Source organism: Lentzea sp. NPDC036955, from assembly GCF_055608005.1.
Genome location: NZ_JBVJRC010000010.1, coordinates 277806 through 334194, shown reverse-complemented (window position 1 = coordinate 334194; position 56389 = coordinate 277806). Strand labels below are relative to the sequence as shown.

Sequence of the window (56389 nt, the reverse complement as noted above, 5' to 3'; positions counted from 1 at the left end):
CGCTTGGCCTTCGGGTTGTTGCCCGTGATCGGGATGCGCACGCACGCCGAGCGGTTGCGCTGGGAGTAGACCAGCGACACCGGGGCCTCGTAGCCGGGCACCAGGCGGTGGTAGGAGTTCACCGTGGGGTTGGTGAACGCCAGCAGCGACGGCGCGTGGTGCAGGATGCCGCCGATGTAGTGGCGGGCGGTGTCGGACAGGCCCGCGTAGCCGCTCTCGTCGTGGAACAGCGGCGCGCCGTCCTTCCACAGCGACTGGTGCGTGTGCATGCCCGAGCCGTTGTCGCCGAACAGCGGCTTCGGCATGAAGGTGACGGTCTTGCCGGCCTGCCAGGCGGTGTTCTTGATGATGTACTTGAACAGCATCAGATCGTCCGCGGCGTGCAGCAGCGTGTTGAACTTGTAGTTGATCTCGGCCTGGCCGCCGGTGCCGACCTCGTGGTGGGCGCGCTCGACCGTGAAGCCCTGGGCCTCCATGTTGAGGACCATCTGGTCGCGCAGGTCGGCGTAGTGGTCGTTCGGGGTGACCGGGAAGTACCCGCCCTTGTACTTGACCTTGTAGCCGAGGTTGCCGCCCTCTTCCTCACGGCCGGTGTTCCACCAGCCGGAGACCGCGTCGATCTTGTGGAACGAGGAGTTCCCGGTGGTGTCGAACTGGATCGAGTCGAAGATGTAGAACTCGGCCTCGGCACCGAAGTACGCGGTGTCCGCGATGCCCGAGTCGGTGATGTACTGCTCGGCCTTGCGCGCGATGTTGCGCGGGTCACGGCTGTACGCCTCACGCGTGAACGGGTCGTGCACGAAGAAGTTGACGATCAGCGTCTTCTCGATGCGGAACGGGTCCACACGCGCCGTGTACAGGTCGGGCAGCAGCAGCATGTCCGACTCGTGGATCGACTGGAAGCCACGCACGGAGGAGCCGTCGAAGGCAAGACCCTCTTCGATCGCGTCGGCGTCGAACGCCTTGGCCGGCAGCGTGAAGTGCTGCATCACGCCGGGCAGGTCGCTGAACCGCACGTCGACGAACTTGACACCCTCGTCGGTGATGAACTTCAGCACCTCGTCGGAATTCTTGAACACCCTCGTCGACTCCTTGGCTATGGAATACGGCTGGCCATCACGAGCGACCGTATGTCGGCGGTGTTGCCCGTCCGTCACTCGGATGTTTCGCCAGTGTTAACGGGGCCGTCCGAGTGGGCAAGACGACCTGCCGGTCCTCACCCGTTGAGCACGGCCTTACTCTGGAGGGGTGAGCAGGTGGACCGGTTCGTGGCTGTCAGGACCCCGCTCGGTACTCGAACCGGGTGAGGACTCGAACGACGGCAAGCAGCAGCGTTGGCGTGGCGAGCGGCACGGCTTCCCGGAGAAGGGGCCGGGCTCCATCGCCTCGGTCGGGCGGCGCACGTTCGCCATCCTGCTCGACTTCTTCCTGTCCGCGGGGGTCGCGGCGCTGTTCACGCGCCCGGAGCTGCCGCGCAACTGGAGCCTGCTCGCCTGGTTCGTCATCACGGTCGTCGCCGTGGCGTTCTTCGGCTTCACCCCTGGTCACGCCGTGTTCGGCCTGCGGGTGGCGCGCATCGACGGCAAGGCGTTCGTGCACCTGCCGCGCGCGCTGCTGCGGACGGTCCTCATCTTCCCGCTGATCCCGGCGCTGGTCTGGGACTCGGACGGCCGCTGCCTGCACGACAAGGCCGCCGGCACCGTCGTCATCAAGGTCAGATAGCCCGTAAAAAGTCCCTGAACAGCGACAAGGCCCGGCGCACGAGGTGTGCCGGGCCTTCTCGCGTGCTGGTGCTGTGCTGGTGACGTGGTGCGTGGCGTGGTGACCGGGGTCAGCGGCGGCGCAGCGTGCGCTGGACGTTGCGCATCTTCGCGCCCTGCGGCATCGGGCCCTTGGGCAGCGCGGCACCCCGGCTCGCGAGCGCCGCGAGACGGGCGTCGAGCGTCTCGACCTGGGCCGTCGTGATGTTGCGCGGGAGCTTCATCAGCGTCGACTGCAGCTTCTTGAGCGGCACCTGGCCCTCGGCGGAGCCGATGATGAAGTCGTAGATCGGGGTCTCGCCGACGACGCGGGCGATGCGCTTCTTCTCCTGCGCGAGGAGCGGCTTCACCCGGTGCGGCGCGCCCTCGGCGACCAGGACCACGCCCGGACGGCCGAGCACGCGGTGCACGGCGTCGAGCTGGGTGGTGCCGACGACGGCGGGGGTGACCCGCCAGCGGCCGCGCAGGTTCTCGAGCGCCCACGCGCCGGCGCCGGGCTGGCCGTCGGCCTTGCGGAAGACGTTGCTCTGCACCCGGCGGCCGAAGATGATCACGGCCAGCAGCGCGCCGATCGCGATGCCCAGCGGCACGAACATCCAGACCGCGTCGAAGACCAGGCCCAGGACCACGGCGATCGCGGTGACGCCCAGCAGCGCACCGAGCATCAGCGGGATGAGCGCCTTGTCCTCGCGGCGTTGCATCTTGAACGCCTCGAAGATCTGCTTGCGCCGCTCGCGTGATGCCGCGCGGCGAACCTTCGCCGCTTCCTTGGCAGCCGCCTTGTCCTGCTTACCAGCCATGCTCACCAGGATACGGCGCGCTGGTCTCGGAGTTGCATCGGCCGTCTGCGAGACTGCCCGGCTATGGACGCGTTGCTGGAGGGTCTTGATCCGGAACAGCGTGCAGCGGTCGAGGCTCCACGCGGCCCGGTGTGCGTGCTCGCGGGTGCCGGCACCGGCAAAACGCGCACCATCACCCACCGGATCGCCTACCTGTGCCAACGCGGCCACGTCGCCCCGTCGCAGGTCCTCGCCGTCACGTTCACCAAGCGCGCCGCGGGGGAGATGCGCACCCGGCTGCGCTCGCTCGACGTGCACGGCGCGCAGGCCGTGACGTTCCACGCCGCCGCCTCCCGTCAGCTGCGCTACTTCTGGCCGCGCGTCATCGGCGGGCCGCGCTGGGAACTCGTCGACCAGAAGATCCGCGTCGTCGCCCGCGCCGCCGCACGCCTGGGCCTGCCGACCGAGGCCGACGCGCTGCGCGACCTCACCAGCGAGATCGAGTGGGCGAAGGCGTCGCTGCTGACCCCCGAGGACTACCCGCTCGCGGCCTCCCGCGCCGCACGCGACATCCCGGCGCCCGCCGAGCAGGTCGTGAAGCTCTACCTGACCTACGAGCAGCTCAAGAACGAGGCGATGCTGCTCGACTTCGACGACCTGCTGCTGCACACCGCGGCCGCGCTGGAGGACAACGCGGAGGTCGCCCAGGAGTTCCGCGACCGCTACCGCTGCTTCGTCGTCGACGAGTACCAGGACGTGACGCCGCTGCAACAGCGCGTGCTCGACGCGTGGCTCGGCAGCCGCGACGACCTGACCGTCGTCGGTGACGCGAACCAGACCATCTACTCGTTCGCGGGCGCCTCGCCGCAGCCGTTGCTCAACTTCCCCCGCCGCTTCCCCGAGGCCGTGGTGGTGCGGCTGGAGCGCGACTACCGCTCCACGCCCCAGGTCGTGGGACTGGCCAACGAAGTCATCAAGTGGGCCCGTGGACGCCCGGCCGGCTCCCGCCTCAACCTCATCGGGCAGCGACCGGAGGGCCCGGCGCCGCGGTTCCACGAGTTCGACGACGAACCCGCCGAGGCGGACGCGGTCGCGCGGCGCGTCAAGACGCTGCTCGACGAGGGCGTGGCGGCGTCCGAGATCGCGATCCTCTACCGGGTCAACGCCCAGTCCGAGGTCTACGAACAGGCGCTCGCCGCGCAGGGCATCCCGTACCTGGTGCGCGGCGGCGAGCGGTTCTTCGAACGCGCAGAGGTGCGCCAGGCGATGATCACACTGCGCTCGGCCGGCGAGGTGAGCGGCAGCCTGCCCGACGTGACGCGCTCGCTGCTGGAGAAGGTCGGCCTCACCGACGAGCCACCCGCGGGCGGGTCCGCGCGCGAACGCTGGGAGTCGCTGCTCGCTCTCGTGGAGCTCGCCGAGGAACTGGCCTCCGCCGTGCCCGACGCCGACCTGCCGCGGTTCTGCGCGGAACTGGACATGCGCGCCGAGGCACAGCACCCACCGACCGTCGAAGGCGTGACGCTGGCGTCGCTGCACGCGTCGAAGGGCCTGGAGTGGGACGCCGTGTTCCTCGTCGGACTCGTCGAGGGCACTATGCCGATCCAATACGCCGACGGCGACGAGGCGAAGGTCGAAGAAGAACGCCGCCTTCTGTACGTAGGCGTCACGCGAGCACGTGAACACCTTTGGATGTCGTGGGCGTTGTCGCGCGCAGCGGGCGGCCGTAAGTACCGACGCCGTTCCCGTTTCCTCTACAACCTCGTGCCGGAGAGCCACCCCGCGGCACGTGTACCGGCCGGTGCCGCGTCGCAGCGGCCTCCGTTGATGAAGAAGGAGAAGCCGACCTGCCGGCTGTGCTCCTCGACGCTCAACGAAGCGCAGGCCATCAAGCTCGGCCGCTGCCGCTCCTGTCCGTCCGACGTGGACGAAGAACTCCTCGAAGCGCTGCGCCGGTGGCGGGCCGGCCGGGCGCGCGAGCTGAAAGTGCCCGCGTACGTCGTCTTCACCGACGCGACCCTGATGGCGATCGCGGAGCAACGACCCACGGATTCGGCCGGGCTCGTCGCGATCTCGGGCATCGGCGCCTCGAAGCTCGACAGGTTCGGCAACGACGTGTTGGGCCTGGTGAGGGCCGGTGTGGGCGACTCGGCCACCTGATCGGGACAAGTTTCGTTAAATAGGTTGCACGCCCCAGGTACGGGGTCATAACCTGCTCATGCCGGGTCCGGAGGACCCGTCTGGGGAAGAAGAACTACTACTCAGCTCGCAGAGAGCTCTCCGAGGGAGGTGCCGATCGTGAAGAAGTTCGAAATTTCGCGCGCACTCGGCCTCCCCGTGACCGAGCACTTCTGTGCGCCCGCAACCGCTCCGGCCATGTGGCAGAAGTCTGCCCACAGGTCGGCGGAACTGCTGGGCCGTGAGCGCGCCACCGGACTGCTCGTGGAGCAGCCGGTCCTGCGCCCGACCGTCGATGACGTTCCCAACTACACGAATGCGCTGTCCGCGCATCAAGTGAGAAGGCTCCTGCCGACCCCATAGAGGGGTCGTAGGACCACCAGGCTCACGAAGGCCGCGGACTCGCACAGAGTCCGCGGCCTTCGTGTTTTTTGCTGTACCCCACACAAGGAGAAAACCCTGATGTTGACCGCGACTGTCCCGCTCACCGGCGAGACACTTCCGGACCTCGCGGAGGGGCTTGACCTGCCCTGCCGCACCCACAACCCCGACCTCTGGTTCGCGGACGCCCCGGCGGAGCTCGAGAAGGCGAAGACCTTCTGCGGGACCTGCCCGGTGCTCGCCGAGTGCCTCGCGGGAGCCCTCGCGCGGCACGAGCCGTGGGGTGTCTGGGGTGGCGAGATCTTCGAGCGCGGTGTCGTCATCGCTCGCAAGCGGCCCCGTGGCCGTCCGCGCAAGGACGCGGCGGCGGCAGTGGCTTCTTCGGACAAGACGGAGGCGGCGGCGTGAACACCTCGGTGATCAATCTCGACGCAATGCCCGCGTACACGAACGAAGGACTGCACCCCATGTCTCTGCAAGAAGAACTCGTGCGGATACGAATACAAGAAGCCCAGAGGTTCGCGGAGGAGCAACGCCTGGCGAACCGCCTCGCGTCAGCGCAACGTTGGCGCAGGGTGTCGCGATGGGCGGGACGCAGAGCGGCTCGCTTCGACCTCTGACAGTCACGAGCTGAGGCCGTCGTCCACGAGAAGGTGGATGGCGGCCTCGGCCGTTCCTCCGTACCGTCTTCCTTTGTGCCGCACCACACCCACGACGGAATCGACTGGTCGTCCCGCCTCTCGGGCATGAGGCGCTACGGCGCACTGCAGGCCGAAGCGCTGTCCGCGGTCGCCCGCAGACTCGTCGCACCACTCCCGGACTCACCCGTCGTGATGGACGTCGGCTGCGGCGCCGGCTCGATGTCCGTCCCCCTGGTCGCCGCACTCCGCGACCACGGCGGCGGCGTCCTGGTCCTGGTCGACGCCACCCCCGAACTCCTCGACGCCGCCTGCGCCGCCGCCCGCACCGAGGGCGAGGGCGTGGTCTCGGTGAAGCCGGTCCTCGCCGACCTCGCCGCGGAAGACCCCCTCTCCTTCACGGGCCCGGTCGAGCTCATCTGGGCCTCCCGCGTCATCCACCACCTCCCCGACCAGCTGCGCGGCATGCGCCGCCTGGCCTCCGCGTTGGCCCCCGGCGGCTGGCTGGCCTTGGCCGAGGGCGGCCTCGAAACCCGTTTCCTGCCCTGGGACCTCGGCGTCGGCGACCCGGGCCTCCCGGACCGCATGGCCGCGGCCCGCGCCGAGTGGTTCGTCTCGATGCGCGAGAACATGGCCGGCTCCGTCCGCCTGCCGGTCGGCTGGAACGTCGCCCTGGCCGACGCCGGCCTCGGCGACATCGGCTCCTTCAGCTTCGTCGTCGACCACCCGGCCCCGGCGAAGCAGCAGGTCCGCGACTGGGCGGTGGACCGCCTGACGTGGCTGGCCGAGATCACCGGCCCGTACCTGCACCCCGCGGACCGCGATGCCCTGCGCCGCCTGCTCAACCCGGCGGACTCCGAGTACGTCGGTGCTCGGGAGGACGTCTTCCTGCTGGAGACCGACACCGTCCACGTGGGACGGCGGCGGTGACGGCGTGCCACAGGTGCGGGCGGTCGCGGGCGTCCGTTTCTGAGCTGGAGCTGTTGGCCTGGTCGTCGGAGCGGGTCGGGGGGACGGTTCGGTGGTTGTGTCACGCGTGCGCGAAGGCGCATGTGCGGGACATCGAAGGGAAGTTGCCGGACGAGTACTGGCGGTGAACGGCTGGTGCGGGTGAGGCTGGCTGGCTTGGTGGTGGGCTGGCTTGCGTGAGCCGGGCTGGCTTGAGTGGGTTGGCTTGCGTGGGTTGGCTTGCGTGGACTGGGCTGGGCTGGGCTGGCCGTTGGGTCTGCTGCACGGATTGGTGACATCTGAGTTGGCTTGCCGTGATGATGAGCTGGGAGGATGTCGCTGTGCCGAAGCCCTACCCTCAGGAGTTCCGCGACGATGTCGTGCGGGTCGCCCGTGACCGCGAGCCGGGCGTGACGGTCGAGCAGATCGCCAAGGACTTCGGGGTCCACCCGATGACGCTGTTCAAGTGGCTGCGCCAGGCCGAGGTCGACGAAGGCGCCAAACCCGGTGTGAACAGGCACGACTCGGCGGAGCTCCGCGAGGCCCGCAAGCGGATCAAGCTGCTCGAGCAGGAGAACGAGGTCCTGCGCCGCGCGACCGCGTATCTGTCGCAGGCGAACCTGCCGGGAAAAGGCTCTACCCGCTCGTGAACGAGCTCGCTGCGGACGGTATCCCCGTCGCGGTGACGTGCCGGGTACTCGGGATCGCTCGGCAGCCGTACTACCGGTGGCGCGCCCGCCCGGTCACCGCCGTTGAACTCGAGCGGGCTCATCGGGCGAACGCGTTGTTCGACGCGCACCGTGACGATCCGGAGTTCGGCTACCGGTTCCTGGCCGACGAGGCCCGAGACGCCGGCGTGTCGATGGCGGATCGGACCGCGTGGCGGATCTGCTCGTCCATGGGCTGGTGGAGCGCGTTCGGCAAGAAACGCGGCCGCAACGGCAAGAAGGCCGGCCCGCCGGTCCACGACGACCTGGTCCGGCGCGACTTCACCGCCAGCGCGCCGAACCGGTTGTGGCTGGCCGACATCACCGAACACCGCACTACAGAAGGAAAGCTGTATCTCTGCGCGATCAAGGACGTCTGCTCCAACCGGATCGTCGGCTACTCCATCGACTCCCGGATGAAGTCCCGTCTCGCCGTCACCGCGCTCACCAACGCCGTCGCGAGACGTGACGAGGTCGCCGGTTGCGTGGTGCACACCGACCGCGGATCGCAATTTCGATCCAGGAAATTCGTCCGCGCACTTGCGCGTCACGGCTTGACCGGCTCGATGGGCAGGGTCGGCGCCGCGGGCGACAACGCGGCCATGGAAAGCTTCTTCGCGTTGCTGCAGAATAATGTCCTCGACCGACGGACCTGGTCCACTCGGGAGGAACTGCGGATCGCGATAGTGACCTGGATCGAGCGCACCTACCACCGTCGCAGACGCCAAGCCGCTCTCGGCCGGTTGACCCCCATCGAATACGAAGTAATCATGACCACGTCAGCCAGTCAGGCTGCGTGACTACCACTGTCACCTACTCGTGCAGCAGACCCGTTGGCTGGGCTGGCCGTTGGCTGGGCTGGCGTTGGCTGGGTCGGTACGGGTGAGCTTGGCCGGCTTGCGTGGGGCTCGCTGCCTTGAGCGAGCTTGGTCGGTTCGCGCGGGTGGGCTGTAGGGACGGCTGTTCGAGCTGAGTGGTGGGCGTCGGCGTGGGCGTTGTTGGTCCGGCGGTCGTATTCGGGCTTGGCTGGTTCGTGTCGGCTTGAGGCGTGTCGGGTGCTGTCTTCGTTCCTGCGGGGGCTGGCCGCCTCACGCGCGCTTCCCCATTGCGGGCGAGCGAGAACGGGAATCCGGACCGGCTTCACTCGAAAGAGTGGCCGAATAGGTGCTGGCAGCGGCGAGGCAGAGATCGAGAGCCAGCGTGCAGCGGTCGCGGCAGGGCACGACCACGCGCAACGCACGCCGCAAGCAACGAAGACCCAAGCAACGAAGACCCAAGCAACGAAGACCCAAGCAACGAAGACCCAAGCAACGCAGACCATTGACCAGGCAGGTCAACGCGACCCATCCGGGCAGTCAGAAGTGGGCGCGCTGAGGGGGAACGGGTACAGGTGCTGTAAGGCCTGCCTGACCAGCGCCGTTCCGCGGCGAGGACTCAGCTCCAGCTCCTCGTGCAGATCGCGCGGCGTGCACAGGTCCGCGGCCACCACGGCGTCGAGTGCGGCCACGACCGCGCGGGCGTCTTGTTCGCGGCGCGTGAGGTCCAGGGTTGCGCGGGCCGGGGAGGCCAAGCGGAGGCCGTCGTGGTGGATGACGGTGGGTGGGCGGGTCGTGCGTTCGAGGAGCAGGTTCGGGTGGGAGCGGCGGGTGTTCTGGGTGCCCAGCACGTGGATGTGGCGGGGTAGGGGGAGGCGGGCGCCCTGGCGGGTCAGGGCGTCGGTGCCGGTGATCACGGAGGACGGGCCGGCGTAGGACAGGGCTGCGTGCAGGCGGTCCAGGCGGGTGGGCGGTGAAGGCTTTTGGAGGACTACGCCGGGCAGGAGGAACTGCCAGGGGCCGGACGGGAGGCAGCGGCGGAGGATCTCCCGCGAGGAGAGGCCGGATTTGCGCAGGTCAGCGGTCGTGGTGATGGGCATGGGACAAGCTTGGGGCAGGCACCGACGAGGGAAGGGACCTCGTAGGCAAGCTGTGGACAACTTCCGCCATGTTCACTCGACGGAGTGGAGAGGCCGCCGGTTCACGGCTCCTCGAAGCCCGGCTGCCACCGCGCCACGATCTCGCGCGCGGTCACGTGGGCGTCGAGCTGGCAGAGGATGCCGGTCGCGCCCAGCGTCACGCGGTGGATCAGCAGGTACTGCGGCGGCAGGTTCAGCGAGCGGCCCGTCTGGGAGTCGGGGCTGCGCAGGTCGCCGACCCGTTCGGCCTGCGACTGCAGCCAGCGGCGGGTGAAGTGGAACGACTCGGTGCGCAGCGGTTCGACGAACGGGGCCAGGTAGCCCAGGACGTCCTCGCCGTCGAGGGACATGCCCTCGCGGATGAAGTTCTCGGTGCGCAGGAGGTCGACCAGGTCGTCGGGGCGGCCGTCGAGGGCCAGGCGGGTCATGCGGCCGAGGGTTTTCGGGAGGCCGTCGGGGAGGCGGGCCACGGCGCCGAAGTCGATCACGCGCAGGCGGCCGTCGGCGCCCAGCATGAAGTTGCCGGGGTGCGGGTCGGCGTGCAGCAGGCCGGAGCGGGACGGGGCCGAGAAGTGGAACTCCGACAGCAGCTGGCCCGCGCGGTCGCGGTCCTCGGGTGAGCCCTCGCGGATGATCTTCGCGAGGCCCACGCCCTCGGTCCACTCGGTGACCATCACCTTCGGCGACGAGGCGATGACGCGGGGGACGACGACGTGCGGGTCGTCGTCGAAGGCCTTGGCGAAGGCGCGCTGGTTGGCGGCCTCGTCGCGGTAGTCGAGCTCCTCCAGGTACCGGTCGCGCAGCTCCTCCAGCAGGGGGCGCACGTCGGTGCCGGGCATGACCGCCTGCAGCAGGCGGGAGAAGCGCAGCAGCTGCTTCAGGTCGGCGCGCAGGGCCTCGTCGGCGCCGGGGTACTGGACCTTCACGGCCACGTCGCGGCCGTCGTGCCACACGGCGCGGTGCACCTGGCCGATCGAGGCCGAGGCCGCCGGGTCGTCGTCGAACGACTGGAAGCGCTTGGTCCAGGAGGCGCCGAGCTGTTCGGCGAGCACGCGGTGGGTGGTGCGGGCGGGCATCGGCGGGGCGGCGGTCTGCAGCTTCGTCAACGCCTCGCGGTACGGGGCGGCGAGCTCGTCGGGCACGGCCGCCTCGAACACGCTGAGCGCCTGGCCGAACTTCATGGCGCCGCCCTTGAGCTGGCCCAGGACGGCGAACACCTGCTCGGCGGTCTTGGCGGTGACCTCGGCGTTGACCTCGTCGGCTGCGCGTCCGGTCAGTCGCTTGCCCCAGCCGCCGACCACCCGGCCCGCCACCCCGAGCGGGAGGCTCGCCAGCTTGGCGGTGCGCTGCACGGCCTTGCGCGGAATCTCGGTCACCCGGCCATGGTATGTGCGCTGCACTGACAGTCAGGGTGCGGATACCAGCTCCGCCTCTCAGCAACCCCCGTGACCAGGTCCAGCTCGAGAGTGGCGTTGAGCACTGGCGGCGGTGCCTGCTCGGGTCCGCGGACGTGGCGCAGCGACTCCAGCACCTGCGCGACGGCGAGCGCGGCGGTGCCGGAGGCGAACAGGACGTCGTAGGAGGCGGGTTTGCCCACGAGCTGCGCGGCGATGGCCGGCCACGCCTCGTCATGGTCGGTGCGGTGCAGGTCCGCGCAGTTCAGGCAGCTGGTGCGGCCGGGCAGCACGAGCGGGCCGACGATGCCCACGCCCTCACGGACGCGCACGGCCAGATGAGGTGTGCGGGCGGCCATCAGGCCGGAGACGACGGCCGGATCGGGGACGAGGGTCGCGGCGAGCACCACGAGGTCGGCGTGGTGGGCGAGCCGGACACCGGACTCGGCGAGCAGCGACGTCATCGCGAGGGAGAGGTGGGTGGAGCCGAACACGGCGGCCGTGGCACCCCTGGACGAGGAGGGGGACTCCAGCAGTCCCACCTGGTCGAGTGATTCCAGGACGGTGGTCAGCAGGGCCGGGTCCTCACCGCGGCTGCGGAGTCTTTCACCCAGTTCAGCGAGGGTGTGGCGGCCGTCGAGGACGAGCAGCTCGTCGACCAAGGCGTCGGGCAGCTCGTCGATCACCACGGCGTGCTTCGGGTCGGTGCCGACCTGCACGACGCCGGGGCCGCGGCGCACCACGGGCAGGCCGCTGCGCACTCGGGGGCGTGTGTCCACAACGGAAGACTGGCAGGGGGCGGTGCCCCCTGCCAGCGGAAACGTCAGACCTTGGACTTGCCGAGGATCCGCGTCATCTTCGTTCCGCAGACAGGGCAGGTGCCCTTCGCCATGCGCCGGCCGTTGGTCTCCTCGACATTGCCGTCGAAGTCGCGCTTCTCCCGGCACTTGACGCAGTAGCCGTTGTACTTCTCGGCCACAGCCCCTCCCTTGCAGTTGTGAGTGCGGACACACTCGGGGACCTTGGCGCGACGGTACCTCTGCGAGGCGGTGATCCCGCGCATGTCGATCTCGCGCGTGTCCAGCCGCCGTTCGGTGGAACTTCACCCGCCGGGTGCCCGCCTGCGGCCGGTTGGGGGCCCAAAATTGTCGGTGCCGCCGATTACGGTTACTGCATGGCCGAACCGCGGGTGGAGGTGCGGCGGAGCTCCCGGCGCCGCCGCATGGTCAGCGCGTACCGGGAGGGCGACACCGTCGTCGTCCTTCTGCCGGCACGGATGACCAAGGGGGAAGAGAAGCACTGGGTGGCGGAGATGTTGAGCCGCCTCCAGCGCAGTGAGACGCGCAGGAAGTCGCCTGCGCGGACGTCCGACGAGGCGCTGATGGCGCGGTGCGCCGAGCTGTCGGTGCGATACCTGGACTCGCTCGCCGACCCGGTGAGCGTGCGCTGGGTGCCGCCCATGCGCACGAGGTGGGCGTCGTGCACACCGACCGAGGGCACGATCCGCGTGTCCGAGCGGTTGCGCGACGTGCCGCCGTGGGTGCTCGACTACGTGCTGGTGCACGAGCTCGCGCACCTGCTGGTCCCAGGGCACGGCAAGGACTTCTGGGAGTGGGTGCACCGCTACCCGAAGTCCGAGCGGGCCATGGGCTACCTGGAGGGCATCTCGGCCGCGGCCGGACTGAGCCTCTCGGAAGACTGATCTTCAGCAACGCGAAGCGCCCGGCGGGGTGTGCCCGCCGGGCGCTTCGCACGTCTGACCGGTGCCCTCGGGCTCAGCTGTCCTTGGGCTTGTCGCCGTTCTGCGGCTCGTCCGACTCCGGGGTCGCCTCGGTGGCCTTCTCGCCGTCCTCGGCGCGCATGGTGCGCTCGAGCTCGGCGATCGGGTCCTCGAGCGCCTTGCGGGTGTTGGCGAGCCGCTCGGCGAACTCCAGCGGGTCGTCCAGGTCCTCGGTGGTCGGGATCAGCTCGGCGTGCTCCCACACGCCGTCGCGGACCTCGACGCCGTGCTGGTCGCCGACGAGCTTCCACAGCGCGGAGGCGGCCCGCAGGCGCCGCGGCCGCAGCTCCAGACCGACGAGCGTCGCGAACGTCTGCTCGGCCGGGCCACCGGAGGCACGGCGGCGGCGCAGCGTCTCGCGCAGTGCGGGCGCACCGGGCAGCCGGTCGGCCACGGCGGCGTCGACCACGACGTCCACCCAGCCCTCGACGAGGGCGAGGAGGGTCTCCAACCGGTTCAGCGCGGCCTTCTGCTCCGGGGTCGTCTGCGGTTCGAGCAGACCGGAGCCCATGGCCTCCTCGATGGAGGCCGGGTTCGACGGGTCGATCTGGCCGGCGAGCTGCTCCAGCGCCGACGTGTCGACCTTGATGCCCTTGGCGAACTCCTCGACGGTGTCGAGCAGGCGCTGCCGCAGCCACGGCACGTGCGTGAACAGGCGCTGGTGCGCGGCCTCGCGGGCGGCGAGGAACACCATCACCTCGGAGGCGGGGCGCTCCAGGCCCTCGGTGAACTTCTCGATGTTCGCCGGCAGCAGCGCGGCCGTGCCCTCGGGGCCGAGCGGCAGGCCGACGTCGGTCGAGGTGAGGACCTCGGCGCCGAGCTGCGCCAGTGCGTTGCCGAGCTGGGACCCGAAGGCCATGCCACCCATCTGCCCGAGCATCGACAGCAACGGGCCCGCGGCCTGCTTGGCCTCGGCCGGCATCGCCTCGACCCACGCGCCGGACATGCGCTGCGCGACCGGGTCGCACAGCCGCTGCCAGGTCGGGATGGTGCGCTCGATCCAGTCGCGGGCGGTCCACGCCTGCGTGGTGCGGCTGCCCGCGGGCAGCGAGGTGACGGGGTCGAGCCACATCTCGGCCAGGTGCACGGCGTCGGTGACCGCGCCCGACTGGTCGGCGGCGAACCCGACGGTGGTCTGCGAGGAGGACAGCTGCTGGAACGCGATCTGCTTCGCGAGGTCGTAGTTCACCGGCCCGCTCGACGTCCCTGCGCTGCTCAGCATCGCGCCCAGCTGGCTCAGCATGTTGCCCAGCTGGTTGAAGTCGAACGGGTTGTCCCCCGGTTGCCCGTCCTTGTCGTCGGGGTTGTGCGGGCTGAACCCGAACGGCACGTCACTCATGCCTCTACCGTACGCGGATCGACATGGTCGTACGCTGTTCAGCCGTGAGTGAAACCGTCACGACCGCACCCGCTCCCGCGCCCCCGCCGAGGGAACGCGGACTGACCCGCCGGACGTGGACGCTGATCGCCAGCTTCCTGGTCGTGGCGATCCTCGGAACAGCGGGCGGGTTCGCCCAGGTTCCGTACGTCGCGCTGGGCCCCGGCCCCACCTACGACGTGCTCGGCAAGGTCAAGGACGCCGACGTCGTGTCCATCGACGGCCAGAACACGTTCCCCACGCAGGGCACCCTGCGGATGACGACGGTCTCGCTCACCAACGACCTGTCGCTCTTCGGCGCGCTGGGCCTGTGGCTGTCCGGCCGCTACGCCCTCGCGCCGAAGGAGGACTTCATCAAGCCCGGCCAGACCGAGGAGGACGTCCAGCGCGACAACGAGCAGGCGTTCAGCGAGTCGCAGACCTCCGCCGAGGTCGCCGCGCTGCACTACCTCGGCTATCCGGGCAAGGTGGTCGCGAACCAGGTCACCAAGGGCAGCCCCGCGGAGAACGTCATCCCGCTCGGCGCCCGCATCATCGCGGTGAACGGCAAGCAGGTGCAGAGCGCCGCCGACGTGAGCGCCGCGCTGGAGAACACCAAGCCGGGCGACCGCATCGAGGTCGCCTTCGAGCAGGACGGCACCTCGAAGTCGACCCAGCTCACCCTCGGCCAGCGCCCCGACGACCGCCCGTCCGGCTTCATCGGCATCTCGCCCGTCGACCGCGCCGACGTGCCGTTCAAGATCAAGATCAGCCTGTCGGACGTCGGCGGCCCCTCGGCCGGCCTGATCTTCGCGCTGGCGATCGTCGACAAGCTGACCCCCGGTGAGCTCAACGGCGGCAAGGCCATCGCGGGCACCGGCGAGATCCAGGGCGACGGCGCGGTGAAGCCCATCGGCGGCATCGCGTTCAAGATGGTGGCGGCGAAGGAGGCGGGGGCGACCGCGTTCCTCGTGCCCGCCCAGAACTGCACGGACGCCAAGCAGCAGGCGCCGGAGGGCCTCACGCTGATCAAGGTCGAGAACCTGAAGGACGCGGTCTCGTCGCTGGAGGCGCTGAACAAGGGCCAGCCGACGCCGGGCTGCTGACCCGCGGGCCCGCTGACCTGACGGTTTCAGCCACGGGCGAACAGCACGAACGCAGCCCCGCCGTGATCACACGGCGGGGCTGTGCCAGCCTGGAGGCGTGACGACTAGGGCCGCAGCGTGGCGAGCAGTGCGTCGGTGAGGTTCGGGGCCAGCTCGGGGTGTTCGACGAACTCCTCGGGGACCTCGACCGTGCCGCGCAGGCGCAGCACGCAGGAGACCGTGCCGTCCCTGAGCACGGCCGCGACCAGGCGCGCCTCGCGGCGGGACGGGTGCTCGGCCGCGAACCTGCGGGCCGCCTCGTCGTCGAGCTCGCCGTGGTGCAGCTCGGTCTCGGCTTCCGGGGGCAGGACGACGATCTCCTGGGCCAGTGCGCACCCGGTGACGGCCGGGGGCCACTCGATGCCCGCGAGCGCGTCGGCCAGGTCGCCTTCGAGGGCGTCCTGGGCGATCGGCGTCAGCGGGGAGGCCGCCGGGTCGAGCTGGGCGCGGAGCTCTGGCTGCTGGGCGATCAGGTCGGACGTCGCCACGAGGGCGAAGAGCTGCGGGGGCTGCTCCCAGCCGCCGGCCGCTACGAACTCTTCTACCTCGCGGGCGACCGTCGGGAGGACGACCGCTGGCGTTTCACTCGCTGACACGCGTGTCATCGTAAGACGGCGCACTTCACGGGAACCCAGGGCGTCGTCCGTAGAGTTGGACTAAACGTACGTATCGATTTACCGCGATCCAGGAGCGTGCCTCGTGGCCACACGGCCTCCGGTCGGACTGCCGAAACTGTCCCGGCGCAGCCGAATACTGCTCATCGTGGGTGTCGTGCTCCTGTTCGGTCTCATCACGGGATCGCGGCTGCTCGACACCTACGTGAACTGGCTGTGGTTCGGCGAGGTCCAATTCCGCAACGTCTACAGCACAGTGCTGCTCACCAGGCTGGGGTTGTTCCTGGCCGTGGGGGTCGTGGTCGGCGGCATCGTCGGGCTGAACCTCTGGCTCGCCTACCGGGCGCGGCCGGTGTTCGTCCCGGTGTCGGGGCCGGACGACCCGGTGGCGCGCTACCGCACCGTCGTCATGCGGCGGATGCGGTTGTTCTCGATCGGCATCCCGGTGTTCGTCGGGCTGATCGCGGGCGCGTCGGCGCAGGCCGAGTGGCAGCAGGTCCAGCTGTTCCTCAACGGTCAGCCGTTCGGCATCACCGACCCGCAGTTCGGCCACGACATCGGCTTCTACGCCTTCCAGCTGCCGTTCTACGAGTGGCTGCTGTCGTGGCTGTTCATCACCACGGCCGTGTCGTTCATCGGCGCGGTGATCGCGCACTACCTCTTCGGCGGCATCCGGCTGGCCGGTCGCGGCGGGCAGCTCTCGGGTCCGGCGCGGCTGCACCTGGCACTGGTCGCCGGCACGTTCGTGCTGCTGAAGGCGGTCGCGTACTTCTTCGACCGGTACGAGCTGCTGCTGCACGAGAACGAGAAGTTCGTCGGCGCCAGCTACACCGACCTCAACGCGGTCCTGCCGGCCAAGCTGATCCTGCTGTGCATCGCCGTGTTCTGCGCCGTGGCGTTCTTCGCGGGCGCGTTCATGCGCAACGTGCAGCTGCCCGCCATCGCGACCGTGCTGCTGGTGCTGTCCAGCGTCCTGGTCGGCGCGGCGTGGCCCGCGGTCCTGGAGCAGTTCTCGGTCAAGCCGAACGCCATCCAGAAGGAGGCCGAGTCGATCACCCGCAACATCGCGGCGACCCGGCAGGCCTTCGGGCTGACCGACGACAAGGTCGAGACGAAGCCCTACGAGGGCAAGCAGAACGTCGCCAACGACCAGATCAAGACCAACGACGCCGCCACCCTCGGCAACATCCGCCTGCTCGACCCGGCGGTCCTCGGCCGCACGTTCACCCAGTTCCAGCAGCTGCGGCCGTTCTACGGGTTCCCGAGCAAGCTCGACGTCGACCGGTACACAGTGGACGGCAAGCTGCGGGACTACATCGTGGCGGTCCGCGAGCTGAAGCTCGACAGCCTGCCGCAGGGCCAGCGCGACTGGATCAACCAGCACCTCATCTACACCCACGGCAACGGCTTCGTCTACGCAGAGGCGAACAAGGTCAACGAGATCGCCGACCAGTCCAACGGCGGCTACCCCGACTTCAAGACCGGTGAGGTCAAGCCCAACGGCGAGGTCGGCAACGTCGCCAACGGCATCAAGGTCGACCAGCCGCGCACGTACTACGGCGAGCTGTTCGGCACGAACGACTACTCGATCGTCGGCGGCCGGCCCGCCGGTTCCGCAGCCGAGTACGACACCGACGCCAAGTCCTACACCTACACCGGCAGCGGCGGCGTGCCCATCGGCAGCCTGTTCAACAAGCTCGCGTTCGCGGCCTACTACGGCGAGCGGAACATCCTCTTCAACCAGTCGATCGCCGACGAGTCGAAGATCCTGTTCAAGCGCACGCCGCGTGACCGCGTGCAGGCCGTCGCGCCGTGGCTGACCGTCGACAGCGACCCGTACCCCGCCGTCATCAACGGCCGCATCACCTGGATCGTCGACGGCTACACCACGCTGGAGAACTACCCGTACGCGCAGCGCACGCCGCTGGGTGACGCCACCAACGACTCGCTCACGGCGGACGGCGTGGTGATCTCGCAGGTCAACAAGCCCGTCAACTACATCCGCAACTCGGTCAAGGCCACTGTGGACGCCTACGACGGCACGGTGTCGCTGTACGCGATCGACGAGAAGGACCCCGTCCTCAAGGCGTGGATGGGCGTCTTCCCCGGCACGGTCAAGCCCGCCGGCGACATCAAGCCGGAGCTGCGCGAGCACTTCCGCTACCCCGAGGACCTGTTCAAGGTGCAGCGGCAGATCCTGTCGAAGTACCACGTCTCGTCGCCGTCGGACTTCTACTCCGGTGTCTCCTACTGGGCGCCGGCGCAGGACCCCACGATCGACAACGTGACCTCGGCCGACGCCCAGCAGGCCGAGGCGAAGAAACGCCGCGACGCCCAGCCGCCGTTCTACGTGCTGGCCGGTGACCCGGCCAACCAGAGCAAGGTCAGCTTCCAGCTGACCAGCCCGCTCGTGCGCGAGAACCGGGAGTTCATGGCCGCCTACGTCTCGGCGTCCTCCGACCCCGACAACTACGGCAAGATCAGCGTGTTGCAGCTCAACACCGACGCCAAGGGCCCGCAGCAGATCCAGACGCAGTTCCTCACCTCGGACAACGTCAGCCGCGAGCTCAACCTGCTCACCCAGCAGAAGACGACCGTCGTCTACGGCAACCTGCTGACCCTCCCGGTCGGCGGCGCGCTGCTCTACGTCGAACCCGTCTACATCGAACGCGCGTCGAACAACACGTCGTTCCCGCAGCTGTCGAAGGTTCTCGTCTGGTACGGCGACCGGGTCGGCTACGCGTCCACGCTCAACGAGGCGCTCGAACAGGTCCTCAGCGGGGCGGGGGCCGTGGTGCCGCCGCCGAGCGACAACAACAACGGCAACGGCCAGACCTCCACGCCGCCGCCGACGTCGACCACACCCGGCAACACCGGCGGAACGTTCAGCCCGGAGCTGCAGAAGGCGGTCAACGACATCGACGCGGCGCTCGCCGACATCAAGCGGGCGCAGCAGAACAGCAACTTCGCCGAGCTCGGCCAGGCCTACCAGCGCCTCGACGACGCCTCGAAGAGGTTCAAGCAGTACAGCACCGGGTCGGCCTCACCGCCGCCCACCGGCCAGTCCTCGGTTGTGCCCAGCCCCACACCGTCCGGCTGACCACCCGATTTGCATTCCCCGCTCCACCCCGCGTAAGGTTCTGTTCATACCGACGCGGGGTGGAGCAGCTCGGTAGCTCGCTGGGCTCATAACCCAGAGGTCGCAGGTTCAAATCCTGTCCCCGCTACAAAGTGGGAAAGCCCTGTCTGCGGAGGACGCAGACAGGGCTTTTTCGCATTTTCATTGGGGGCGAAGCCCCCAAACCCCACCCGGAGGGCTTCGCCCTCGGACCCCCGAACCCCGAGGCGGCGCCTTGAGAGGGTGGGCGCGGGACCAGGATTGAGTCGGGATTGAGCCGGGATGGGCCGACACTGGGGCTGAGCTGGGGAAATGCGGTTAGAGGGGGGTGGTGGAAAAGGGGTTTTTCGAGGGTGTAGAGTTCTACCTACAACAGCAAGACAGCAAGACAAGCTAGAAGCGGCGCGGGGTGGAGCAGCTCGGTAGCTCGCTGGGCTCATAACCCAGAGGTCGCAGGTTCAAATCCTGTCCCCGCTACTAGATGGAAGGCCCGGAGTCCTAGGACTCCGGGCCTTCTTCGTATTTCCGAGCAAGTTGATCCGGCCGAGCGGGCCGGGCGGTTCAGGTCATGTTCTCCGCCCAGTACTGGGCGCACAGCATGCTGGAACAGATCCGGCCCTCGCCGCTCACCGTGCGGTGCTTGCGGATCTGCTTCCCGCACACCATGCACTCGTCCTTGCCCGCCTGCTCCGGGATCCCACCCGTCACCCACGCACGCGTGTGCATGGCGACCTTCTTGTGGTCCAGCCACTTCATCTTCATGCCCATGGTTCCCCGACCTCCGCTGTCCAGCCGCTGACGCCCGCTGAGGGCGATGATCATTTTTCCAGGCTTCCCGCCGGAGGAAAGACCCCGGAGCCGACATCACCGGGTCGTGCGACGGCAGCCCACGTCCGTCCATTCGGGTGGCTTCGGCCGGTGAGAGCAGTGCCGCCGATCGGGTGAGGCCGGGGAAGTTTCGCTTGTGCGAAAGGCTTTTTCCATCCGGGATGGACACGGACGGTCAAGCGGCCAAACGCGTGAGGCGCCAAAACTGCCGCTTACTCAGCGAGACTTTTCGTTGCTCCGCATGGCCCATCGGACTAGCCCGGTGATCAGCCACAGTGGACAGAACGGCTGACCATTGTGGACAGCCTCCCCCGGACGTGGGAACGTTGTCGTTGTGTCAGACCTGAATGCGACCGCAGCCGCCCTGCTCGGGCTGCTGCATGACGGACCCAAGACCGGTGGCCAGTTGGTTGCGGAGGCCGGGGAGCGCTTCGGAGCGTTCTTCAGCGTCACCCGCAGCCAGGTGTACCGCGAGCTGCCCGCGCTGGCCGACCAGGGCCTGCTGCGACTCGGCAAGCAAGGGCCGCGCTCCAGCCAGCAGTACGTGCTCACCGCGGCGGGCAAGAAGGCCTTCAAGAACTGGCTGCTGTCCGAGCCCGGCCCCGACCACCTGCGCAGCCCGCTGATCCTGCGCCTCGTGCACGCCGGCTCGTTGACGGCGAAGCAGCGCGAGTCGCTGGTCGCCACGGCGCGCACCACGTACGGGGCCGAGCAGGAGAGCGCCCGCAGCGCCGCCAAGACCGCGGAGGACCCCTACGCGAAGGCGGTGGCCGAGTTCGGCCTGGCTCACGCGAAGGCCGTCCTCAAGTTCCTGGACGCGATCCCCACGGGCTGAGGTCGGGGCGTCTGCAAGTACCACCGACAACGGGTCGGTGGTACTTGCAGACGCCACTACCTGCACCAGTTCCACGGCCGGTCGCTGCTGGTGACCGGTATTGGCGTAATCTTCTGCTGTGAATCCGGACGTCGAAGCAGACATCAAGGACCTCTCCGCCACCCTGAGCAGCATCGAGGCGGTGATGGACCTCGATGCCCTGCGTGCCCAGGTCGCGGATCTGGAGGAGCAGGCAGCCCGCCCCGACCTCTGGGACGACCAGGAGAAGGCGCAGAAGGTCACCAGCCAGCTCTCGCACAAGCAGGGTGAGCTGCGCCGCATCACCGGCCTGCGGGAACGCCTCGACGACCTGCCGCTGCTCTACGAGCTCGCGGAGGAGGCCGAGGACGCGGACGCCGCCGCCGACGCCGACACCGACAGGGCGAAGCTGCGCGACGAGATCGCGAGCCTCGAGGTGCGCACACTGCTCTCCGGCGAGTACGACGAGCGCAACGCGCTGGTCACCATCCGCGCCGAAGCCGGTGGCGTCGACGCCGCCGACTTCGCCGAGATGCTCCTGCGCATGTACTCCCGCTGGGCCGAGCGGCACAACTACGGCGTCGAGGTCTTCGACACCTCCTACGCGGAAGAGGCCGGCATCAAGTCCGCCACCTTCCGCGTCACCGCCCCCTACGCCTACGGCACGCTGAGCGTCGAGCAGGGCACCCACCGCCTCGTGCGCATCTCGCCGTTCGACAACCAGGGCCGCCGCCAGACGTCGTTCGCCGGCGTCGAGGTCGTGCCCGTCGTCGAGCAGACCGACCACGTCGAGATCGACGAGAAGGACCTGCGCGTCGACGTGTACCGCTCGTCCGGCCCCGGTGGCCAGGGCGTCAACACGACCGACTCGGCGGTGCGCCTCACGCACATCCCGACCGGCATCGTCGTGTCCTGCCAGAACGAGCGCTCGCAGCTGCAGAACAAGGCCACGGCCATGAACGTCCTGCAGGCGAAGCTGCTCGAACGGCGCCGCCAGGAGGAGCAGGCGAAGATGGACGCGCTCAAGGACTCCGGCTCCAGCTGGGGCAACCAGATGCGCTCCTACGTGCTGCACCCGTACCAGATGGTCAAGGACCTGCGGAACAACCACGAGGTCGGCAACCCGTCCGCGGTGCTCGACGGTGAGATCGACGACTTCCTCGAAGCCGGCATCCGCTGGCGCAAGCAGTCCCAGCAAGCGTGAGCCGCAGCCGCGGTGTGAGCTGAGGCGAAGGGCACGTCCGGGCCGTCCGATGGTCCGAACGTGCCCTTTCGTCCACCGGTTGTGCTGAACCGACCACGCCGTGTGGGGGAGGAGAACCGCCTTTCCGGGGCTGGAAGTTAACCGGAACGGGGGCTTTACCGCGGCCATGGGTAGACTCGCGCCTCGTGATTCGTCTCGAACACGTTTCCAAGGTCTACAAGACCTCCACGCGTCCCGCGCTCGACGACGTGTCCGTCGAGATGGAGAAGGGCGAGTTCGTCTTCCTGATCGGGCCCTCCGGGTCCGGCAAGTCGACGTTCCTGCGCCTGCTGCTGCGCGAAGAGGTGCCGACCAGGGGACGCGTCTACGTCTCCAACTTCGACGTCGCCAAGATGTCGCGGCGCAGGGTCCCCCGCCTGCGCCAGTCCATCGGCTGCGTGTTCCAGGACTTCCGCCTGCTGCCGACGAAGACGGTCGCCGAGAACGTCGCGTTCGCCCTCGAGGTCATCGGCAAGCCCCGCAACACCATCGTCAAGGTGGTGCCCGAGGTGCTGCAGCTGGTCGGCCTCGACGGCAAGGAGGACCGGTTCCCCACCGAGCTCTCCGGTGGTGAGCAGCAGCGCGTCGCGATCGCTCGCGCGTTCGTGAACCGCCCGCTGGTGCTGATCGCCGACGAGCCCACCGGAAACCTGGACCCCGACACGAGCCAGGACATCATGTTGCTGCTGGAGCGGATCAACCGCACCGGCACGACCGTCATCATGGCCACCCACGACCACGGCATCGTCGACTCGATGCGCCGCCGGGTCGTGGAGCTGTCGTACGGCAAGGTCGTCCGTGATGACGCGCGCGGCGTTTACGGCGTCGGCCGCTAAGCGCTCCTAATCCCCGACCCCCCAAGGAACCCCGCCCCCGATGCGTACCAGCTTCGTGTTCAGCGAGGTCGTCACCGGACTTCGCCGGAACGTCACGATGACGATCGCGATGATCCTCACGACCGCCATCTCGCTCGGGCTGCTCGGCGGTGGCCTGCTCGTCGTCCGCATGGTCGACAAGATGCAGGCCAACTACGCGGGCAAGCTCGAGGTCTCGGTCCTGCTGACCAACGACGTCAGCGCCAACGACAAGGACTGCACCCAGCAGCCGTGCGCGGGGCTGAGGTCCCAGCTCGACCAGACCTCCGGCGTCGAGTCCGTGGTGTACCAGAACCGCGACGAGGGCTTCGAGCGCTTCAAGCAGATCTTCGAGGCCCAGCCGGAGCTGCTCAAGCTCGCCCGGCCGGAGGCCATCCCGGCCACGTTCCGGGTGAAGCTCGAAGACCCGGAACGCACCGAGGTCATCAAGAACGCCTTCGAGGGCAAGCCGGGCGTGAAGGGCGTCGACGACCAGGGCAAGTTCCTGGAGCGGTTCTTCGACGGCCTCAACGGCTTCCGCGACGTGGCGCTGATCCTGGCGCTCATCCAGGCGTTCGCGGCACTGCTGCTGATTTCGAACACCATCCAGGTGTCGGCGTTCACCCGCCGCGTCGAGGTCGGCATCATGCGCCTGGTCGGCGCGACCCGCTGGTACACGCAGCTGCCGTTCCTCATCGAGGCGGTCGTCGCGGGCATCATCGGCGCGGTCACCGCGGTCGCCGGCCTGGTGCTGTTCAAGGCGTTCTTCCTCGACCGCATCACCCGCAACCTCACCGAGTCGGGCATCATCCCGCCGGTCGGCTACCTGGACATCCTCATAGTCTCGCCGTGGCTGTTCCTGGTCGCGATCCTCATCTCGGCCACGACCGGCTACGTCACGCTGCGGCTCTACGTGCGGCTTTAAGAGTTTTACCGACCACGTAGAGTTGTCGCCATGGTCAAGGAACGCGGGCAGAAGGTCATCGCGTCGAACCGCAAGGCTCGGCACGACTGGGCCATTCTGGACACCTACGAGGCGGGCATTCAGCTCGTCGGCACCGAGGTGAAGAGCCTGCGCATGGGACGGGCGTCCCTCGTGGACGCCTTCGCCCAGGTCGACGACGGCGAGATCTGGCTGCACGCGCTGCACATCCCGGAGTACGTCGCGGGCACCTGGACGAACCACGAGGTCCGGCGCAAGCGGAAGCTCCTGCTGCACAAGCACGAGATCGAACGGCTGATCGGCAAGACCAAGGAGTCCGGTCTGTCGCTCGTCCCGTTGCAGATGTACTTCAAGGACGGCTACGTCAAGGTCGAGCTCGCCCTCGCCAAGGGCAAGAAGTCCTACGACAAGCGCCAGGACATCGCCAAGCGCGACGCGAACCGTGAGATCGCGCGGGCGCACGGGCGGGCGTTGAAGGGCCGCTACTGACGCCGTCCAGCACCGCACCGACGAGAACGCCCGGCCCACCGCACCGCGGGAGCCGGGCGTTCCGGCGTTCGCCTCAGCTGTCGAGGTAGGCGAGGACGGCGCGGACCCGCCGGTGCTCGGAGTTCGACGGTTCCAGGCCGAGCTTCGCGAAGATGTTGCCGACGTGCTTCTCCACCGCGCCGTCGGACACCACGAGCGTGCCGGCGATGGCCGTGTTCGACAGGCCCTGCGCCATCAGGCCGAGCACCTCGCGTTCGCGTGGCGTCAACGAGTCGACCGGGCTCTTCTTGCTGCGCACCATGAGCTGCGTGATCACCTCGTGGTCGATGCTCGTGCCGCCGTCGGCGACCCGCCGCACCGCGTCGACGAACTCCTTCACGTCGGCCACCCGTTCCTTCAGCAGGTAGCCGACCCCGCTCGCACCGCCCGCGAGGAGCTCGACGGCGTAGCGCTCCTCCACGTACTGCGACAGCACCAGCACCGGCAGCCCGGGGTGGCGGCGGCGGCACTCGATGGCCGCGCGCAGCCCCTCGTCGGTGAACGTCGGCGGCATGCGGACGTCCACCACGCACAGGTCGGGCCGGTGTTCGGTCACGGCGTCCAGCAGGTCGGTCCCGTTCTCCACCGCCGCCACGGTGTCGATGCCCTCGTCGGCGAGCAGCCGCTGCACGCCCTCCCTCAGCAGCACCGAGTCCTCGGCGATCACCACGCGCACGGCAACTCCGCTCGAATCACGGTCGGCCCTCCAGCGGGGCTGACGACGACAACCACACCGTCGATGGTCGCAGCCCGGTCCGCGAGCCCGGCGAGCCCGCCACCCGGCTTCAGCTCCGCACCGCCCTGACCGTTGTCGGTGACCTCGACCAGCACGCCCGTGTCGATCCGGTTGACCCGCACGGTCGCCTTGGTGCCGGTGGAGTGCTTGGTGATGTTGGTGAGCGCCTCGCCGACGGTGAAGTACGCGGCGCTCTCCACCGCCGTCGGCGGCCGCGGGTCGACGTCCACCTGCAGGTCCACCTCGATCGGCACGCGGGCGGCCAGCGCGGACAGCGCCGCGTCGAGACCGCGGTCGCCGAGCACCGACGGGTAGATGCCGCGTGCCAGGTCCCGCAGCTCCTTGATGGCGAGCTTGGCGTCCGCGTGGGCCTCCGCGATCAGCTCGGCCGCGCCCTCCGGGTCGCTGTCCAGCTTCGACTTCGCCCGGCCCAGCCCCATCGCCACGGCCACGAGCCGCTGCTGCGCGCCGTCGTGCAGGTCGCGTTCGATGCGCCGGCGCTCCGCCTCGGCCGCCTCGACCCCGCGCGCCCGGCTCGACTGCAGCCGTTCCGCCTCGACCGCCAGCTCGTCGGCACGGGTCGGTCCGAGCATGGCGCGGGCGAACCGGCCGTGCAGCGCGCCGAGCGCCTTCGTGCCCATGACCGCGAGCGGGACCAACACCAGCCCGAGCACCGCGATCGGCAACGCCGAGGCGAACGAGTCGATGGTCCAGAGCTCGCCGACGACGACCGCGAACGGCGCGTAGCTGATCCAGAACGGCACCGCGGCCAACGCCGCCACGACCGTCCAGAGCGTGAGGACCGCGCCGAACTCCAGGACCCCCACCGGCAGCAGGAGCAGCAGGTAACCGAAGTCGCGCCAGGTGGCGGGGTCGGTGAACTGGGCCTTCCACCGCTGCCACAGCGTGCCCGGCTGCCGGGCCCGGTAGGGCACCGGGATGTCCGTGCGCAGCGCCGCACCGACCCACGCCCGTTCCACGGTCGCGCCGGCCCGCACCGCCTGCATCGCGAGCCAGAGGATCGGCAGGCCCACCCACAGCACGGACAGGGAGAACCCGACGACCGTGAGCACGACGGTGAGGGTGAACCAGAAGATGCCGGTCACCAGGTTGGTCAGCAGGTAGAACCCGGCTGCGAGCGCGTTCGGTTTCCTCATGACGTCCATGTTGTCGTTGTCGCTGGTCAGGGACCATGCGGCCAACCAGTCAGCCGGTGGTGGGGACAGCCCTACCTGCCTCGGGAAGAACTCGGTGGCAGCGGCCGTTATGCTAGGTGCACCACGACGAGGGGGTGAACGGTTTCGACTGTGGACGTTGATTCAGGGGAAGCGTGCCGGTGCAGGCGAGAGACCACCGCAAGCGTCATCGCAAACCAATAAGCGCCACGTCTAACGACAAGCGCGCGTTCGCTCTCGCCGCCTGAGGCGAGTAGCAACGCTGTCGGCCTAGGAGTGCCTTCGGCCTAGAGTCCGGCATCAGCTAGAGGGCTTACCTGCAGTCCCGGTCGCGGGGACTGTTCGGGAAACTCACAGCGACTGGGCCCGTCACATCAGCTCGTCCGCGTGACTGATGGGGTCAAGCAGAGGCAGAGCGGACTGCGCACGGAGAAGCCCTGATGAACCGCCACAGGACCCGGGTTCGATTCCCGGCACCTCCACTCGGACGGCGAGTGCTCGTGGAGAGCACTCGCCGTTTCTCGTTCCGGGTGTTCATCTGGGGGGCGACCCCCAGACCCCCGAGCAGTTCGGGCGTTGAGCGCCCTCACGCACACCCCGAGTGCCATCGCGCAGGCTCCCGAGCAGGGTCGGCGCTGAGTGGCCTTAGGCCGACAGCGGCAAGACGTCGGAGAGTGTGGACAGGAAGTCCTCGGCGTCGAACATTGCGCCGGCCGAGGCGACGCCGGTGACGTGGAAGCGGCCGGTGAGCAGGCGGTCTACCGCCTCCACGGCCAGAGGGGCGCTGACGGCGTAGATGTCGCGGCCTGCGACTGACAAGCGGCGTTCCTCCGAACCCCGGCGTACGCGTACGTCCACCTCGAAGGTTTCCGGTTCGGAGCGGGGAGTGGCGGCGGCCAGGGCCTGGGCCGCGGTGACGGACATGTACGAGGTCACCGACGGGATCGCCAGGTGGCTGGGCACGGTCACGATGTCGGCCATCGAGAACTCACCGACCACCTCCCGCGGCCCGCTGGGGAAGTCCCAGGTCGACGTGAGCGGCGCGGTGTCGTGGTGCTCGAGCCGGCCGTCGCGGAACCGGACCCGCCGACCACCCCGGCGGTCGCGGGAGACCGCACCGGCGGCGAGCGTGCCGGGGGTCGGCTGCCAGCCGCTCAGGCCGTAGGCGACGTGCGCCTCGGACGCGTCGGGCCAGTCCGCCATCGCGGCGGTGACCAGCAGGTCCGCCAAGCCACCGAAGAACGCCATCGCGGGCACGACCGGGACCGCGGCACCGCGGGCGAACGTGTCGGCGTTCGCCTCGATCTCGGCGGCCACGTCCACGTACGGGATGCTGGCGCGTTCGGCGGCGGCGATCAGCGGCAGCGCCGTCACGGCGAACGGACCGGCCGCGTTGACCACCGCGTCCGCACCGGTCAGCGCCCGGTCGAGGGCGGCGGGGTCGTCGGCGGTGGCCTGCGCGCGGCCGAACGGCAGTGGCGTGAAGCCGCGCTTCTCCAGCTCCGCCTGGATGAACCGGCCGGTGAGGCCGGAGGCGCCGTAGACCGCGATGTGGTGTCCCATGACGGCAATTCAAGCCAGGGCGGCGCTCGCTGCCCAGTGTCTGGAACGACACGATGCGTACAATTCCGGACATGCTCGCGTTCGCCGTGACCGACGGGATGCTGCACTTCGAGCTGACCGCGACCTACGAGATCTTCACCGCGCCGCAGCTCGGCTACCGGGTGGTCGTCTGCGGTGACGGGCCGGTGCGCGTCGGCCGGTTCACGCTGGAGCCCGACCTGCCGCTCGACCGGCTCCACGAGGCGGACACCGTCATCGTGCCCGCGGTAGCCGACTGGGAGGGGCCGGTCGACCGGCGGCTGATCGAGGCGGTCCGGGTGGCGCACGCGAAGGGCGCGCGGATCGCCTCGCTGTGCACGGGCGCGTTCGTGCTCGCGGAGGCGGGGTTGCTCGACGGGCTCCGCGCCACCACGCACTGGGCGCACGCCGACGAGCTCGCCCGCCGGTACCCGCGGGTGGAGGTCGCACCGGACGTGCTCTACGTCGACAACGGCCAGGTGCTCACCGCGGCGGGCAAGGCGGCGGCGATCGACCTGAGCCTGCACCTCATCCGCCGCGACCACGGTGCGGCGGCGGCGAACACGGCGGCGCGCAGGCTGGTCGTCCCACCGCACCGCGACGGTGGCCAGGCGCAGTTCGTGCTCGCCCCGGTGCCCGCCGAGGAGGGGCACCCGCTGACCGAGCTGTTCGACTGGGCGAGCGAACGGCTCGACCAGGTGCTCACCGTCGAGGACCTGGCCAGGCAGGCCGGTCTGAGCTCGCGGCACCTCACCCGGTTGTTCCGCACCGTCACCGGCACCACCCCGTTGCAGTGGCTGCACATGCGGCGGATCCGGCGCGCGCAGGAGCTGCTGGAGCTGACCGACGACAGCGTCGACCTGATCGCGGAGGCGGCGGGGATGGGGACGGCGACGACGTTGCGCCGGCACTTCCACCGCACCGTGGGTGTGCCGCCGGACACATACCGCCGCACGTTCCGGCCGGTGGGTGGCAGGTAGTCCCCGAGCAGGGCGTTATGTTGGCCGGATGAGCAACGGACAGCGCATCGGGGCGCGGGTGTTGCGGCGCAAGCCGATCGACCAGCTGACCCATCCCGGCAGCGAGATGCGGCGCACGCTCGGCGTCGGCCACCTCACCATGATCAGCATCGGCGCGACGCTGGGCACCGGCATCTTCGTCGTCCTCGGCGAGGCCGTGCCGCTGGCGGGACCGGCGATCGTCGTCTCGTTCGTGCTCGCGGGCATCACCGCGTTGTTCTCCGCGCTGTCCTACGCCGAGCTGGCCGGGCTCATCCCGGCGTCCGGCTCCTCCTACTCCTACACCTACGCCACGCTCGGCGAGATCGTCGCCTGGGTCTGCGGCTGGTGCCTCGTGCTGGAGTACGGCGTGTCCGTCGCGGCGGTCGCGGTCGGCTGGGGCCAGTACGTCAACGAGCTGCTGCACCTGGTCACCGGGCTGCGGATCCCGGACGCGCTCAGCCAGCCGCCGGGTGACGGCGGGATCGTCAACGTCCCGGCCGTGCTCGTCGTCGTCATCTCGATGCTGGTGCTGCTGGGCGGGGCGCGCGGCAGCGCCCGGACGAACACGGTTTTGGTGTACGTGAAGATCGGCGCGCTGGTCATGTTCTGCGCGGTGGCGTTCACGGCGTTGAAGGCGGGCAACCTGCAGCCGCTGTTCCCGCTGGGGCTCGCCGGCATGAGCGCGGGCGCGGCCACCCTGTTCTTCTCCTACATCGGGTTCGACGCCGCCTCCACCGCCGGTGAGGAGGCGGAGAACCCGCAGCGCGACCTGCCGCGCGCGATCATCATCTCGCTCGTCGTGATCACCGCCCTGTACTGCGCCGTCGCGCTCGCCGCCGTCGGCGCCATGCCGTGGCAGGCGTTCGAGGGCACCGAGGCGGCGCTCAGCCGGGTGCTGACCGACAACGTCGACGGCGCCATCTGGCCGATCCTGCTCTCGATCGGCGCCGTGGTGGCGACGACGTCCGTGGTGCTGACCGTCCTCTACGGACAGACGCGCATCCTGTACGCGATGTCGCGCGACGGGCTGGTGCCGTCGATCTTCGCGAAGCTCAGCCCGCGCACCGGGGTGCCGTTCGTCAACACCGTCGTCGTCGGCCTGTTCATCGCGGTGCTCGCCGCGCTCGTGCCGCTGGGGTCGCTGGCCGACGCCACGAGCATCGGCACGTTGTTCGCGTTCGCGCTGGTCAACATCGCCGTGATCATCCTGCGGCGCACCGAGCCCGACCGGCCGCGCAGCTTCCGGGTGCCGTTCTCGCCGGTCACGCCGCTGCTGGGGCTCGCGTTCTGCGTCTACATGATGTTCAGCCTCGGCCTGGACACCTGGGTCGCGTTCCTCGCCTGGATGGCGCTCGGGTTCGTCATCTACTTCGCTTACAGCGTCCGGAAGGCCCGCCTTGAGGTTTCGAGCGATCACTGACGTCCCGGGCATCGCCCGCGTCGCGCGGTACTACGCCGACGTCTGGGAGACGAGCCTCGACGTGCTGTCCACCGAGACGCTGCACTGCATCCGGCACGCGGGCGGCGCGACGATCGGCGCGTTCGACGGCGACGAGCTGGTCGGTGCCACGACCGGGCTGTTCTGCCCGGACGGGTCGGTGTACTCGATGATCGCCGCGGCCCGCCCCGGTGCCGGGCTGCCGTTGAAGCTCGCGCAACGCGACTGGGCGGTCGGCCTGGGCGCGCGGTCGATGCGCTGGACCTACGACCCGCTGGTGGCGCGCAACGCCCGGTTCAACCTGGTGAAGCTCGGCGCCGTCGTCACCGAGTACGCGGTGGACTTCTACGGGCCGATGAACGACGGCGTGAACACCGGTGAGTCCGACCGGCTCACCGTGCGGTGGGACCTGACCGGCGCGCGGGAGCCGCACGAGTCCGAACCTCGTGGCGAGGTCACGGCGACCGCCCCGGACGGCGGGCCGCTGCGGCGCACCGACGGCGACCGGATCTGGTGCCGGGTGCCGGCCGACGTCGTGCGGGTGCGCAAGGAAGCGCCGGAGCAGGCGCAGGAGTGGCGCGCGGCGGTGCGGGACGTGTTCCTGGACGCCTTCGACCGCGGGTACGTCGCGACCTCGATGTCCCGCGACGGCTGGTACGAGCTGGAGGTGGCCGGATGAGGATCGAGCGGGTCGAGCTGCTGCACGTCGCGATCCCGCTGGTGTCGCCGTTCCGCACGTCGTTCGGCACGATGACGACGAAGGACACGTTCCTGCTGCGGGTCGTCACGGACACCGCGGAGGGCTGGTCGGAGTTCGCCGCCGATCCGGAACCGCTGTACTGCTCGGAGTTCGTCGCCGCGGCGGAGCTGGTGCTGGCCGACCACCTCGTGCCCCGCGTGACACCGGAGGTCACCGCCGCCGAGGTCGGGCCGAGGACGCACGCGGTCAAGGGCCACAAGCTCGCCAAGGCCGCGCTGGAGACCGCCGTCCTGGACGCCGAGCTGCGCTCGTTCGGGATGCCGATCGGCACGTTCCTGGGCGCCACCACCGACAGGGTGCCCGCCGGTGTCTCGGTCGGGATCAAGGACTCGGTCCCCGAGCTGCTCGACGACGTCGAGGGCTACCTGGCGGAGGGCTACGCGCGGATCAAGCTCAAGATCGAGCCCGGCTGGGACGTCGACCCGGTCCGCGCGGTCCGCGAGCGCTTCGGCGACGTCCTGCTGCAGGTCGACGCGAACACCGCGTACACCCTCGCCGACGCCGACCACCTGCGCCGGCTCGACGAGTTCGACCTGCTGCTCATCGAACAGCCGCTGGAAGAAGACGACCTCCGCGGCCACGCCCTGCTGGCACAACGGTTCCGCACACCGATCTGCCTCGACGAGTCGATCACCTCGGCCAGGGACGCGGCCACCGCCATCGCGCTCGGCGCGTGCCGGATCGTCAACGTCAAACCCGCCCGCGTCGGCGGCTACCTCGAAGCCCGGCGCGTCCACGACGTCGCCGTGGCGAACGGGGTCCCGGTGTGGTGCGGCGGGATGCTGGAGACCGGTGTCGGGCGCGGGCCGAACCTCGCGCTGGCCGCGTTGCCCGGTTTCACGCTGCCCGGTGACGTGTCGGCGTCGCGCCGCTACTTCGCGGAGGACGTGACGGAACCGTTCGAGCTGCGGGACGGGTTCATGCAGGTGCCGAGCGGGCCGGGCATCGGGGTCGAGCCGGTTCGAGAGGTGCTGCGGCGCTTCACCACCGCGACCCGCGTGCTCTACGCCAGGGACTGAAGCTCGCGGGCCAGGTTGCTCCGCGCGGCGGCGTCCCACCGCTGCCGCGCGGGCTCGGTGACGTACAGGTCCTCGCGCTCCAGCAACGCCTTCAGCACCTTCGCCCGGCCCGCGCGCCACGCCGGTTCGTCGTAGCGCGCGTACTCGCGGCGCACGGCCTGCCGGTAGCGCTCGTAGTGCTCGGGCTCGGAACCGAGGATCGCCAGGTCGGCGTCCAGCAGCACGTGCGCCAGCGGGTCGTCGGACGAGTGCGTGATCGTGGCCAGCACCAACGCCTCCACGCGCGTGACGTGCTCCTCCGCCAGCCCCGCGAGGCGTTCGCGGGCCCACAGCGCGCTGGCCCGTTCGTCCTCGCCCGGTCGCCCGTCGTAGATCACGTCGTGCGCGCACGCGGCGAGGGTGAGGACCGCCCGTTCCTCGACGGAGAACGCGAAGGCGTCCGCGAGCTCCGACGAGTCGCGCACGACGGACGCCACGTGGAACGTGTTGTGGTAGGCCCTGTGCGGCTCGGCGTAGCGTTCGACCAGGTCACCCGCGTCCGGTGTGCCGCCCAGTGCCCGGACCGCGTCGTCCCAGATCCGCCTCACCGCGCCAGCTCCTCTTCGACGACGTCCGCGGCGGCGCTGCTGCCGCCCTCTGGCTGGAACTCCGGCAGCGGGAAGATCGCTGTGTGCGCCACGGTCACCTGCTCTTGTCGTAGGGGCGTTCCGGCCAGTGGTGCTTGGGGTAGCGGCCCTTGAGCTCACTGCGCACGCGCAGGTAGCCGTTGCGCCAGAACGACCTGAGGTCGCTGGTCACCGCGGTGGGACGACCGGCGGGGGACAGCAGGTGCACGACCACCGGGACGTCCGCGATCTTCGGGGTGTCGGCCCACTTCATCGCGTCCTGGATGCGGACGTGCAGCGCGGGCGTGTCCTGGGTGTAGTCGACCTTGCCCTGCCCGATGCGCTCCGGGGCGAGCTGGTCGAGCTCCGCCGCCTCCGGCCACGGCAGCAGGTTCCGCAGCACCTGCACGGTGTCGATCTTGGCCAGGTCGGAGCGCTTCTTCGCCTTCCCCAGGTCGAGCGATCCGATCAGGCTCTCGTCGTCGACGCTCGGCCAGTCGCGGGTGCGGTGCAGGAACGCCATGCGTTCGCGCAGGCGCTTGGCGGCGTCGGTCCACTTCAGCAGGCCGAGCCCCTCGGCTTCGAGGCCCATGCGCAGTGCCTGCTGCGACTTGGCCAGGTCGTTCAGCGGGCGTTCGTCCAGGGTGATCGCGCCGAGCTTGCGGACGCTGTTCGCGACGACGTCGCGTTCCCACCGGATGTCGTCCTCGGTGTGCACGAGGGCTTGGGCGGCCGTGACGGCGAGCTCCTCGTCGGCGGGCGCGGCGAGGCGGATGCGGCCGTGCTTGCTGCCCGGTTCGCGGTCGGCGATCGCGACCGCCAGCCACTGGGAGTGCGCGTTGTCGTGCTCGACCGCCGTGCCGTTGGCCATCAGGTAGACGGTGCTGTTCTTGGACCGGCGCTTCGCGAGCCGTTCCGGGTAGGCGAGGGCGACCACGAGGGCGGGATCGCCGTTGCCGTGCGGGTTCGTGCCGAGCTTTTCGAGCTTCTTGGCCTCCTGGCGCCACTTTCCCGGGGCTTTGAGGGCGGTCGCCAGGTCGGTCGTGCTCGGGTGGGAGCTGTCGTCGAGCAGCGCCACGACCTCGGCGGCGGTCCGGTTGCCCGCGAGCGCGCTGCCGTCGATCAACGCCCGGCCCAGGCGCGGGTGCAGGCCGGCGCTCGCGATGCGGTCCCGGCGCTCGGTGTCCTCCAGCGCGCCGATGGAGTGCAACGTCTCCTGGGCGGCCTTCAGCGCACCCTCCGGCGGGGCGTCCCACCAGTTCAGGCCGGAGCCGTCCGGGGTGCCCCACACCGCCAGTTCCAGCGCGAGCCGGGTCAGGTCGGCGGTGCGGATCTCCGGTTCGGGGTAGCGGGGGAGCGTCGAGTGCTCGTGCTCCGGCCAGCAGCGGTAGACCCGGCCGGGAGCCTCACGCCCGGCGCGACCGGCGCGTTGGTCGGCGACGGCCTGCGACACCCGGATCGTGGCGAGACCGGCGAGACCGCGGCGGTGGTCGACGCGGGGGACGCGGGCCAGCCCCGCGTCGACCACGGCGCGGACGCCGGGGACGGTCAGGCTGGACTCGGCGATGCTGGTGGCGAGCACGACCCGTTGCCGCGGACCCGGTGTGAGGGCGGCGTCCTGGACCGCTGCCTTGAGCTGGCCGTGCAAGATCACCGTGTCGGCGTTCAGCAGGCTCGCGGTGCGGTTGATCTCGCGCACGCCGGGCAGGAACGCGAGCACGTCACCGTCCACTTCGGACAAGGCCTTGTTGATCGCGCGTGCGACGGTGTTCTCGATGCGCTCGTTGCGGTTCGGCGGCACGTAGGTGATCGCCGTGTCGAACGTGCGGGCAGCGGTGTGCAGGACGGGTGCGTTGCCGAGCAGGTCCGCGAGCCGTTGGGCGGCAACGGTCGCGGACGTGGCGAGCAGCTTCAGGTCCGGCCGCAGGCCCGCCTTGGCGTCCAGCAGCAGCGCGAGCAGCAGGTCGGCGTCGAGGTGGCGTTCGTGGACCTCGTCGAGCAGCACCGTGCCGACGCCGGTGAGCTCCTGGTCGTGCTGCAGGCGGCGGACGAGCAGGCCGCTGGTCACGACCTCGATGCGGGTGTGCCTGCTGGTCTTGCGGTCACCGCGGACCGAGTAGCCGACGGTGTGGCCGACCGGTTCGCCCAGCAGGCTCGCCATGCGCGCGGCGGCGGCGCGGGCGGCGATGCGGCGCGGCTCGGCGACGACGACCTTGCCGGGCAGGGCGAGCGGCACCAGCGTGGTCTTGCCGGTGCCCGGCGGTGCGACGAGGACCGCCGACCCGTGGTCCTCCAGCGTGCGCAGGAGCTCGGGCAGGACGGACTTCACCGGGAGATCGGGCAGGTGCACGTTCCTGAGTGTGTCAGGGTGGTGGCATGGTGCTGTTGGGTGTGGTGTCCGGAGTGCTGTCCGCACTGCGATCCGCGCGGAACGTGGCGCAGTGGAAGCACGTGCCGATGGTGTCGGAGTCCTCGAAGACCGCCTCCGTGCTGGCCGTGGTCCCCGCGCGCGACGAGGAGGCCACCCTCCCGTCGCTGCTGCCCGGCCTGGTCGGACAGCCGGGGGTGCGCGTGGTGGTCGTGGACGACGCCTCCGCGGATGCGACCGCGAAGGTCGCGCTCGCGCACGGCGCCGAGGTCGTCACGTCGCCGGGACCGCCCTCCGGGTGGGCGGGCAAGGTGCACGCGATGCACCTGGGCGCGCAGGCCGTGCGGGACGAGGAGTGGCTGCTGTTCGTCGACGCGGACATGACCTGCGCACCTGACCTCATTGGCCGGCTCGTGGCCACGGCGTCCGAGCTGGGCGCGGACCTGATCTCGTCGTCCGGGCGGGGGACCGGGCCGGCGTGGTGGTTCCTGCTGCCCGCGTTCAACACGCTGGTGTTCGAGGGCTCGCCGCCGGACGGCAAGGGCCCGACGGCGCTCGCGGTCGGGCACTGCGTCCTCGTGCGGCGGCCCGCGTTCGAGAAGGCCGGTGGCTGGGAGGCGCTGGCCGGGAACCACGCGGACGACGTCGGCATGGCGACCCTGATCAGGGACACCGGCGGGTTCGTGCGGTTCGTCGACGCGTCGGCGCTGCTCACGACCTCCGGCCTGGACACGTTCGGGGACACCTGGCGGTCGCTGCGCAAGAGCATCCAGCCGGCGTTCCGCGACATGTTCGGGGCGCGGGCACGGCCGCTGCTGGCCGCCGCCGGGCTGCTGCACCTCGCGTACGGGCTGGTCCCGGTGCTGCGGTGGCGCTCGCCGTGGTCGTGGCTCGCCTGGGCCGCGCAGGCCGCGTCGCACCGCGAGTTCGTGAAGCGCGTCGGGCAGCCGGAGGCCTCCGCCGTGCTGGCGCCGCTGGCATGGGCGACGATCGGGGTGTTCCTGCTGGACTGTGCGCTGCGACCCGGCGCGAGGTGGAAGGACCGCCGCGTTGGTTGACCCGTTGCGCGACCCGGACGACCCGGACCTGCTCGACCCGTACCAGTCGCGGTCGCTCGCGATCCTCGTCGAGGGCGCGCGGCTCGCGTCCGGTGCCGTCCGGTACGGCAAGGTCGGGCGGGTCGGCTGCGCCGCCGTCGTGATCAATCGGGAGAACCCGCTGCCCACCGGCAACTTCGGCTGCGCGCTCGACGGGTCCTCGGTGGAGGTCGCCTCGACGCTGCTGCGGCTGGAGCAGACGTTCGCGGACGTCGGGCGGGCCGAGGCCGTGGTCTACGCGTCACCGACGACAGTGGACGAGATCGAGGGCATCGCCGACGACTCCGGCTGGTACGCGGTCGAGGAGCTGCAGACCGTGGTGCACCGCGGCCGTGCCGTCGTCGCCGAGGGGGTGCGGCGGGCGGAGGACGCGGACCTGCCGGGGATCGTCGAGCTGCTGTCCGACGAGCTGGTGGGCAACCGGGCGCGGCTGCAGAAGTGGCTCGGCCACCGGCTGGACGATCCGCGGTGCCTGCTGCTGGTCGTGGACGACGGCGAGCGGATCGGCGGGTTCGCCTCCGGCTTCGCCGAGCGCGGCGTGGGCCTGGTCGAGCAGTGCGTGGTGCGACCGGCCCGTCGCCGCCGGGGCGTGGGGCGGTCGCTGGTGGTCTCCGCGGTCGCCGCGCTGCGCTCGGCCGGTGCGGCGCTGGTGGCCTCCCAGGTCGACGAGGGTCCGGGGGAGCGCTTCGCCGAGGCGTGCGGGTTCGTCGCGATGTATCCCGTGACGGCATACGTACGCAGGGTGGATGAGCTGCTCGATTGAAGTGTTCAGTTGCCGCGTGACATATCCTTAGCAGGGCTAAGGGAGGCATGGGGTGCGCGAGCGCTTGCCGGTAGAGGTCTGGGTACTGGTCGCGGCCAGTTTCATCATCGCCATCGGGTTCGGGATCGTGGCACCGGTACTGCCGGTGTTCGCGGCGACGTTCGGGGTCGGGCACACCGCCATCGCGATCCTGATCAGCGTGTTCGCGGGGGTCAGGCTGGCGTTCGCGCCGCTGAGCGGCATCCTCGTCAACAAGTTCGGCGAGCCGCGGATCTACATCGTCGGCATCCTGATCGTGGCGGCCGGTACCACCATGGCCGGGTTCTCCGGCAGCTACTTCGAGATGCTCGGCTGGCGGGCCCTCGCGGGCATCGGGTCGACGATGTTCACCGTCGCCGCGCTCGCGCTGCTCATCCGGATCACCCCGGCGCCCATGCGCGGGCGGGCCTCCGGCATGTGGGCGGCCGGGTTCCTCGTCGGCAACGTGGCGGGCCCGATCGTCGGCGCCGGTCTCGTGCCGTTGGGTCTCTGGGTGCCGTTCGTGTCGTACGGCGCGTTGCTGTGCGTCGCGGCGTTCGTGGTCTGGTTCTTCCTGCGGAAGTCGACGCTGGCGGCGCTGGACAAGTCCGGCGGCGCCGACCACATGCCGTTCATGGACGCCATGCGCCACCGCGCCTACCACGCCGCACTGGCCTCCGGTTTCGCCAACGGCTGGGCCGTGTTCGGCGTGCGCATCTCGCTGGTGCCGGTCTTCGTGATCGAGGCGCTGGAGCAGAGCCCCGCCGTCGCCGGCATCTCGATGTCGGTGTTCGCCGCCGGCAACGCCGCGATGCTGTTCCTCTCCGGCCGCATCGCCGACACCCGCGGCCGCAAGCCGGTCGCCATCGCGGGCCTCCTGGTCAGCGGCGTCACCACGATCTGGATGGGCTTCACCACCGGCACCTGGGACTTCATGGCCGCCTCGCTGATCGCGGGCATGGGCGCGGGCCTGCTGAACCCGCCGCAGAACGCCGTCGTCGCCGACGTGATGGGCGCCCGCGGCCGCGGCGGCCCGGTGCTCGCCGGCTTCCAGATGGTGACCGACCTGGGCGCCATCATCGGCCCGATCTCCGCGGGCGTCCTCGCCGACACCTTCGGCTTCGAGGCCTCGTTCGCCGTCACCGGCGCGGCACTGCTGCTGTCGGTCGTCTTCTGGCTCATCGCCCCCGAGACCCTGCCCACACACGAGGAGGAGCACACGGCCGCGGCCGTGGCACCGGAGTGCGGCGCCCTCGACGAAACGGCCGAGGTCCCACTGGGCGAACGCGTCGGCGGCAAACCACGCCACCCGGAAGCGTGAGCGCGTACTCAGGTTCTTTTCAGCCTGGATCGCTACCCTCGCCCCCGTGGGTGGAGCAGAGCGCAGTGCGCGGAAACGGAAGCAGGCCGCGCGTGCGGTGACCCAGGCTCGCAAGTCGGGCGGGGACAGGACGAAGGTCATCGCCGGCATCGCCGTGGTGGCCGTGCTGGCGGTCGCCGTGATCGGTTACGTGATCTACCAGCAGCAGTCCGGCGACTCGACGACGGACGGCGCGATCCCCGCCGCCCCCGCCGAGAAGGTCATCTCGGCGCCGTCGGTGCGGGACAACAACGTCGTGGTCGTGGGCAAGGACAGCGCCACCACCACCATCGACGTCTACGAGGACTTCCTCTGCCCGGCCTGCGGCCAGTTCGAGGAGATCTACGGCAAGGACCTCAAGACCGCGGTCGAGGACGGCAAGCTCAAGATCCGCTACAACATCCTCCCGATGCTGGACCGCCTCTCCAAGCCGGCCGGCTACTCCTCGCTGTCGGCCAACGCGGGCCTCTGCGCCGCCGACGCCGGCAAGTTCAACGAGTTCCACGCGGCCCTGTACTCGAAGCAGCCCGAGGAGGGCGGCCCCGGCTACACCAAGGACCAGCTGGTCAAACTCGGCAAGGACCTCGGCATCACCGACCCGGCCTTCGAGACGTGCGTGCAGAACGACACCTACAAGGCCCCGCTCACCGACCTCATGTCGAAGACGAGCGCCAACGACGCCCTGAAGAACAACGGCGGCTTCGGCACGCCGACCGTGGCGCACAACGGTTCCCGCGTGGACATGGCGGCCAACGACAACTGGCTGGCCGACCTGCTCAAGTAAGCCCCTCGCTCGTTGACAGCGCCCGGTCCCCGTTCGTTCGTGGGGGCCGGGCGTCTTCGTTCTCGCTGGCCTTCGGCTGTTCGTGGGTGTGCTGCGAGTCACTTCGGTCTTCGGGGGTCGGGAGCTGGGGTGAAACTGGGGTTTGCGGGTGGGTTGGACCGGGGTCTACCAGGGCGGATGGGGGTTCGGGACCCCCGATTTTCATCTTGTGGCACCGATGTTGTACGGTATTGGCACACGAGAACGGCAGGGAAACCAGCCGGGAACGTGGACCTTCAAGGGGCTGTGGCGCAGCTGGTAGCGCATCACACTGGCAGTGTGAGGGTCAGGGGTTCGAGTCCCCTCAGCTCCACCAGAGAACTATATGCACGAACACCTAGAGGGGCGGAGACCGCTAGTCGGTCCTCCGCCCCTTCTGCATTCGCGGTAATGGCTGCTGTGGCGGTCTGGGGGACACGGAATACCGGTGTGATGCGGCCGGGTCCGGTGACCTTGATCTTGACTACGAACGTCTCCACGATGGCCTTGCGCTGGTTGGGGTTGCCCGTCTTGATGATCTCTCGGATGTTGTGGTTCACGCTGTCCAGCGTGGCGGCGTCGGGCATGGTGGGCTCGTTCTCCAGCTCTTCGAGGAGTTCGGCCTCGCGTGCGCGGAGTTGTTGCTGTGTGGTGCGGTGTTCTCGCATGCGTCGCTTGGCGGCTTCGTCGTCGGCGTCGAAGGCATCGGCTTCGAATGCGTCCAGGTACTTGTCGATCTTCGCTGTGACCTTGTTGATCTCGGCCTTGACGGCTTTGAGTTCGGCGGCCACGCCGTCGTGGCTGGAGTCGTAGACCTTGCGGGCGGCTTCCACGGCCTCGCGGATGAGGTCGTGCTGGTTGCTGTAGAAGCTGGCGACGGAGTCGAGGATGGCTTGGTCGAGCGCGTCGGCGTTGATGCGTTCTTGGTCACAGGCGTCTTTGCCGTACTTCAGCCGCTTCATGCACGTGTAGTAGCGGTAGGTCTTGGTCTTGCCGGTTGCGCGGGTGCCGATCATCGCGTGCTTGCACTTGGGGCAGGGCAGGCGGCCGGTGGCGATGTAGTCCGAGCCGCTCGCGGCGCGGTGGGAGTGGCTGTCGCCGCGTTGGTCCATGAGGCGGATGGCTTCGGCGAACTGCTCGCGGCTGATGATCGGTTCGTGTGCGTCCTTGGTGACGATGTCGCGGTAGTGGATCTCGCCGACGTAGGCGTCGTTCTCCAGGATGGACAGAATCCGCTTGAAGGCCCAGAGGCCGCCGCTTCGGGTACGGTGACCGCGTTCGTTGAGCTCGTTCGCGATGGCGCGTGACCCGAGCCGGTCCTTTGTGTACAGCTCGAAGATCAGGCGGATGATCACGGCCTCGGCCTCGTCGCGCAGGAGCTTGTGGGTGACGGGGTCGGTCTTGTAGCCGAACGGGGGTGGGCCTCCCTTCCACTGCCCTGCGTCGGCGGCGCGTTCCATGCCTGCGGTGACGCGGTCGATGATGAGGTCGCGTTCGAACTGGGCGAACATCGCGAGCAGGTTGAGCATCATCCGGCCGACCGGGGTGGAGGTGTCGAACGGCTCGGTGGCGGAGCGGAACGCCACTCCGGCCTTGTCGAGTTCTTCGAGCAGCGTGACGGTGTCGCGCAAGCTCCGGGAAAACCGGTCCACCCGGTACACCAACAACACGTCGATCATGTTCGACTTGGCCCACTGCATCGCCCTCTGCAGATCGGGCCGGTCGGTGGTCTTACCGGAGGCGTCGTCGCTGAACTTCTTGACGATCTTCCATCCGGGTTGCGAGGCCACGTAGGCCTCCAGCCTGGTGTCCTGTGCTTCGATCGAGTAGGGCTGGTTCTCGTCGTCGGTGCTGCGGCGCATGTAGACGCCGACCCGCACGGTGTCGAGATCGAGCGGGGCAGCGGCGGTGCTGACCCTCTTGGCGCGCGTTCGCCTAGACAAAGAAGATCCCCCAAACAATGAACATGCGCGCGCGAATGAGCGCGGTTTTCGGCATAGCTCTGCTAATTCCGGAATTGCCCTCGGTCATGAATCGGAATGTAGCACTATTCAGAAAAGTTTTTAAGCGTGCGGTTCAGGCGATTCGCCGCATTTCGTTCCAGGTATTGATGAGGGTTGCGAGCGCATTTACCGCGTGCTCGCGCTGCGTGTCGTCCAAGGGCTCGGTCTCGATGTGCTCGACCGTCCAGGCCTGCGGCTGGCGGGGTGCTGACTGCATTCGTGGTTCTCCGGGCGCAGAGCGCGGGAGTCCCCACTCCAGCCGAGGAGTGGGGAACTCCTCGGCTGGGTGGGCGTGACTAGGGGATTCGGATGGCTCGGCTCCGCCGAGGCGGTGCCTGTTCGCTTGGTGGCTTGCCACTCGCGGAACGTGCGCTGGCCGATGGCCTTGCGCAGGTGCGGGATGCGGTTCTGCGACATGCCGACCGGGCTCGGTCCGAGCACGGCGTCCAAGTCACTACCGGCGTTGGTGTGCCACCCGGCGGCGGCGATGGCGGCCTCGTCGGGGAAGACGTCGGCCACGCGGTCGGTCGCCGGGTTGATGAGGTGGTCTTCCTTGCCGCCGTAGGAGTAGACCCAGGCGAAGTTCTTGGGCGGGTCGGGCTCCACGAGCCGCTTGAACCGGCTGATCTCCTTGGTGTAGCTGTAGAACAGCACGTCATCGACGTTGCGGGCGATGGTGAGCCAGGCGGTGAGGTAGTCGTCTCGGAAGTAGTCGCCGCTGTCGTGCACGCGGAGCTTGCCGCCCCGGTACTTCGGCGCGGCCAATTCGGTGAGCAGGTCGTCCTGCCACTGCTGCGGGTCGTCGAGGAACCTGGCGAGGTTGCGCGCGTGCTTGGCCTTGACCTGGGGGAACTGGTAGGTGCCAGCGCGGGCGTAGCAGACGTTCGCACAGACACCGGCGCTCGGGCAGGTCAGGACGTTGCGGCCGTCGGCAAGCTTCGCGGCCAGGGCGGGAATGGAGTAGTTGAAGATGCCGTGGCGGCGCAGGCCCGAGTTCTGCGTGATCATGCGCTCGGACCTGCGCCGCCGGTGTGTCGTGGACGTGACGACAGGTCTCCTTGTCGTCAGCCGAGCACGTCGGGGGTCAGCGCCCGGCCGGCGTCGTCACGCGGGTCGGACGTCGGGGTCACGCGGCGCTCGCCGGCGAGGGCCACGCCGAACGCGCCGAGCAGCGCGAGGACGGCGGAGACGGTGCCGGTGATGGCGTCGGCCTGGCCGGTGGTGAGCAGGCCGGAGCCGACGAGCCAGGAGACCAGGGCGGCGATCAGGCCTACCCAGGTCGCGACGGCGCGCAGCGGGCGGGGACGGGGATCGGTCACGGGATGTTCCTCCAGGGTGGGGTGGGTGCCGTCGTGGCGTTCGAGCCACAGCACGAAGGCGCGGCTGCCCTTGATGAGCAGCCAGAGCACGAGGGCGAGGGAGATGACCCAGTGCCCGCCGGTACCGAGTTCGGCGGGCTGGGGGTCGGGGGTCATGGGCGGGTGAGCCAGTCGCCCGCGCGGATGTAGTCGGGGTTGGCGATCCCGTTGCGCGCGGCGATCGCGCCCACGGTGGTGCCCCACCGGACGGCGAGGGCGGAGAGCGTGTCGCCGGGCCGGATCTGGTAGCGCTCACCACCGCCGCCTCCGGCGGGGACGCGGATGACCTGTCCGGCCTGGATGCGGTCGGGGTTGGCGATGCCGTTGGCGCGGGCGAGTTCGCCCACGGTGGTGCCGGTGCGGGCGGCGATGCCGGACAGGGTGTCGCCCCAGACGATGCGGTAGTCGACCCAGCCGGACGGCGCGGTGGGCGGTCCGGGCTGCGGGGCGGGGCCGGTGGCGGGTGCGCCGTCGAGGATCAGGGACCCGATGCTCCAGCCGTTCATGGTGACGTTGCGGTCCACGAGGCCAGGGAAGCCGTTGACGTGGCCTTCCTGGGAGTGCTGGTGCAGTCCGAGGCGGGGGTGGGCGAAGTCGACGTTGCCGGGGTCGCCGTTGTACTGCGCGCACCACAGCACGACGTCGTTGTCGGCCCACTCGTTGGGGCGAAGCTTGCGGGTGAACCAGTACTGGTTGGCGTAGATGGCGATCTGGCGGCGGCCGGAGCGCTCGCGGAACAGGCGGATGAACTCGGCGATGAAGCCGTTGGGGTCGCCGAAGGTGTTGTGCTCCATGTCGAGCATCGGCCACAGCGACCCGGAGCCGAGCAGGCCGCGGGCGTTGAGGTGGGCGATGAAGTGGTTGACCTGGCCGGAGACGTCGCCGGGGTGGGCGTAGTGGTAGCCACCGGCGGCGATGCCGACGCCGCGTGCGCCGTCGGCCTGGGCGGTGGCGGCGGGGTTGACGTAGCCGGTGTCCTCGGTGAGCTTCACCCAGGCGAAGCTGATGTTGTGGCCGCGCACGGCGGGCCAGTCGATGTTGGTGCCCTGCCAGGAGCTGATGTCGATGCCGTAGTCGGTCAAGAGAGCCTTTCCGTTGTGGGAAAACAGAAAGGCCGCCACCTGAGAGGGTGGCGGCCTCTCGGGTGGCGATGAGTGGGTGCGGGTCTAGGTGTGGCGGCGCACGGCGGCGGCGATGTCCTCGGCCTGACGGCGTCTGTCGCGCTCGCGGTCGAGCTCGTCTTCCAGTTCGCTGATGCGGTCTTCGAGCCCGGCGACGCGGTTGCGCAGGGCGGTGAGCTCGGTGGCGTGCGCGGTCTCGCGGGCGGCGAGTGCGGCGAGGTAGTCGGCGCGGTCTGACCGGTTGGCGGTCATGAGCCGGTGGTTGGCGGTGAGCAGGTAGCCCACGACGATCACGAGCGCACCGGCCACACCGAGCTGCGGCAGTAGTGAGGGGTCCACGTACCTCCTAGGTCGAGGCGCTGAGTACACGTTTGGGTGGCAATAGGTCTGCTACGCTCTGCGCTTCCAGGTGCTTCTTGACAGTCGAAATGACTCAGCGTTTGCCCTTCGCCGAGAGCCGCTGAGCCGACTTCTGGTGCTGGTCCGTCGACCGCGTTGGTCGATCGAGCCGGAGCAGCACGGAATTTCTCCTGCCCTGGAATCAGTCGCAACACCGCTCGAACGGCGGTTAGGCGCTCGACCTCTCTGCCGAATGGAGTGTGTGTTGAGTGCGTTGTGGCCGTTGGTCGTTATTGCCGCGCTTGTGTTCGCCGGATGGGTGGTTCACCAGTTCCGACTCATGTGGCTCGGCGACCCAAAGATCAAGCGCATGACGGCACGGGCTGGCATCGGACGGTTTGTTGGCTCGGTTCAGCTGGAGCGCGATGTCGAAACGGGCGCCAAGCCTCTGCCGAGCGGGGACTCTTCGGCACGTCGGAAGCGTCGGCGACGCCGGTGAGCTAAGGGACCTTGACGCCCTCGCGTAGGAACTGCGCGCGGGCGTCGGGGCTCAGGGGCGGGTCGGGGAACAGGCCCGCGTCTGCGGGCGGGCCTGGGCTGGTGGTGGCGCGCAGGGTGAGGACCTGCTGGATGCGGCCGGTGCCGTCGCCGCTGATCTTGTTGCCGACGACCCAGGCCGGGGTGGACAGGGCTGCGCCGACGTCGTCGACGACGCGCACGAGGTCGCCGAGCTGGAGACGTGGGTCGGGCAGGATCTCGACGTCACCGAGCATCGGTAGCGAGGAGGCGGCGACGGCCAGGAGGTAGTCCGCGACGCGTCCGGCTGCGCTGGAGGTCTGGAGCCAGGGGGTTGCGGGGACGACGTAGACCTGTGAGCCGTAGCGGTCGCGGCTGGTCTGGTCGTATCGGCGGATCGAGAACCGTTGCGGGCTACCGGATGCCAGCCGAATGGCGGCGATGGACACCGACGGGGTGCCGGTGCTGGTCGTGAGGAAGAGGTCGTTTCCGGTGCGGTTGCGGAAGGTGATGATCAGCTGGTCGCCGTCGCGTTCGGTGGTGGACTCCACCGCGCCGTGCACACCACCGGACCCGTTGGACTGGAACGAGAAGCGGACGCGGCTGGTGTTGGCGGGGACCGTGGTCGAGTAGACGATGGGCGGCGGGCTGTCGTACTCGGTGCTGTCGTAGTCGTAGCGGAGCACGAGCGTGCCGAACGCGGGAATCCACTGCGGTTCGGTCTCGGTGAACCGCGTGCTCGCGGCCCCGGCCGTGTACGTCGAGTACGGGACGTCGATGACGTTGCGGACGCTGTCGATCGCCTCCGAGACACGCAACGAGGCGATCTCGCGCGCACTGGTCACCGTGGCCGCCGGCGAGCCCACGGAGGTGAAGCGGGTGTTGCTGCGCCACCGGAAGATGCCCAGCTCGTCGAACTCCGCCGTGGCCTGCTCCGCCTTCGCGACAGCGGTGATCACCTCCCATGCGGAGCCTTGGACAGGTGGGATGGCGTTGAGCTGGGAACCGACGTGATCGAGCACCGCGCCGCGCTGCCAGGCCGGTTCCCAGTCGGCTTTGGTGTTAATGAACGTGTCCATGATGGACACCTGCACGGCCTCGACCGGCAGGCCCGCCACCAGCTCGACGTAGTTGAGCTGGGTCGCGGGCATGGTGGGGAAATTACCCATGTCGAGCATCAGGAACGGGTCCGGTGCGTTCGGACCGGACAGGATGAACCAGCCGCGCGGGATGCCGCCGCTCTGGATTCCCCAGTACACGCCGCAGTGCCACCGGCCCCTGCTCCGCAACCGGCCAAGCGTCTGCGTGATCGACGTGCCGTCGGTGCCGAGGCTGACGGAGTCGTTCGTGAAGTCGACGGTGAAGCGGACGTTGTTGGTCTGGTTGTCGGCCTGGAAGAACAAGCCGAGCTGCACCCTCGCGCCGACGCTGCCGAGGTTGGTGTTGTCCACCCAGAACTCGGCCAGCAGCGACGCGCCGGGAACGGTGGTGCGGGTGCGCGGGTCCCACCGCGCCGTGTACTGCCCCCAGCCCGGAAGCGGGGCGATCTCCCACGGGGCGACGTCGCGCCGCCAGTCCAGCAGGTTGAGGGTGTGGTCTCGGTAGAAGCCGATGTTGGGGGCGAGGCCGCCGTGCATGGAGGCGTAGAGGATGCAGCCGCGGCGCGGTGGCGGGCTGGTGTGGATACCCGCGTTGCGCAGCAGGTGGTCCACCACCCACACCCCCGAGGCGATCGGCGTGGTGTTCGCCGAGACGGCCGCGGGCAGCCGCGCCGCGTCGCGCAGGCGTTCGGCGCCGTCGAGCGCGGATAGGTCCACCAGACCGGTGGCGCTGGTGGCGCTGCGGTCGCGGACCATGCCCCGGAAGCTCGGCAGGGCCTCGCCCGCGACGCCCCAGCCGTGGGTGACGGACTGGCGAGGCCGGGTGATGTCGGCGGTGGGGTGAGGGGCGTAGGGGCTGTAGAGCTGCGCAGCAGTTTTGCCGTCGGTGCCGGATAGCGTCATGCGCAGCTCGGCTGACGCACTGCCGTTGGCGGCGCGCATCTGCTCGGGCAGGTCCGAGTCGTAAGCGCGGTCGAGCGTCCACGACGTGACTTGGTCGGTGAGGTCGCGGCCGGCGAGCCGGGTCACGGTGGAGTTGGTGCGCTCGGCGTCGGTCAGGGCGGCGGTGAGTTTCGGGCTAGCGGGGAGTACGGCGCACCTCCACGAGGGTCAGGGACAGGTCGCGGTGCGGCGGCCGGGCCTTGTCGGTGTAGCCGGTCACGGCCATTGCGGGGCAACCGTCACCGAGCGCGCCCAAGTCGCCGGAGGTGATGGGGTCGCCCATGCGCAGCAGCGCCGGGCCGACAGGCTTCGTTCCGGACCAGGCCCGCAGGATCAACCGGGGAAGGGCGAACACCGCACCAGCGGGCGGGACGGCGGTCAGGGCGGGTGCTGGGCCGTGTTCGCTGAGGAATGCCTGGCCCGCCGACCAGAACGACAGGTGGCACTGAGCCTCGGGCAGTCCGGCGGTCATGTGGACGGGCAGGCCGGGGACGACGGGCCAGCCGAACCAGTGCGAGTGCTCGAAGTGCACTTGGTCGTTGTCGCGCGGGTCGGTGACGGTGACGACTCGATCGGCACGTTCGGCGAGCGTGCCCCATCCGGCCATCGTGTAGGCCGCGCGCGGCCCGTAGCCCTGCGACTGTCCGCCTTCCAGAAGGTTGCGGGCGGCGGGGTCGATCACGGCCAGAGGGCCGGGACCGAACACCCCGCGCGCCAACGCCTCAATCCATCCGGCTTCGCCAGGGGCCATCGCGGACCAGGACAGGGACAGGCGGCGGGGTGGCGCTGCCAAGCGGGTAGTGGTGATCCCGCCCGACAGCGCTGCGAACTCCTCGACGCCCAGACTGATGGAGCGGTCCAGATCAGTGGTCGCGTCGCGGACCTCGCGCAGTCCTCCGAGCGGGCCGATCCACAACGAGCCCAACGGCGTCACCTCCGCGACAGTGCGTGCTGGCCCTCAGCGGTGGCGCGGGCGATCTCGGTCGCGCCGACCTGCATCACGACCGGCCGCGCGGCCAGGCGTTCGATCGCGTCGACCAGCGCGGCGAGGTCCGCCGCCTGGCGGTCGTCGCGGCCGGCCGTGGCAGCGGCCTGGGCGGCGAGGCGTTGCGCGGCAACGGGTCCGGTCTCGACGGCGAGCGTGGCGGCGGGGATGCGATCGGTCAGGTCGGCGAGGTAGCGGCGCACGGCCGGTTCCTCGGCCTCGAACCCGTCCACGAGGGAGCGCATGATGAGCACACCGTTGGCGCGCAACAGCTTCGCGTCCCTATCGGGTGGCCCCTTCCAGTCGGGCAGCAGGTCGGTCAGCTCGCGCAGCTTCGCGCGCACGGAGCTGATCATGGACTCGATGCCGCGCAGGAAGCCGCGAATCAGGTTCTTGCCCGCTTCGAGCAGCAGGGAGCCGACGTTGCCGAAGCTGGACAGGATCTGTCCTGGCAGGCCGCCGAAGAATCCGAGCAGGGATCGCACGCCGAGTTCCGCGCCGGAGACCAGCAGCCGCCAGGCGGCCGAGGCGATGTCTTGGACGCCGCGCCAGGCCCGCGACCAGTCACCGGACAGCAGCGCTAGCCCGGTGGTGATCACGCCTTGGATGAGCGAGAGGGCGGCGGAGATGATCTCCAGGGCGTTGCGGAACACGGGTTTCACGCCGTCGTTGATGAACAGCTTCAGCGCGGGAATGACGTACTCGACGAACAACGCGGCGAGCTTGAGCAGCCCGGCGTTCCAGACGGTCATGATCGTCAGGGCCTGCGTGATCACGGGCACGAGCTCGCCGAGCAGCGGCAGCAGTTCGGGCAGCAGCTCGGAGACGATGCGCAGCAACAACGGCGTCATCGGCAGCAGGCCCTCGCTCCAGAATTGCACCCAGGCCGCGACGAGCGGCGGGATCAGCGGAACGAGGTTGCGCAGCGCCTCGGCCAGGATCTTGCCCAGCAACATGCCGGTCTCGACCAGTGACGGCGTGGCGGCCGACAGGTCGAGCGCGGTCACGAGCTGGCGGATGGACTCGACCAACACGGGCAGGACGGGCCGGGCCTGCTCCCAGGCGGCCAGCAGGACGTCCGAGAAGACCGTCGCCAGGATCGTGACCAGCGGTAGCGCGGCCTCGATGGCCTGGATGAACGCGCCGCCCAGCTCGGTGGCGATCGGGGTCAGCGCGCCGAGCAGCGCGGACAGCGCGGGCACGGCCGTGCGGAGCGCCTGGACGAGCAGCTGGCCGACGGCGGAGATCAGCGGTTTGGCCGCGCGGGCGAGTTCGAGCAGGTCCGGGGTCAGTTCGCGGATGCCGTCGGCGAGAGCGCCGCCGACGAGCTCCTGCACGAGCTCGCCGACCACGGGCGCGAGCTCGGCGGCGATACCGGAGACCGCGCCCAATGCCGGCACGAGCACCGAGGCGAGCGCCTGCGCCGCGACCCCTGCGAGGGGCGCGAGGGCTCCCAGGATCTCGGCGGCCGGTTTCGCGCCAGCGGCCAGCGTCGTGAAGGCCTGCCCGAGCGATGTTCCGAGCTGACCGACAGCGGGGATCGTGTCGGAGGCGAACGCGCGGCCTACGGCCTCCAGCAGTGTCAGCAGGCCGGAGGAGGCGTCGGAGAGACCGCCGAAGAACTGTTGCAGGGCAACGGTTCCCTCCGCAGAGCGGAGGAACGCGAGCATGGAGCCGGTCAGGGCGGACAGGGTGGCGAACAGGCTTGCGCCGTTGGTGTTCGCGGCGGACAGGACCGTGAACACGATCCGGCCCAGGTTGGCCACGGTGATCAGGAAGTCGCCGACCGCCGACAGTCCGGCGCTCATCCACTCGTGAAGCTGCCCGGTTTCCCGGGCGCGCCTGACGAAGTCGGCCAGACTTGTTGCGCCATCAGCGAATCCGGACGCGAAGCCTGGCAGGAACTCGGAGCCGACCGCCGCTAGGTCACGGATGATCTGGAGTAGCGGCGCGGCCCCGCCGGACAGGGCGCGGACGGACTGGCCGGTCTGGTCGAGGATCAGCCGGACGTCGTCGACGGTGCGGCCGTCACGGGCGAACGTCGCGGCGTTGCGGGCGGCTTGGTTGAAGCCTCCGGCGATGTCGGCCAGGCCGCCGCGCAGCATCGGCATGTAGGTGCCGCCGAGCTGCTCGACCTCCTTACCCAGCCCGTCGAACAACCTTGTGCGGACGTCGAGCTGGAGGCCGTCGAGTTGCGGCCGCAACGCCCGCACGGCGTCGGTGGTCTCCCGCATCGCGGTCGGGAAGTCCTTGACCGCCTTGGCGTAGTCCTCGGCGGACTCCGCCTTGAACGCATCAGACAGACCCTCTACGCCGAGCTTGAGCGTGTTGACCGCGACGGCCGCGGCGATGCCCACGGCCGGGAGCACCAGCAGCGAACCCGAGGCCGTAGCTGCCGCCGCACCCAGACCACCCGTGAGGCTGATGGCCTGCGCCAGGACTGCGGCGTAAGCCCCGTACTTCAGCGTGGCCGCGCCTACGCTGGCGGTGTTGCCGACGATGGACGCGGTGGTGCCGGTGATCGCGCGGTCCAGCTGTCCGAGCCCGGCAAGGCTGGCGGTGAACGACTTGTCCAGAACCGCCCGAATCTTGATTTCCTTGCGGCTCTGCCGTTCCCGCAGCGCAGTGGCTTCGCGTTCGGCGGGCAGGGTGTCGAGCTGGGCGAGCAGCCGCATGGCGGTCTGGTCGCCCTGAGCTGCGAGCTGCTGGAGCTGCGCGCGGGCCAGCGCGGTCTGGATCTGCGCGCCGAGGCTGATGTTCGGTGCGCCGCGTTCTTCCTCGTTGATGGCCTTCTTCACGGCCGCGCCGAGGCCGACGAGGGAGGGCAGGACCTTGAGGTAGGTGTGGCCGACGTAGGTCAGTGGCGATCACCCGCCACGCATCCACAGCGCGATCTCGCGCATGGACTTCGGTTCCGGGCCGGTATCACCTCCTCCGGCCGCCGTGGCGGTGGAGGCGGCGGGCGGGTCGAACGGGCCGGTGACGTCGGTGTCGGTGACCTTGTGCCCGAGCGCGGTGGCGACCGTGGCCCACAGCAGCGTGACCCGGCGTTCCAGCGCGGCCAGCGCGAGATCCGTCCGAGTCCAGCCGGCGTCCGGCCCTGCGGACCGCCACACGGCCGCGTCTTCGGGCAGGTTCGCGATCAGGGCGCACACGCGGCGGTAGGACAGGCGGCCTCGGTAGAGGTCGAGCAGGTCGACCCCGTACCGCAGGAGGTCGGTTTCGAGTGCTTCGGCGGTGGTGTCGTCGGCCAGCAGGCGGCCGACGACTACGGGTTTCCCCGCCCCAGCTCCCGCATGATGGCGCGGCTGAAGTCGTCGGCGTCGCCGGTGGTCTTCGCGATCGTGCGCAGCGTCGCGTACTGGTCCTCACCGAGGATCATCCGCAACGCCTTGAGGGTCTGGCCGTTCTCCTCGGCCTCGATTGCGTCGAGCGGGTAGTCCTCGGGCCGGGGCAGGCTGAACCGCTTGCCCCGCCACATCACCGCCGAACCGGGCGCGTCGCCGTGGTTGGGCTTGCCGGTCGCCTCACGGCGCTGGCGCTGACTCACAGTCGTTGTCTCCTAACGGTTTCAGTCGGACTTGCCGGGTGCGGCCAGCGAGCCGCTGCCGGGGGTGGCCAGCAGGACGGCGGGGTCGTCGGTCAGCCACACGGCCAACGTGGTGCCCGAGGCCGGGGAGAGCGCGGCGAAGGTGAGGCCCCAGCGGGCTTCCTGGGTGCGGGTCCACTGGGCGTCGGCGGTCTCGGAGACCTCGACGCGGGGGACGTAGAGCCGGTGGTGGTAGATCTCGGTGGCGCTGATCTGGTCTGTCCAGTCCACGCACAGCGCGCGTTCGTCGCCTTTGGGGACGGCGCTGATCTCGGCGCGGTACTTCTTGCTGCCGGTGCCGACCTCGGCGAAGGTCATGCCGCCGAAGTAGACGCCGAGCACCGCGCCCTTGGACTCCTGGAACACGCTGGCGACGGTGAGTTCCTGGGAGGTGTAGATGTAGCGGGCGGGGGTGATCTGCTGCCAGTGCGTGGTGCCGGACTTCTCGATCGTGCGCTTGATCGTCACGCCGTCTTCGGTGGACAGGCCGAGGCCGGTCCAGGCGGCGGGCAGTGCGGCGGTGGCGTCGGGTGGTTCTGGGGTGCCGGGTGGGGCGAGGGACAGTTCCCCGGTTCCGGGGACTCGGACAAGGGTCGGGTGCAGGCTCAAGCGGGCGGCCTCCAGAGCGGAGGCCGTGCGCTTCCGGAATCGTCTCGAGTAACGGAGGCGGGAGCCTCCGTAGCGGGAACAGGGTCAGGGGTGGGTGGGTGTCCGGATACGGACGGCGGCCGTAGCGGTCGCGAGGGGCTTGCGGGTGTGCGGGTCGGGTGCGGCGATCGGACCCACGATCGGCTCCACGTCGAGCAGGCCGCGCACTCCGCGCAGGGAGCACAGCACGGCGAGCGCGAGACCGGCCGCGGCCTTGGCGTCGTGGTCGGTGCGGTGCCAGCACGTCAGCCGGATCACGACGCGTTGCACGGCGGGCCAGCGCCAGGTGTGGCCTTCTTCGGCGAGGCGCAGCCACGGCAGCGACGGCGGCCCGCCCTGCTGGCCGTGGCCGGTTTCGGTGCCGACCTTCAGGCCGGACAGGACGGGTTCGGGGCGGGCGGCCAGCAGCGGGCGCAGCACCGCGAGGACGAGTTCCACCGCGTCGACGGGGACCGGAATCGGGCCGGTCATGTGTCGCGGCGGGTGTCGATGCCCTCGACGTCGAGGCCGAGCGCACCGGCCGCGCGGGTCAGGACGCCGTGCTTGGCCTCCATGCCCATCCCGGCCGGGTGGCGCACGGCCACGGTGTAGGCGACGCGGTCAGGGGCGGGGTCGTGCAGGACGTCGACGGGCAGCAGGTCGCCGGAGGTGACCCGGTGGCCCTGCGAGCGGGCACCGGTCGCGATCTCCTCGGCCAGGGCTTTGATGTGCGCAGCCAGTTCGGGGGAGTTGAGGACTTCGGCGACGCCGTCACGGTCGACGCGGAAGCCCTGGAAAGCGCGGGGCATGGTCAGCCCTCCACTTCGATCAGCCGCACCCAGAACCGGGTCCGGCCAAACGCCGGTTCCCACATCTCCGGATCGCCGTCGACACGGAACGTCCGGCCGCGCCATTCGACCTGTTCTCGCGGGCCGACCGGGGAGTAGGTGAACAACCTCCAGCGTGAAATCACCGGCTGGCGGCCGGTCTCCACCGGCTCAGTCGAGGTGTGGGGCTGCACGTAGCCGCGCACGTCGCGGCGAGGCGCGCCAGGGCCGTAGAACAGAGCTGGGGCGGGATTTCCGTACTGGTCTTCGACCTCGAGCGGCTCAACGAACGTGACGATATGAGGGAGCTGCACCCTCACCTCCTTCGGTAACAGGACAGGTCGGCGACTGATACACCAGGACCAGGGGGAAGGCGAGAACCAGCGTTGACGGGCAGAACTTGACGAGCTGGAGAGCACGCGCGGTGCTCGTGGCGTCGGTGCTCCTGCTGCTGTCCTGCGCGGTGGGCAATGTGCTGCTCGCCGTCACCGAGTCGGCATGGTGGCCGGTGATCACCGCCGTGGTGTGGTGGGGTGCCGCTGCCGGCGTGACGGCCTGGGGTACGGCGGCGGCTAGGTCCAGATCGAGAACGCTCCGCGGGGTGTCGGAACGGGCGGGCGCAGGAGTGCCAGCTCATCGGCGGTGAAGTACAAGCCGCCGCCGTCGTGAGCAAGAGTGCGGGTGTGCCCGCCGATCGCCTCTTCCTTCAACCCCTCGGGTGGGGCGGAGAACGCGCGCAGAACGACAGAGCTCACCACACCCACCGCCGTGGCGGGTGGCGGGTCGGTCATCGTCGGGACGAGGGTCCGGGCCATCGCCGAGGCGTCCGCGCACAGGATTGTGACGCGGGCGCGTTCGGCCGGGGTGAACTCGTGCTCAGTGCGGGCCTGGACGTCGTCGACGGTGGCCAGAGAAGTGGGCGCAGACATGGGCACCACCGCGCAACTCGAAGGCCCGAACCGGCCGCAGTTGTCCACAACCCGCGAGTTATCCACAGGCGAGACGTCGGAAGCAGCATCATGCGAAAGGCGATGTGCACACTGCGAGGCGTTGAAGACGGAGAGACCCGCTTCGCGCTGAGCGGTATGGCAGAATTGGCGTGGGTGCCTACCTCTTTGCAGCCAAACGCTTGCGCTATGAGGTTGGTCTCCCCCCTTCAACACCTGTCGCGTTGGGTTGAAGGGATTGCCCATGTGGGCCTGGTTGGTCGGCATCTACGCCGTCGTGCTCGCGTTGCTCATCGGCTTTGCAGGGATCGTTGCCTCCTGGGTGGACGACGAGAAGAAGCGCCGCGACGCGTTCAAGGTCCTCAAGCTGGTGCTGGTGGCCGTCACCGGTGCGGGCGGTCTGTTCGCCTCAGCGATGGCCTTGCATCAGGCAGGCCTGTTGTGACGACCACCAGCAGTGGGTCAGCTCGGCGTCTGGTCCTTGGCGGGTCGGCCGCCGACCGCGCGCACGCCCAGTTCCGCGGGCAGTGCGCGCAGGGCGTCGGCGGTGGCCTTATCGGTCACCTCGGCCTCGCCGTCGACGAACGTCACGCCGAGGTCGTGCACGACGAGTTCCTTGTAGACGCTGGATGTGAACCTCACGCGCCACCACCCCCAGCGGCGGCCGTGGTGGTCAGGCCGGTGACCTTGCCGTGCGCGATCTCCGGCCCGTACTCCAGCGAGATCTCACCGTAGATCTGCGCCTTGTCGGTAGAACCGGTGCGCGCCAACGGCTCCGAGAACAGGAAGCCCTTGCCGGGGGTCTCCAGCAGCACGGGGGCGCACTGGTCGAGGCTGACCACCTGCACGGTGTCGGCGGGCATGTAGCGGTTGAGCATGATGTTGAGCCGCCCGAAGTCCGTCTCGATGGTGGAGACGGAGACGCCGCCGACGTTGCGCGACTGCTCCTGGTAGTTCTTCTTCGTGACGAACTCGTTGGTGAGCTGACGCTTCTGCCACGCCCCGCACATCAGCGTTGCGGTCTCGGAGACCTGGATGCCGCCGTTCTCCCAGACCTTCTGCAACAGGTCGAGGATCATCGCCTCGGTCAGCGGCTTGGCCGTGGCGTTGGTGATGACGTTGGTCTTGGTGGCCTCCAGGATGCCGCGCGTCTTGCGCACCGTGGAGTTGTCGGTGGGCTCCTGGAACTTGCCCGTGATGAACCCGAGCTCGACGTCACGGCCGATCTGGACGAGCGCCTGGCGGGTCTGCCAGTCCATCTCGTTGAGGACCGCGTTCGTGCCGCCGATGCTCGCGGCGTTCGGGTTCGCCGAGCCCGTGCCGGCGAACATGTTCTGGGAGGCCTGCCGGGTGTAGGAGACGCCCACCGTTTCCTGGTGGATCTCCAGGACGTTGCGGTCCTGGCCTCGAACGCGGGTCTCTGCGGCTGGGGCGTCGCCGCCTTCGAGGCGCTGCCGGTTGGCGTCCGGCGGGCGCAGGTCGTACACCGACCAGGTGTGCACGACGCCGTTCGCGCGCTTGCCCCCGGTCAGGCCGCCGATGCTGGACAGAAACGGCGTGTCGGAGGGGGTGAGGGCGAAGAGCTCGCCGACGTAGTTCGGGCTGTTGTAGGTGTTCGCGATGGCAGCAATGCCAGGCATGGAATCCTTGGGGTGTAGGGGATTCCTCGGCGTGCCACCGTCCGGGGACCTGCCGCAGCGCAGGAGAGCGGGCGGCATCGCGAGCGTGTGGTTGTGGGGGTTCTCGGCCGCCCGTCCCTACTTGCGCGTGTGCGCGAGAGTCGCCGTCAGGCGGTGCCGAGTATTCACGGTGAATAGGGAAGGTTGTGCCAGGTCAGCGCTGCTCGCGCGCCATCGCGGCGAGTCGCTGGTTCTTCAGAGAGATGGCCGTTGCCCAGTCGCCTCGGGCCTCGGCGTCGCGGATCTGCTCCGCGGTGCCGGACGGGCCGTTGCGCTGCCCCTGCGACGGGTCGGGAGCCGGGCGGCGGGGGCCGTCGACGCGGGCGAGGTGCGGGCGCTGGGTGAGGACCGCGGCGAGGTCCGCTGCGATGGCGGCCGTGTCGACGGTGCCGTCCTCGGTGAGGTAGCGGTCGCGGTCGTCGAGGTAGCGCGGCGCGTCGGACGGGTCGGCCCAGCCGGTCGCGGCGGCGCGGATCTCCGCGTCCAGCGCGGTGCGGCGCATCGTGGCGAGCTGCTGTTCCATCGCCGTGGCGCGGGCGGTGGCGCGTTCGGCCTCGGTCTGCTGGGAGGCCTCGATCTCGTCCAGCCGCTTGGCCTTGTCGCGGTGCTCGCGCGCCGTGGTCTCGGCCTTGGACAGCTTCGTCTGCGCCTGCTCGTAGAGCGCCTTGTAGTCCGGGGTGGACGTGTCGGCGGGCGGCTCGGTGACGGGGGCTGATGGCTGGACTGGCGGGGCGGCCGGGGCCTGTGCGGGGGCGTTGGGCGGGTTCTCGGCAGGGGTGGCGGGTGAGTCGGTCGGCTGGGACAACGGGAGGAGAAACCCCCTTTCCGGGGCGAGGAGGAAATAGGAAACCCTCAGGTCAGCGCAGGTAGCCGAACCTGCGGAGCTGGCGGATTAGCTCGGCGCGGTCGGGGACGGTGTTGACCAGTTGAGCGGCGGTGGGACGCGGGACGCGGGAGCGGCTGTACCGGCCGCCTTGTTTGGCCAGCTCGCCGAGCTGGCGGCCGTGGCCGCGCACAGTGGTGGCGTCGAGGGTGTACGCGTGCCCGCCCGCGACGTAGACGGCGTTCTTCCGGCGAGCGTTGACCACGCGCGAGATGTCGGCACCGGCCCGGATCGCCTCGGCGTCACCGACACCGAAGGCCTTGTTCTGCTGCTCCGGGGTCATGGACTCGAACAGGCCGCGCGGGGTGTTGCCGGGCCGGTCGTCGCGCCACTGGTCATGGGTGACGGGCCGCATGTCGCAGTCACAGCGCGGATGGCGCAGGAAGCCGGTGGAGAAGCTGTAGAGGCGTCCGGCCAGCAGGATGCAGCGCCCGCACGCGGGCAGCGTCACAACGCGCTCGTATCCAGCGAGCTCGGGTTCGAGGATCGCCGTCGTGTGGCGGGCGAGGCGGCCGGCGTCGGCCGTCTCCGTGGTGACGTAGGTCAGCAGCTTGGCCAGGCCGAGCGCGCGGGCCTCGGACGGGGGCACGCCGGCGAGCAGTGCCAGCCGGTAGCGGCGCAACGCGAAGTCCACTAAAGCGGCCAGGGGCAGGCCGTTGGCGGCTACACCCGCGAACATCGCGGCCACGAGCGCACCGACCGGGTTGGACACCGCACCGAGCGCGGCCAGCGTGGCGGCGATGTACAG

Annotated in this window: 55 protein-coding genes, 3 tRNA genes, 1 other RNA gene and 1 pseudogene (2 of these 60 only partly in view); 27 read left to right on the top strand and 33 right to left on the bottom strand. The window is 69.7% G+C overall.

Annotated elements, in window-relative coordinates; all coding sequences use genetic code 11:
• Positions 1-1079, bottom strand: the 5' portion of a protein-coding gene (gene glnA, locus ACZ7CF_RS33260) for a type I glutamate--ammonia ligase (RefSeq protein WP_360401411.1). Its footprint begins 346 nt before the window's first position; the window shows 1079 of its 1425 coding nt (coding positions 1-1079); it begins with the start codon at positions 1077-1079; the stop codon falls past the left edge of the window.
• 169 nt (positions 1080-1248) lie between these two features.
• Between glnA and ACZ7CF_RS33255 the strand changes: the two genes are divergently transcribed.
• Positions 1249-1722 (top strand): RDD family protein, encoded by a 474-nt coding sequence (locus ACZ7CF_RS33255; protein WP_360401408.1) that lies wholly within the window; start codon positions 1249-1251, stop codon positions 1720-1722.
• A 109-nt stretch (positions 1723-1831) separates the two neighbouring features.
• Here the strand turns inward: ACZ7CF_RS33255 and ACZ7CF_RS33250 are convergent, their stop codons facing one another.
• Positions 1832-2560, bottom strand: coding sequence for a DUF4191 domain-containing protein (locus tag ACZ7CF_RS33250; protein ID WP_360401405.1), 729 nt, complete (start codon positions 2558-2560; stop codon positions 1832-1834).
• Between the two features lie 63 nt (positions 2561-2623).
• On the opposite strand from ACZ7CF_RS33250, the gene ACZ7CF_RS33245 reads away from it, so the two are divergent.
• From ACZ7CF_RS33245 to ACZ7CF_RS33225, 5 genes are all read left to right on the top strand, one after another.
• On the top strand, positions 2624-4699 hold the full coding sequence (locus tag ACZ7CF_RS33245; protein WP_470371458.1) for an ATP-dependent DNA helicase UvrD2: 2076 nt from the start codon (positions 2624-2626) through the stop codon (positions 4697-4699).
• A gap of 138 nt (positions 4700-4837) precedes the next feature.
• Positions 4838-5080, top strand: a complete 243-nt coding sequence (locus ACZ7CF_RS33240; protein ID WP_360401399.1) for a hypothetical protein — start codon at positions 4838-4840, stop codon at positions 5078-5080.
• A 99-nt stretch (positions 5081-5179) separates the two neighbouring features.
• On the top strand, positions 5180-5506 hold the full coding sequence (locus ACZ7CF_RS33235; protein ID WP_360401396.1) for a WhiB family transcriptional regulator: 327 nt from the start codon (positions 5180-5182) through the stop codon (positions 5504-5506).
• Positions 5507-5793: 287 nt separating this feature from the next.
• A complete protein-coding gene (locus ACZ7CF_RS33230; protein ID WP_470371457.1) occupies positions 5794-6666 on the top strand; it encodes a class I SAM-dependent methyltransferase in 873 nt (290 codons plus the stop codon).
• A gap of 359 nt (positions 6667-7025) precedes the next feature.
• A protein-coding gene (locus tag ACZ7CF_RS33225; protein WP_470371456.1) for an IS3 family transposase occupies positions 7026-8191 on the top strand; the annotation gives its coding sequence in 2 pieces (ribosomal slippage) (positions 7026-7310 and positions 7313-8191; 1164 coding nt in all).
• A gap of 533 nt (positions 8192-8724) precedes the next feature.
• Here ACZ7CF_RS33225 and ACZ7CF_RS33220 read toward each other — a convergent pair.
• The 4 genes from ACZ7CF_RS33220 to ACZ7CF_RS33205 form a co-directional block, all read right to left on the bottom strand.
• Complete coding sequence (locus ACZ7CF_RS33220; RefSeq protein WP_470371455.1) at positions 8725-9306, bottom strand: type IV toxin-antitoxin system AbiEi family antitoxin; 582 nt, start codon at positions 9304-9306, stop codon at positions 8725-8727.
• A 101-nt stretch (positions 9307-9407) separates the two neighbouring features.
• Positions 9408-10721 carry an ABC1 kinase family protein gene (locus ACZ7CF_RS33215; RefSeq protein ID WP_360401387.1) on the bottom strand — a complete coding sequence of 438 codons (1314 nt, stop codon included), beginning with the start codon at positions 10719-10721 and terminating at the stop codon, positions 9408-9410.
• A complete protein-coding gene (locus ACZ7CF_RS33210; RefSeq protein ID WP_470371454.1) occupies positions 10718-11518 on the bottom strand; it encodes a TOMM precursor leader peptide-binding protein in 801 nt (266 codons plus the stop codon). Before ACZ7CF_RS33210 ends, ACZ7CF_RS33215 begins: the two co-directional genes overlap by 4 nt.
• Positions 11519-11562: 44 nt before the next feature.
• Entirely contained in the window at positions 11563-11718 is a 156-nt protein-coding gene (locus tag ACZ7CF_RS33205; RefSeq protein WP_360401381.1) for a DUF5679 domain-containing protein, read from the bottom strand.
• 195 nt (positions 11719-11913) lie between these two features.
• Here ACZ7CF_RS33205 and ACZ7CF_RS33200 point away from each other — a divergent pair, with 195 nt between their 5' ends.
• Complete coding sequence (locus tag ACZ7CF_RS33200) at positions 11914-12441, top strand: SprT-like domain-containing protein (RefSeq protein ID WP_470371453.1); 528 nt, start codon at positions 11914-11916, stop codon at positions 12439-12441.
• Between the two features lie 73 nt (positions 12442-12514).
• Here the strand turns inward: ACZ7CF_RS33200 and ACZ7CF_RS33195 are convergent, their stop codons facing one another.
• Entirely contained in the window at positions 12515-13858 is a 1344-nt protein-coding gene (locus tag ACZ7CF_RS33195; protein WP_470371452.1) for a zinc-dependent metalloprotease, read from the bottom strand.
• Between the two features lie 44 nt (positions 13859-13902).
• Between ACZ7CF_RS33195 and ACZ7CF_RS33190 the strand changes: the two genes are divergently transcribed.
• Positions 13903-14982, top strand: coding sequence for a YlbL family protein (locus tag ACZ7CF_RS33190; protein ID WP_360401374.1), 1080 nt, complete (start codon positions 13903-13905; stop codon positions 14980-14982).
• Between the two features lie 104 nt (positions 14983-15086).
• Here the strand turns inward: ACZ7CF_RS33190 and ACZ7CF_RS33185 are convergent, their stop codons facing one another.
• Positions 15087-15626, bottom strand: coding sequence for a PPA1309 family protein (locus ACZ7CF_RS33185; RefSeq protein WP_458434226.1), 540 nt, complete (start codon positions 15624-15626; stop codon positions 15087-15089).
• 94 nt (positions 15627-15720) lie between these two features.
• Between ACZ7CF_RS33185 and ACZ7CF_RS33180 the strand changes: the two genes are divergently transcribed.
• The 3 genes from ACZ7CF_RS33180 to ACZ7CF_RS33170 all read left to right on the top strand — a co-directional run bounded on the left by ACZ7CF_RS33180 (position 15721) and on the right by ACZ7CF_RS33170 (position 19230).
• Positions 15721-18735 (top strand): UPF0182 family protein, encoded by a 3015-nt coding sequence (locus ACZ7CF_RS33180; protein ID WP_470371451.1) that lies wholly within the window; start codon positions 15721-15723, stop codon positions 18733-18735.
• 53 nt (positions 18736-18788) lie between these two features.
• Positions 18789-18862 (top strand) — tRNA-Met (locus tag ACZ7CF_RS33175).
• A gap of 294 nt (positions 18863-19156) precedes the next feature.
• A tRNA-Met gene (locus tag ACZ7CF_RS33170) sits at positions 19157-19230 on the top strand.
• Between the two features lie 84 nt (positions 19231-19314).
• On the opposite strand, the gene ACZ7CF_RS33165 is transcribed toward ACZ7CF_RS33170, so the two are convergent.
• On the bottom strand, positions 19315-19575 hold the full coding sequence (locus tag ACZ7CF_RS33165; protein WP_360401367.1) for a hypothetical protein: 261 nt from the start codon (positions 19573-19575) through the stop codon (positions 19315-19317).
• Positions 19576-19915: 340 nt separating this feature from the next.
• On the opposite strand from ACZ7CF_RS33165, the gene ACZ7CF_RS33160 reads away from it, so the two are divergent.
• From ACZ7CF_RS33160 to smpB, 5 genes are all read left to right on the top strand, one after another.
• Complete coding sequence (locus ACZ7CF_RS33160; RefSeq protein WP_360401364.1) at positions 19916-20416, top strand: PadR family transcriptional regulator; 501 nt, start codon at positions 19916-19918, stop codon at positions 20414-20416.
• Positions 20417-20534: 118 nt separating this feature from the next.
• Positions 20535-21638 carry a peptide chain release factor 2 gene (gene prfB, locus ACZ7CF_RS33155; protein ID WP_360397890.1) on the top strand — a complete coding sequence of 368 codons (1104 nt, stop codon included), beginning with the start codon at positions 20535-20537 and terminating at the stop codon, positions 21636-21638.
• Positions 21639-21823: 185 nt separating this feature from the next.
• The gene (gene ftsE / locus ACZ7CF_RS33150) at positions 21824-22513 is read left to right on the top strand and encodes a cell division ATP-binding protein FtsE (RefSeq protein ID WP_030470385.1); all 690 of its coding nucleotides are present in this window, start codon (positions 21824-21826) and stop codon (positions 22511-22513) included.
• A gap of 40 nt (positions 22514-22553) precedes the next feature.
• On the top strand, positions 22554-23456 hold the full coding sequence (ftsX, locus tag ACZ7CF_RS33145; protein WP_360397892.1) for a permease-like cell division protein FtsX: 903 nt from the start codon (positions 22554-22556) through the stop codon (positions 23454-23456).
• Positions 23457-23486: 30 nt separating this feature from the next.
• A complete protein-coding gene (smpB, locus tag ACZ7CF_RS33140; RefSeq protein WP_360397894.1) occupies positions 23487-23963 on the top strand; it encodes an SsrA-binding protein SmpB in 477 nt (158 codons plus the stop codon).
• Positions 23964-24036: 73 nt separating this feature from the next.
• Here the strand turns inward: smpB and ACZ7CF_RS33135 are convergent, their stop codons facing one another.
• Both ACZ7CF_RS33135 and ACZ7CF_RS33130 read right to left on the bottom strand, forming a co-directional pair.
• Positions 24037-24678, bottom strand: a complete 642-nt coding sequence (locus tag ACZ7CF_RS33135) for a response regulator transcription factor (RefSeq protein ID WP_360397896.1) — start codon at positions 24676-24678, stop codon at positions 24037-24039.
• A complete protein-coding gene (locus tag ACZ7CF_RS33130; RefSeq protein WP_470371482.1) occupies positions 24666-25904 on the bottom strand; it encodes a sensor histidine kinase in 1239 nt (412 codons plus the stop codon). The genes ACZ7CF_RS33135 and ACZ7CF_RS33130 overlap by 13 nt, the downstream gene beginning before the upstream one ends.
• A gap of 121 nt (positions 25905-26025) precedes the next feature.
• On the opposite strand from ACZ7CF_RS33130, the gene ssrA reads away from it, so the two are divergent.
• Positions 26026-26398, top strand: a transfer-messenger RNA (tmRNA) gene (gene ssrA, locus ACZ7CF_RS33125).
• A gap of 160 nt (positions 26399-26558) precedes the next feature.
• On the opposite strand, the gene ACZ7CF_RS33120 is transcribed toward ssrA, so the two are convergent.
• On the bottom strand, positions 26559-27476 hold the full coding sequence (locus ACZ7CF_RS33120) for a saccharopine dehydrogenase NADP-binding domain-containing protein (RefSeq protein WP_470371450.1): 918 nt from the start codon (positions 27474-27476) through the stop codon (positions 26559-26561).
• Between the two features lie 53 nt (positions 27477-27529).
• Between ACZ7CF_RS33120 and ACZ7CF_RS33115 the strand changes: the two genes are divergently transcribed.
• Genes ACZ7CF_RS33115 through menC form a run of 4 tightly spaced genes read left to right on the top strand, consistent with a single transcriptional unit; the run spans position 27530 to position 31712 of the window.
• The gene (locus ACZ7CF_RS33115; RefSeq protein WP_470371449.1) at positions 27530-28474 is read left to right on the top strand and encodes a GlxA family transcriptional regulator; all 945 of its coding nucleotides are present in this window, start codon (positions 27530-27532) and stop codon (positions 28472-28474) included.
• Between the two features lie 28 nt (positions 28475-28502).
• Complete coding sequence (locus ACZ7CF_RS33110; RefSeq protein ID WP_458434221.1) at positions 28503-29915, top strand: amino acid permease; 1413 nt, start codon at positions 28503-28505, stop codon at positions 29913-29915.
• Complete coding sequence (locus tag ACZ7CF_RS33105) at positions 29893-30612, top strand: hypothetical protein (protein ID WP_458434220.1); 720 nt, start codon at positions 29893-29895, stop codon at positions 30610-30612. The genes ACZ7CF_RS33110 and ACZ7CF_RS33105 overlap by 23 nt, the downstream gene beginning before the upstream one ends.
• Positions 30609-31712 carry an o-succinylbenzoate synthase gene (gene menC / locus ACZ7CF_RS33100; RefSeq protein WP_470371448.1) on the top strand — a complete coding sequence of 368 codons (1104 nt, stop codon included), beginning with the start codon at positions 30609-30611 and terminating at the stop codon, positions 31710-31712. The genes ACZ7CF_RS33105 and menC overlap by 4 nt, the downstream gene beginning before the upstream one ends.
• Here the strand turns inward: menC and ACZ7CF_RS33095 are convergent.
• Together ACZ7CF_RS33095 and hrpB are read right to left on the bottom strand one after the other, a co-directional pair.
• Entirely contained in the window at positions 31697-32299 is a 603-nt protein-coding gene (locus tag ACZ7CF_RS33095) for an HD domain-containing protein (protein ID WP_458434218.1), read from the bottom strand. The genes menC and ACZ7CF_RS33095 overlap by 16 nt on opposite strands.
• Positions 32300-32393: 94 nt before the next feature.
• Entirely contained in the window at positions 32394-34667 is a 2274-nt protein-coding gene (gene hrpB, locus ACZ7CF_RS33090) for an ATP-dependent helicase HrpB (protein ID WP_470371447.1), read from the bottom strand.
• A 26-nt stretch (positions 34668-34693) separates the two neighbouring features.
• On the opposite strand from hrpB, the gene ACZ7CF_RS33085 reads away from it, so the two are divergent.
• The 5 genes from ACZ7CF_RS33085 to ACZ7CF_RS33065 all read left to right on the top strand — a co-directional run bounded on the left by ACZ7CF_RS33085 (position 34694) and on the right by ACZ7CF_RS33065 (position 39062).
• On the top strand, positions 34694-35743 hold the full coding sequence (locus tag ACZ7CF_RS33085) for a glycosyltransferase family 2 protein (protein WP_470371446.1): 1050 nt from the start codon (positions 34694-34696) through the stop codon (positions 35741-35743).
• Positions 35736-36545 (top strand): GNAT family N-acetyltransferase, encoded by an 810-nt coding sequence (locus tag ACZ7CF_RS33080; protein WP_360397916.1) that lies wholly within the window; start codon positions 35736-35738, stop codon positions 36543-36545. The genes ACZ7CF_RS33085 and ACZ7CF_RS33080 overlap by 8 nt, the downstream gene beginning before the upstream one ends.
• Positions 36546-36597: 52 nt before the next feature.
• Positions 36598-37884: an MFS transporter gene (locus ACZ7CF_RS33075; RefSeq protein ID WP_360397918.1), complete on the top strand. Its 1287-nt coding sequence runs from the start codon at positions 36598-36600 to the stop codon at positions 37882-37884.
• A gap of 46 nt (positions 37885-37930) precedes the next feature.
• Positions 37931-38707: a DsbA family protein gene (locus tag ACZ7CF_RS33070; RefSeq protein WP_470371445.1), complete on the top strand. Its 777-nt coding sequence runs from the start codon at positions 37931-37933 to the stop codon at positions 38705-38707.
• A 279-nt stretch (positions 38708-38986) separates the two neighbouring features.
• Positions 38987-39062 (top strand) — tRNA-Ala (locus ACZ7CF_RS33065).
• Here the strand turns inward: ACZ7CF_RS33065 and ACZ7CF_RS33060 are convergent.
• The 15 genes and pseudogenes from ACZ7CF_RS33060 to ACZ7CF_RS32990 form a co-directional block, all read right to left on the bottom strand.
• Positions 39013-40587, bottom strand: coding sequence for a recombinase family protein (locus ACZ7CF_RS33060; RefSeq protein ID WP_470371481.1), 1575 nt, complete (start codon positions 40585-40587; stop codon positions 39013-39015). The genes ACZ7CF_RS33065 and ACZ7CF_RS33060 overlap by 50 nt on opposite strands.
• Positions 40588-41064: 477 nt before the next feature.
• Positions 41065-41736: pseudogene (locus ACZ7CF_RS33055) on the bottom strand (GP88 family protein); the annotation flags it as partial.
• A gap of 56 nt (positions 41737-41792) precedes the next feature.
• Positions 41793-42203 carry a hypothetical protein gene (locus ACZ7CF_RS33050; RefSeq protein ID WP_470371444.1) on the bottom strand — a complete coding sequence of 137 codons (411 nt, stop codon included), beginning with the start codon at positions 42201-42203 and terminating at the stop codon, positions 41793-41795.
• Positions 42200-43168, bottom strand: coding sequence for a LysM peptidoglycan-binding domain-containing protein (locus tag ACZ7CF_RS33045; RefSeq protein WP_470371443.1), 969 nt, complete (start codon positions 43166-43168; stop codon positions 42200-42202). The genes ACZ7CF_RS33050 and ACZ7CF_RS33045 overlap by 4 nt, the downstream gene beginning before the upstream one ends.
• An 84-nt stretch (positions 43169-43252) precedes the next feature.
• Positions 43253-43546: a hypothetical protein gene (locus ACZ7CF_RS33040; protein WP_470371442.1), complete on the bottom strand. Its 294-nt coding sequence runs from the start codon at positions 43544-43546 to the stop codon at positions 43253-43255.
• A gap of 500 nt (positions 43547-44046) precedes the next feature.
• Entirely contained in the window at positions 44047-46191 is a 2145-nt protein-coding gene (locus tag ACZ7CF_RS33035) for a hypothetical protein (protein WP_470371441.1), read from the bottom strand.
• 49 nt (positions 46192-46240) lie between these two features.
• A complete protein-coding gene (locus ACZ7CF_RS33030) occupies positions 46241-47038 on the bottom strand; it encodes a hypothetical protein (RefSeq protein WP_470371440.1) in 798 nt (265 codons plus the stop codon).
• Positions 47035-49887 (bottom strand): phage tail protein, encoded by a 2853-nt coding sequence (locus ACZ7CF_RS33025; protein ID WP_470371439.1) that lies wholly within the window; start codon positions 49885-49887, stop codon positions 47035-47037. The genes ACZ7CF_RS33030 and ACZ7CF_RS33025 overlap by 4 nt, the downstream gene beginning before the upstream one ends.
• A gap of 69 nt (positions 49888-49956) precedes the next feature.
• Positions 49957-50244, bottom strand: coding sequence for a hypothetical protein (locus tag ACZ7CF_RS33020; protein ID WP_470371438.1), 288 nt, complete (start codon positions 50242-50244; stop codon positions 49957-49959).
• A gap of 113 nt (positions 50245-50357) precedes the next feature.
• Positions 50358-50639, bottom strand: coding sequence for a hypothetical protein (locus ACZ7CF_RS33015; protein ID WP_319988569.1), 282 nt, complete (start codon positions 50637-50639; stop codon positions 50358-50360).
• Positions 50640-50660: 21 nt separating this feature from the next.
• Positions 50661-51287 carry a phage tail tube protein gene (locus tag ACZ7CF_RS33010; protein ID WP_470371437.1) on the bottom strand — a complete coding sequence of 209 codons (627 nt, stop codon included), beginning with the start codon at positions 51285-51287 and terminating at the stop codon, positions 50661-50663.
• A gap of 84 nt (positions 51288-51371) precedes the next feature.
• Entirely contained in the window at positions 51372-51797 is a 426-nt protein-coding gene (locus ACZ7CF_RS33005; RefSeq protein ID WP_470371436.1) for a hypothetical protein, read from the bottom strand.
• A complete protein-coding gene (locus ACZ7CF_RS33000) occupies positions 51794-52114 on the bottom strand; it encodes a hypothetical protein (protein WP_470371435.1) in 321 nt (106 codons plus the stop codon). Before ACZ7CF_RS33000 ends, ACZ7CF_RS33005 begins: the two co-directional genes overlap by 4 nt.
• Before the next feature lie 2 nt (positions 52115-52116).
• Entirely contained in the window at positions 52117-52446 is a 330-nt protein-coding gene (locus tag ACZ7CF_RS32995) for a hypothetical protein (protein WP_470371434.1), read from the bottom strand.
• Positions 52447-52704: 258 nt separating this feature from the next.
• Positions 52705-53061 (bottom strand): hypothetical protein, encoded by a 357-nt coding sequence (locus tag ACZ7CF_RS32990; protein ID WP_470371433.1) that lies wholly within the window; start codon positions 53059-53061, stop codon positions 52705-52707.
• 262 nt (positions 53062-53323) lie between these two features.
• On the opposite strand from ACZ7CF_RS32990, the gene ACZ7CF_RS32985 reads away from it, so the two are divergent.
• Complete coding sequence (locus ACZ7CF_RS32985) at positions 53324-53524, top strand: hypothetical protein (RefSeq protein WP_470371432.1); 201 nt, start codon at positions 53324-53326, stop codon at positions 53522-53524.
• Positions 53525-53541: 17 nt separating this feature from the next.
• Here the strand turns inward: ACZ7CF_RS32985 and ACZ7CF_RS32980 are convergent, their stop codons facing one another.
• The 4 genes from ACZ7CF_RS32980 to ACZ7CF_RS32965 form a co-directional block, all read right to left on the bottom strand.
• Entirely contained in the window at positions 53542-53721 is a 180-nt protein-coding gene (locus tag ACZ7CF_RS32980; RefSeq protein ID WP_470371431.1) for a hypothetical protein, read from the bottom strand.
• The gene (locus ACZ7CF_RS32975) at positions 53718-54719 is read right to left on the bottom strand and encodes an SU10 major capsid protein (protein WP_470371430.1); all 1002 of its coding nucleotides are present in this window, start codon (positions 54717-54719) and stop codon (positions 53718-53720) included. The genes ACZ7CF_RS32980 and ACZ7CF_RS32975 overlap by 4 nt, the downstream gene beginning before the upstream one ends.
• Before the next feature lie 193 nt (positions 54720-54912).
• Complete coding sequence (locus ACZ7CF_RS32970; RefSeq protein WP_470371429.1) at positions 54913-55563, bottom strand: hypothetical protein; 651 nt, start codon at positions 55561-55563, stop codon at positions 54913-54915.
• 52 nt (positions 55564-55615) lie between these two features.
• Positions 55616-56389, bottom strand: partial view of a VG15 protein gene (locus ACZ7CF_RS32965; RefSeq protein ID WP_470371428.1) — the 3' portion only. 201 nt of this gene lie beyond the right edge of the window; only the last 774 of its 975 coding nucleotides appear in the window; the start codon falls outside the window, past its right edge — the gene reads right to left on this strand; it ends in the stop codon at positions 55616-55618.

Excerpts from the sequence above, each read along its gene's own strand:
- ACZ7CF_RS33000 (WP_470371435.1), bottom strand. The coding sequence starts at position 52,114 with ATGCCCCGCGCTTTCCAGGGCTTCCGCGTCGACCGTGACGGCGTCGCC.
- ACZ7CF_RS33200 (WP_470371453.1), top strand. The coding sequence starts at position 11,914 with ATGGCCGAACCGCGGGTGGAGGTGCGGCGGAGCTCCCGGCGCCGCCGC.
- menC (WP_470371448.1), top strand. The coding sequence starts at position 30,609 with ATGAGGATCGAGCGGGTCGAGCTGCTGCACGTCGCGATCCCGCTGGTG.
- ACZ7CF_RS33220 (WP_470371455.1), bottom strand. The coding sequence starts at position 9,306 with ATGCCCATCACCACGACCGCTGACCTGCGCAAATCCGGCCTCTCCTCG.
- ACZ7CF_RS32975 (WP_470371430.1), bottom strand. The coding sequence starts at position 54,719 with ATGCCTGGCATTGCTGCCATCGCGAACACCTACAACAGCCCGAACTAC.
- ACZ7CF_RS33195 (WP_470371452.1), bottom strand. The coding sequence starts at position 13,858 with ATGAGTGACGTGCCGTTCGGGTTCAGCCCGCACAACCCCGACGACAAG.
- ACZ7CF_RS32990 (WP_470371433.1), bottom strand. The coding sequence starts at position 53,061 with ATGTCTGCGCCCACTTCTCTGGCCACCGTCGACGACGTCCAGGCCCGC.
- ACZ7CF_RS33005 (WP_470371436.1), bottom strand. The coding sequence starts at position 51,797 with ATGACCGGCCCGATTCCGGTCCCCGTCGACGCGGTGGAACTCGTCCTC.
- ftsX (WP_360397892.1), top strand. The coding sequence starts at position 22,554 with ATGCGTACCAGCTTCGTGTTCAGCGAGGTCGTCACCGGACTTCGCCGG.
- ACZ7CF_RS33115 (WP_470371449.1), top strand. The coding sequence starts at position 27,530 with ATGCGTACAATTCCGGACATGCTCGCGTTCGCCGTGACCGACGGGATG.
- ACZ7CF_RS33120 (WP_470371450.1), bottom strand. The coding sequence starts at position 27,476 with ATGGGACACCACATCGCGGTCTACGGCGCCTCCGGCCTCACCGGCCGG.
- ACZ7CF_RS33050 (WP_470371444.1), bottom strand. The coding sequence starts at position 42,203 with ATGACCCCCGACCCCCAGCCCGCCGAACTCGGTACCGGCGGGCACTGG.
- ACZ7CF_RS32985 (WP_470371432.1), top strand. The coding sequence starts at position 53,324 with ATGTGGGCCTGGTTGGTCGGCATCTACGCCGTCGTGCTCGCGTTGCTC.
- smpB (WP_360397894.1), top strand. The coding sequence starts at position 23,487 with ATGGTCAAGGAACGCGGGCAGAAGGTCATCGCGTCGAACCGCAAGGCT.
- ACZ7CF_RS33245 (WP_470371458.1), top strand. The coding sequence starts at position 2,624 with ATGGACGCGTTGCTGGAGGGTCTTGATCCGGAACAGCGTGCAGCGGTC.
- ACZ7CF_RS33235 (WP_360401396.1), top strand. The coding sequence starts at position 5,180 with ATGTTGACCGCGACTGTCCCGCTCACCGGCGAGACACTTCCGGACCTC.
- ACZ7CF_RS33060 (WP_470371481.1), bottom strand. The coding sequence starts at position 40,587 with ATGCGCCGCAGCACCGACGACGAGAACCAGCCCTACTCGATCGAAGCA.
- ACZ7CF_RS33165 (WP_360401367.1), bottom strand. The coding sequence starts at position 19,575 with ATGATCATCGCCCTCAGCGGGCGTCAGCGGCTGGACAGCGGAGGTCGG.
- ACZ7CF_RS33130 (WP_470371482.1), bottom strand. The coding sequence starts at position 25,904 with ATGGACGTCATGAGGAAACCGAACGCGCTCGCAGCCGGGTTCTACCTG.
- ACZ7CF_RS33185 (WP_458434226.1), bottom strand. The coding sequence starts at position 15,626 with ATGACACGCGTGTCAGCGAGTGAAACGCCAGCGGTCGTCCTCCCGACG.
- ACZ7CF_RS33110 (WP_458434221.1), top strand. The coding sequence starts at position 28,503 with ATGAGCAACGGACAGCGCATCGGGGCGCGGGTGTTGCGGCGCAAGCCG.
- ACZ7CF_RS33085 (WP_470371446.1), top strand. The coding sequence starts at position 34,694 with ATGGTGCTGTTGGGTGTGGTGTCCGGAGTGCTGTCCGCACTGCGATCC.
- ACZ7CF_RS33250 (WP_360401405.1), bottom strand. The coding sequence starts at position 2,560 with ATGGCTGGTAAGCAGGACAAGGCGGCTGCCAAGGAAGCGGCGAAGGTT.